Below are 56,548 nucleotides of genomic sequence, written 5' to 3'. Positions count from 1 at the left end.
CATCGACAAAAAGTTCATGTCCGGCAACAAAGCTACTCTCGCTTGAAGCCAGGAAGAGGACTGCTCGTGCTACCTCGTTCGGTTCTCCCAAACGCCCCAACGGAACGCTTTTATTTAGCGCTTCTTCGGCTTCCGGTTGCGAGTCGAGGTAGCCCCGTATCAGGCGTGTTTCTGTTCCACCAGGAGAGACCACGTTCACGCGGATGCCTCGTTCCTTAAGGTCATTCGTCCAGCTCCGGGCGAACGAGCGCACCGCTGCCTTGCTGGCGTTATAAAGAGACTGGCTTGGCAGGCCTTTACTGCCAGCGACGGAGCCGTTGAGGACGACAGCGCTTCCCGCTGTCATCAACGGTAGTGCTTTTTGCACAGTGAACACCATGCCTTTCACATTAACATTGAAGATCGAGTCGAAATGTGTATCGTCGATCGCATCGAGTGAAACGGCCTCGTAAATGCCCGCATTGGCGAACACGACATCGACCTTTTGGTGGTCGCGTTGGACCCGTTCGTAAAGCCGAGCGACGTCGGCAGAGTTGGTGACGTCACCTTGCACGCCGACTGCCCCGTGGCCGATCTTTTTCACGGCCTCGGCCAGTAGTTCTTGCCGGCGCCCTGTAATGTACACGTGCGCACCTTCGAGGGCGAAAAGCTTCGCCGTTGCGAGGCCGATGCCGTCGCTGCCCCCGGTTATAACCACGACTTTGTCTTCGAAACGTTTTTTCATTTACTCGTACCTTTTTGATAAGTGGAGGGTTGCTCCATGTATGATATGGAGGTATCCTCCATTTGACAAGCAAAAAAGGAAAAAAATTGAGTAATGAAGCTACCCTCAGGGCTGACGCACTGAAAAACCGCGAACTTATCCTTTCTGCCGCAGAAGCGCTTTTCCTGAAAAAAGGAGCGGGTGTTCCGCTGGGGGAAGTTGCCAAGCGCGCAGGCGTCGGTATCGGTACGCTTTATCGTCGCTTTCCTACTCGTGAGGCACTTTTGGCCGCTACGAGTAATGAGCGTTTTTTGTCGCTTGCGCAGACCAGTCGTGCTCGCGACGCAGATCTCGCTCCAGGCGACGCGGTACGAGCTTATCTTGAAGATCTTGCTGGGAACACGAGCACTTATCGGAGCCTTGCTGCTTCGATTGGGGCTGTTATCCAATGCGGGACGCCCGGATGTCATGCGATTACCGCGGAAGGGCATCGGCTGCTTCAGCGTGGACAAGAAACCGGCGCCATCCGCCAAGATGTCACTTACGAGGATTTCATTTACGTGGTAACAGCCATTTGCATCGCAATCGAAAACGACCGTTCATCTAAATCGCGTATTGGGCATCTGGTAGACTTGTTCCTGAACGGCATAAGCGTAAAAGGTTCGGAATAGCTACCGATATACTTCGCTATCTCCACCAGCCGTGCAATTGAGCCGCGCCGATTTTCTCGATCTATCGATCCCACAGCCATCCGCTGACGAATCAGTTTAAAACCGGATGAAAACTCAATGACAAACACCACGGAAAATTCAAAACTGAATGACAGATGTGTTCAAAACTGAATGACGAATTTTTTGAAAGTCGTTGATTCTAATATATTGGGAATTCACAAATGCTCGAACTAAAAAAGTGTGGCCGGTAGTAGTTTAAATAGTATTGAACACGCTAATGAACGGCAAACAAGCTGGGGAGGGTGCTGGTATGCAAACTTACGCCCGCAACGTTCATTTGCAGGCATAGGATATCTCCTGATGTAGAGTCAGTAACAAACAATGTTTTTCCATCCTTGCCGCCGAATGCCAGATTGGTCAGGGAGTGTCCGGGAGGGCCTCGCAGAATCTCTACGGGTTCAGCTCTCTGATTCAGTACCCAGATGTACGCCAGACCGGGGTTGGCGACCAGCACTCTGCCTTGTTGATCCATCGCCAGACCGTCGGGCCCACTGGGGCCATAAGAGGTGAAGAACTGACCTGCCTTCGATACGCTACCGTCTGTCTGCAGAGGCATGCGCCACACGCAATTGCCGCGAGTGGCGGCGACGAAAAGAAATTTTTCGTCGGGACTTAGTACTATTCCGTTGGGGCTTGGCACGTTGGACAACAATTGATTCAGGCGACCCGTGTTATCGAGTCGGTAAACCCGTCCGCTTGGGTCGTGTAATCCCGTCTGGCCTTGATCCGTGAAATAGATATCCCCGTTAGCGCTAATGGCGAGATCATTGACGCCCTTGAAGCTTTCTGTGTTTTTGCGAGAAAAGTAGGGTTTGACATGGCCGCTGGCTATGTCCAGCAACACAAGACCGTTCTTGTAGTCCGTAATAAGCAGTTTCTTGCCGGCGATATACTTCATCCCATTCGGTTCGCCGTCCCATTGGGCTACGAGATCCCATTGCCCATTCGGATCGACGCAAAAAACGCGACCAAAGGCGATGTCGGTAACATACAGGTTTCCTGCGTCATCGAAGACAGGTCCTTCCAGGAAACTGTCTATTTCTCGACCGCCTTGGTTAGCGTCTGCCCAGGTCGTGCGGCTTTTTTTTCGGAATTTCTCGGGCACGGTTGAGAAGATTTCCAATTGCCGCACGGTAGGTCGATTGAGAAGAAACATAATTATTCAAGAAAAATAAGTGGTCAGGCAAAGTGCTTGCCGAAGTCAAACCCTAAAACCTAGGTTGCTAACACTTCAAGTACATTATTGGCGGCGGCCACACCCATGTTTACATAAGCTGCGCCGGTTACGCCGCCGATATGCGGACTCAAGATCAGTTGTTCATTTTCCTGGAAGATATGTGGCGCCCTGAAGGGCTCAACCGCAAAGCTATCGAGGCCTGCCATTGCTACCTGTCCGCTGCGCAAGGCTGCGGACAGGGCTGTTTCGTCTATCAGACCGCCGCGGGCTGTATTGATCAAGATCAGTCCTGTTTTGCAGTTGGACAGGAAGCGGGCATCGACCAGATTTCTATTATCTGCGGTGAGTGGACAATGTAACGAAATCACGTCGCATTCTTTTTGGATCGTGTCTATATCCACGGGTTGGATATAAGCAGGTAGCGCTTTGGCGAAAGGATCGAATCCCAAGACTCTCATTTCCAGCGCATCAGCCATTTTGGCAAAACGCTGGCCGATTGCCCCTAACCCGATCAAACCGATAGTGCGTCCGCCCAGTTCCATGCTTTTATGCGTTGCCTTGTCCCAATAGCCGGCATGCATTCTGGCATTGAGTTTCGGTACCGATTTGGCGCAAGCCAACAACAGGGCAAGTGCCTGTTCGGCAACCGCCGCAGCATTTACACCGGTCGCAGCTTTCACCGCAATGTTGCGTACTGTTGCAGCATCTTTGTCTATGGTATCGGTTCCACTTCCGTGCTTGGAAATCACTTTCAGCGCAGGTGCGGCATCCATCATGTCGGCGCTGATACTGCCATACCTGACGATGATGCCGACGGGATTCGTTTTTTTTGCCAGCGCCAGCATTTCGTCATGCTGGCATTGCTTTCCGGCATAAATGACCTCAAAGTCTTTAAGCAGTGCGGTTGCCTGGTCTGCCAGATCAGCCGCAGTAACGAGAATAACGGGTCTGGACTCGCTCACAGTGTGTCGCCTTCCTTCAATACACCGGCCGTAATCAGCGATTTTGTCAACCAGGATGCGTTTAATTGCCCGTTTAGAATACCTGAAATGCGGCTCGCTTCTGCATCGACTTTGCGTTGCGCAGCTTCCAGCAAAGACGCGATGGATTCTCGTTCGACACACATCACACCGTCTGCATCCGCAGTGATGAAATCGCCTGGACGCACTGTTACCCCTCCGCAGGAGATAGGATAGCCAACCCGTCCTGCAACCTCCTTGGTCGGGCCGTTGGGATTGGTGCCCACGGAGAAAACCGGGAAGTCCATGGCTTCGATGTCAAGAGAATCGCGTACTGCAGCGTCTACTATGACGCCCGCCAGTCCGCGCGCTTTTGCCACATGCATCATGATCGTCCCCATCAAGGCGCAAGTCTGATCACCCTTGCCGTCGATGACCAGCACATCGCCAGGCTTGGCAAGCGCTAACGCGGTATGAATCATCAGGTTGTCGCCGGGACGCACCTCAACAGTAAATGCGGGTCCGGCCAGTTTCATATGGGGACGCAAGGCTTTTATGCGACCGTTGAGCGCGCCGCGACGCCCATTTACATCCGACAGGATGGCCGGTTGAAAGCTCGCTGCCTTGGCAACGATATCCGGCGAAACACGCTCAAAGTCTTTAATAATATGGGAATGGCTCATTCAGTTACCTTATAAGTCTAAGCGTAAGTGGAGAAATAAAAGTGGACTTTCATGCAGTCTGGCTGTCGTGCGATGCACCCTCGTGCGTATGATATTTTGGTGCTACGCCAGGCGATGCCGGGACCGTGTAATACTTGATGGCGTCGATTGTGTCCCATGGTTTCAAACACAGCAATAGCGTTTCATTCCATGGCATTTGTGTTGATATATGAAACGTATGAATGAATGGTGTCGGTGCTGCTACGCTGATACTGCTGGCAGGTAGTCGGATACTTCGCTTGGAGCCGATAGCAGCGGGCTTATGCCTGGCTGCTTTGCGATCGGGTGTCACTGATTGTTAGGAAAGATTGCGTGTCGCACAATGAACCTGGTTGCGCACAAAGCAATGCTATTGTGCAGAATGAAATCGGGCCCTATCATTTGTCGCAATCAAAAATGACTTCGCAACAGCGGGGAACCTATACAGGAGTGGACAATGAGGACTTTAATTTCCAGCATTTTGCTCGCGTCCATAGCCATGCACGCGCACGCTAGTGAGAACAATGCGACCTATCCGAACAAGCCAATACGTATCGTTGTCGGATTTACTGCAGGTGGGCCGACTGACGTCATTGGGCGTGCTTTCGCTCATTTTGTCGGCATTCATACTGGTAAAGACATGATTGTCGATAACAAGCCAGGCGCCAATTCGACCATAGCGACCAGGCATGTCAGCCAGGCCAAACCAGATGGCTACACCTTACTGGGAGCGGCAACGAATCACACGATGATCCCCGCTTTGTATGGCGACAAGGTAAATTTCGATGTGGAAAAATCCTTCACGCCCATTTGTTCATTCGCGAAAAGTCCTACGGTACTTGTCGTCAGCGCTGGGCTGAATGTGAAAAACTTCGCGCAGTTGCTCGATAGAATGAAGAAGGAGCCCGGGACGTTTCTGGCTGCATCGGCCGGAGTTGGTAGTTCGGGGCATTTTGCCACCGCGCTATTTGAAAAAATAGCTCAAGTCCGACTCAATCATGTACCTTATAACGGAGCGGCGCCGGCGATCACAGCCGTGATGGGAGGCCAGGTGGACATGTCTTTTGCGACCCTGGCGTCGGTCCTGCCGCAGGCGACTTCCGATAAACTCAAGATTCTTGCCGTCGCTTCCGAAGACCGCCTGCCGTCTTTGCCGGATGTACCTACATTTTCGGAGGCTGGGATAAAAGGCTATTCTGCAGACGCCTGGTATGGATTTTTGGCGCCAGTCGGCACGCCGGCGGACGCCATCGCTACTCTTGAGGAATATGTAAAAGCCTATCGTGTAGATAAAACTGCACAAAAAAACCTGAAAGCACTTGGGCTAGAGCCAGATGCTAGTTGTGGTGCTGAATTTGCAGCCAAAATAAAGAATGACGTGCACACGTACACCGAACTGTCAAAAAATATCGGAATAAAACAGTAACATTAAGAAAGGCTTATGGCAGGCTGAGCCGGTAAATACGCTTGGCCGTGCCGTGAAATAGATTGCCTATTTCTTCGGGCGAATACGAACGACATATTTTCTTGAATGCATTCCACATGACATGATAGGAATACATGCCCTTATCGACCGGAAAATTGCTTTCGAACATGCAACGTTCGGACCCAAACATGTCAATCAATGTTTCCACATAGGGACGCCACTGCTTGGCAAGCAAGTCTGAGCAGGGCGCTTGGGCAAGCTCATGATAGCGATACCCCATGACTTTGAGTCCGAAACCGCCTAGTTTTACATGAACATTTGGTACATTGGCCAGACGACTCATTTGGGATCGCCAGTCTTGGTAGACTTCTTTGCCGATGTTAGCGTATGGTCCAACGCCTAGCGGTCCACCCAAATGATCGATGATGATAACCGTTTCTGGGCACGCTTTAGCCAGGTTATAGACTTCGTCCAATTGCGTATGATAGGCCCAAATATCCAGGCTGAGACCATGTTTTTGCAACCGTCGGGCACCGCTCTGGAATTTGGCATCTTGCAGTAGTCCAGCAGGTGGTTGGATTGGATTACTTCGAACGGCAGGATGATCATGCCAGGCGGTCGAATTGCGAATTCCTTTTAACCGCTGTCCGCCAGACTGGATCATTTGCTCGAGCACCTGCTCAAGTTCGCCATCCAGACATAGATCGGCGCCGGCTACAATCCCTGCGCACCCTCTACGATTTTCGTAGATTCCGCTAGCATAGCAAGCAGCCACGCCATTGGCGAATTCCACCTCTCCCACCGGTTGCAAATGCGGCTTTTCCTCTAACCGGTACATGCTGCGCGACTGCACGAAAACCGTGGCAACTACGTTGTGGCCACTGGTCAGATCACGGTCGAGTTCTTCCTGCATGTACTTAGACGACGGTCTATGCCAAAGATGGTGGTGCGGGTCGATAATCGGCAAGGCCGGCCACAATATCTCCTCCTTGCGTGTGGCCAACCAATCCGGGCGTATGGGAATATGCGGTGAAATTAAAGTGCTTTTGGCAGTCATGACGGCAAATTCACCTGATAGGTCCTTCTTTTATGTTGGCAGCAGCGGGCACGGTAGCGTATCCATCTTCAACTCACTTGGCTGCAGGCTTGCTTTTACGTACCACGTCTGCCCATTTCGAGAATTCGGCAGCAAGAAACTTCTTGAAATCAGCTTGGCTTGATGCCACGATATCGACGCCCAGCGAACTGAATTTTTCCTTCACCGCGGGCTCTTTCATGACTTCCTGTATTGAAGTCTCGAGCTTGGCAGCGATGTCGTCTGGTGTGCCCTTGGGTGCAAGAATACCATTCCATTCATATGCCTCGTAGTCTGGCAATCCAGATTCCGCCAGGGTGGGAACGTCGGGCAGCAATGCGTTGCGCTTGCGCGAGGTGATGGTCAATGCCTTTAGCTGTTCACCTTTGACTAGTGGCAACGTTGATGAAACATTGGCGAACATCATATCTACTTGTCCGCCTAGTGTTGCTGTGATGGCGGGACCGCCGCTTTTGAATGGCACATGCAGCATATCGATATTCCATCCCTGCCGAAATAGCTCGCCGGCCATAAACTGGATAGTGCCTGTACCGCCAGAGGCGAAGGTCAGTTTACCGGGATTGGTTTTTGCCTGATTGAGCACATCCTGCACGTTCTTGAATTTGGAGTTTTTCGGCACCACCAGTATATTAGGCGTTACCGATATCATGCTAATCGGTAGTAAGTCGTTCGCTGGGTCAAAATTCAGTTTATTGATGGCGGGATTAATGGCCAGAGGTGTTGCGTCATACAACAGTGTATACCCGTCAGCTTTGGCGCGGGCGACATAGGATTGGCCAATAATCCCGCTGGCGCCGGATTTGTTTTCAACAACAACGCTCTGGTTAAGCCTTTTACCAAGATGCTGCGCGATGACCCGGGCCAGGGCGTCCGCTGTTCCGCCCGGTGCGTAGGGTACGACCAGGCTGATCGGACGATCAGGATAGGCTGCTAAAGCAAGGCAGGGGATGGTTGACGTAGCCAGGGCTACGCCGAAAACTAGGCATTTCATGGTTAGTCTCCTCGTGGGATATGGTTTTCATTTGCCCTGGCGTCACGACGCAGGGAAAGCCAGCAGGTGTTTATGTTTTTTCGAGTGCATTGTCCAATGGCGTTTCAGACAAAGCAATAACGTTTTGTTAAGTGAAACGCATGCTGTGCAATAGAATTGCTACTGCGTCAGGGTTTTCCGTTTTTTCAGCTTTGGTAGCGGCCTCATTATTTGATATTTGCCTGTTGGATGACTTTGCCCCATTTTATAAAATCGGATTTACGTACCTGGTCGAGTTCTTGAGGAGAACCTGCTACAAGGGTGATGCCTAACTGGCTGGCCAGGTCTATCACATTCGGTGCTCCAAGCCCGGCTGAAATTGCCGAATTGAGCCGGGATATGATTTCAGGGGGAGTGGCTGCCGGCACAAAAACCGCTTGCCATTGCTCAACCACGAAATCATCGAAGCCTTCGTGTTCCATGGTGGGTATGTCCGGCAACGAAGCCAGCTGCTTTGATGATGTCACGGCCAGGGGACGCAAAGCTCCATTTTTGATGTGAGGAATGGCTGCGGCAACCGGCGCAAACATAAATTGGACTTGTCCTCCCAACGTGTCTTGTAGCGCGGGTGAATCACCTTTATAGGGAACGTGGATGAATTTGGCACCACTTTGTATCTGCAATAATTCTCCTTGCATGTGAAGAATCGTGCCTGTGCCACCTGAAGCATAGGCCAACGTTCCTGGTGCTTTGCTTGCTGCTTGTACCAAGTCCTGCACGGTACGATAGGGTTGTTTCGCGCCGACGACCAGAACGTGAGGAATGGTGCCCAACATAATGACTGGGGCGAAATCCGCTATAGGATCATAGGGTAAATTTTTAATAATATGCGGTGCAATGGCTTGCGGGCCGATCGAGGTGCCAAGCAGCGTCAATCCGTTAGGGTCGGCGCGTGCAACGCGAGCAGCGCCTATCGTACCCGTCGCGCCGGGGCGATTCTCTACAATAACGCGGGTATCCAGCGCTTTGTCTATGAGGCGGGCTATATTGCGAGCCAGCACATCTGTGCTTCCACCGGGCGGGTAAGGCACAACCCAGGTCATTGGTTTGTTGTCCGGCCAGGTATTCGAGGCCTGGACAATACCCGTGGCCATCAACAGGCTGCCTGCGACGAATGTGCGGCGGGTCATCGGTCTTATATCTTTCGTGTTGTTCATCATATGCCAAGAATGAGTTAATCGGGAAATCCATAAAGTACGCCCGGATTTGAGACTAGTATTCGATAAAGAGTGGCTTCGTTATTAGCCCAGACACATAGACGCTCGACTTGGGTTGCGTCGTCGGGCATGGAGTGGTGGCCGGCCATGGCGGTAGCGTGAGGCCAGTCACTTCCCCAGATAACGCGATCGCTGGCGGCCGCAATAAAGCTTCGCGCAAGCACATTTAAATTCGGGTCTTCTGCATCGTGCTCATCGCTCACGATATAGCCGCCCGAGACTTTTACCCATGCTTTGCGTTCCCGCAATAGATCAAGAACGATGCGATGAGCAGGGTGCTTATAGGCCATGGCTGGGCTGATTCGCGCAAAGTGGTCAAAGACTATTTGAACCGGAAGGTGATGCAAGGCTACTTCATGTTGTGCTAATTGATCAGGCGCCATCAGGATTTGTATATGCCAGCCAAGCGGTGCGATCCGCTGGGACAGCATGTTCAGCCATTCTATTTTTCCCACGACACCCAAAGACAAGTTCAACCGCACGCCCCTTACCCCGGCTTCGTGCAACATGGCCAAGTGCGCATCATCCTCGCTACCATCTATAACTGCTACGCCTCTGGCCCGATCTCCCATGGCTTGCAATCCCTCCAGCATGCATCGGTTATCCGTGCCATAGGTGGAAGGGGTAACCAGTACAGCCCGTTCCATTCCAATATAAGACTGCAGTTTTATGTATTGAGAGATGGATGCGTTCGATGGCCGCAGCTTGGCATCAGGCGATGCGGGGAAGCGATCGTCGTAGAAATGTATGTGACAATCGCAAGCTTTTGCCGGTATCCGAATGCCGGGATGGTGCATTGGTTTCGTAACATGAGTCATGGCAATGAAGAGTGTTTCCTGTTATTGGAATTTTTTTTGGGTACCGTGACGGGACAGTAGGCTTGCCTTGTTATTGCGAATTCTATTTGCGCGGTATGTCATACGCAATAGCGTTCCATCAGACGACATTTATTCTGGACAATGAAATTTCAATCGATGGCGTAAATTGTGGCTACTGTCTTTTTCAACAACAGCCTGGAAGGGCTCGATTTTCCTGGGTCTAGGGTGCTGTTTTGATTCCTACATACATTTGAGTTATAACCAAAGATTTGACAAAATAGATTATGGGTATCATCATAAATCACCTTGGTATTCTCCTGATGCCTGAACGATGAGCACCACCCATCGGCTGGCCCGGCGGTATGCACCCCAACGAGATTGAATACCTGGCAGACCACATCACCATGTCTGTCCAGAACATCTTAGAAATCCATCAACCCAATTGGAAAACCGAAAACATGACTCAGAAATCGTTGTTCGAGCCCTATGCGCTGGGCTCGCTGACACTCTCAAACCGCATCGTGCTGGCGCCGCTGACACGCAACCGCGCGCGGGCGGGATTCGTGCCCAGCGAACTGGCTCCCACCTATTACAGCCAGCGTGCTTCGGCCGGATTGCTGATCGCTGAAGCCACCCAAATCTCGCAGCAGGGCCAGGGATATCAGGACACTCCTGGTATTTACACACAGGCGCAGATTGACGGCTGGCGGCAGGTCACTGATGCGGTTCATGCCAAGGGCGGGCGCATCTTCCTGCAACTGTGGCACGTTGGACGGATATCGCACGTGGCACTTCAGGAGAACGGTGCTGCGCCGGTCGCGCCCTCTGCCATTCGCGCCGAGACAAAGACCTTCGTGAACAACGAATTCGTGCCTGTTTCTGAACCGCGTGCGCTGGGTCTGGACGAACTGCCGGGTATTGTTGATGACTTTCGCAAGGCTGCGGCCAACGCGATTGCCGCCGGCTTTGACGGCGTAGAGATTCACGCCGCCAACGGCTATCTGCTGGATCAGTTCCTCAAGGACGGTTCCAATGTGCGTGAAGACGCCTACGGCGGCTCAGTTGAAAATCGCGCGCGTTTGACCCTGGAGGTTGCAGCGGCCGTTGTCAAGGAAGTCGGCGCGGAGCGCACCGGCATTCGCATCTCTCCGGTCTCGCCAGCCAATGGCATTTCCAGCAGCGATCCGCAGGCGCAATTCGACTACCTCGTGGCACAGCTCGATGCGCTGGAATTGGTGTATCTGCACGTCGTTGAAGGGGCGACGGGCGGCGCGCGCGACGTGGCACCGTTCGACTTCGACGCTTTACGCCGACAGTTCAGGAACACCTACATGGCTAACAACGGCTACGATCTGGAACTGGCGAACGCCCGGCTCGAAGAGGGTAAAGCCGATCTGTTTGCCTTCGGCCGCCCATTCATTGCCAACCCTGATCTGGTCGAACGCCTGAAAGCGGGCGCGCCACTGGCGGACCTGGATCAGGCCACGCTATATGGTGGCGGTGCGAAGGGTTACATCGACTATCCTGCGCTCGCCTCGGCTGACGCGTAACTTTCCTTTGTTGCCAGCTCACCGCAGCCGGCTTGAGCGAATGCTTAAGCCGGCGTTTTGGCATTATCTCTCGGGTATCAGAGCGCTCCTTGTGAATGTGTCGTCCGAGACGAAGCAGCGATCAAAGCAGTCTTCGCTTCTCTGGAAGAGCCAGCGGTGATGGCGGACGGTCCACGTTGCGCCGTCGTCACACCGGTGCGCGTGCGCGCCGTTGAGTCTTGAAGCCAGGGGCGGGAATGATCCGGCCAACCCCGGGGCAGGCTGACTGGCAATTAATTGGGTGCATGCTTGACATACAACCAACCAACTAGTAGAATGGTTTTAACGTCATCGCTGAGAAACGATTTTAGTGTCCTGCAGTCAGTATATGTCTGGACGCCAACTTAATAGAATTCATTATGAGTGTAGAACTTTCCCCCAGGGCAATTGAAATTATCGAGCACACGAAGCAGTTGATCGCCGCAGGCGGCTACAACGGCTTTAGCTATGCCGATATCTCCGAGCGCGTGCATATCGGTAAAGCCAGCATCCATCATCACTTCCCGAGCAAGGCCGATCTGGTGCATGCGGTTGTCCTGCGGCACCGCGAACAGTCACGGGAAGGGCTGGCCGCTCTTGATCAGCATGTCAGTGATGCGCCGGCGCGCCTGAAGGCCTACACTGATTACTGGGCCGGTTGTATTCGTGACGGTCAATTGCCTATATGCATCTGCGCCATGCTGGGCGCAGAATTGCCCATGCTCCCGCGAGAGGTTGCCATCGAGGTTCAGCGGTATTTTGAAGACCTGACCGCCTGGCTGCAAGCCGTGCTGGAGACAGGAGTGGCGCAGGGAAAGTTTCATTTGCGTGATAGCGCTTTTGTTGAGGCGCAAACCTTTATGTCCTGCATACATGGCGCGATGCTGACGGCACGGGCCTTGAAAAGCCCCGAGGCATTCGAAGCCGTTTCGCGCACGGCGATCAGCCAACTGACCCCATTGACCTGATCTGTTTGTATTGTGAACAGATGAGTGGATAATTTTTTATCCAAGCAACCTATCAACTAGTTGGTTGTTATTTTTCAGCTGTTTATTAGTCAGTTTTTATTAGTAGATTGATCCAAAAGTAAGTCGGCGCGCAGCCTGACAGCCGTATCTGTTTATTCATCGGACTGGCATCGTTGGTAGTAAGCCGACCAAGCCCAAGCAATCTTTTCTAGGAGTTTTCATTTCATGCCTCATCCTATTTCCGCCTTGGGCGCAGGCCATACCATTATCAGCCTCATCCCGCTCATCGCCGGCGTCTACAGCTTTGCCCGCTACCGCAAAATTGACAACACAGTGCCTGCGGGCAAGATTTATCTCATCGGTCTGGTGCTGGCCGTGTTGACTTCATTTGGGCTATCGAGCAGCGGTGGCTTTAACGTCGGTCATGCGCTGGGCATCCTGGCACTTTTGGCCGCGAGCGGCGCGCTATACGTATCGCGAGTGTCCTTTCTGGGACGCTTGCGGCCCTATCTATTCCAGTTTGGTCTCACATTCAGTTTCTTTCTGCTGATGGTGCCAGGAATCAATGAAACCCTGACACGCCTGCCTGTCGCGCATCCGCTGGCAGCGGGACCCGAATCCCCGGCGGTGCGCGGCGCATTGGCTGCCTGGACCATTCTCTTTGTCGTGGGATTCGCGTTGCAGAGCTGGTGGACGCGCACGCAGCACAGGGGCCCCGGTCCCGTTTAGTCAGACACCTTTTTCGCTATTTACTTTCGAAAGCTTTCAAGGCGCAGCTTTCGGTCCTTTTCTTAGCTTATGCGCCCATTATTTACAGTGCGATATTTCTATCGCCAAGGAGATTTACCATGTCTGTTTTACGACTTCGCCATTTTTTCGCAACCGGCCTGACAACGGCAGTGCTTGTGACCGGCGGTTTGACCGCCGCCTCTGCCGCCAGTGCGGCTGAACAGGGGGTTCGTGTACGAGGCACCGTCGTCGCGCTGGCGGGTGACCAGTTGCAAGTGAAATCACGTGATGGTCAGGATATCAATGTCAAGCTCAAGGACGGCTGGATGGCCTCAGCAGTAAAAAAAGCCAGTTTCAGCGATATCAAGTCCGGTGATTTTGTCGGTATCGCATCGCTTCCCAAGTCTGCCGGCGGTGATGGCGCCCTGGAGGTCTTGATTTTCCCGCCTGCGCTCAAAGGGACGGGAGAGGGCAGTTACGGTTGGGACTTGAAACCTAACAGCACGATGACCAACGCCACGGTAGGCGATTCGGTCAAATCAGTAGATGGTAGCGTTGTCACGCTTAACTATCATGGCAAAGAAAAGAAAATTTCTGTTCCTGAGGGTACCCCGGTTGTTACGCTTGCGCAAGCAACGCAGGATGATGTCAAACCCGGCACCGTTGTTTTCATCCCTGCTCAGAAGGGTGCCGACGGTACCCTGTCAGCCGGCCAACTGATCGTGGGTAAAGATGGAGTCGTCCCTCCTATGTAATGGGGGACGAGTGTTCATATGGATAATCCTAAACTGAAACGCCTGCCAGCATCACGTGCACCTGCAGGTTCCCGCCAGTCTGTGCGGCGGCATTCGGGGGTCGTCCGTATGACCCATTGGGTAAATGTACTGTGCTTTTCTGTCCTGCTAATGAGCGGGCTACAAATTTTCAATGCACACCCCAGGCTGTATTGGGGGCAATACGGTGCTGATTCGGATAAGGCATTTATTGCCATTGGATCTGAACAGCATGGCGACAGACTGAAAGGATTTTTTCAGATTGGCCCGCTGAACATCGAGACGACCGGTATTCTTGGCGTCTCCCGTGAAGGCGATGCGGTCACAGAAAAGGCATTTCCTTCCTGGCTCACGATTCCTTCCTACCACGACCTGGGGGCGGGCAGAAATTGGCACTTCCTCTTTGCCTGGTTGTTGCTCATCAATGGTTTTGTGTACCTGGCACACGGATTATGGCGAGGCCATATTCGCCGGGATCTGTTGCCGAACCGGGATCAACTGGGGTGGCGGCACGTATGGCGAGAAGTGGTAGACCATGCGCGCCTTCGTTTCGCCAAAGGCGAGCACGCGCGGCGCTACAACAGTCTGCAGAAGATGACCTATCTGCTGGTGGCGCTAGTATTGCTGCCGCTGATGGTCCTGACAGGACTGACGATGTCGCCTGGTTTAAACGCGGTTTTTCCATTCCTGCCTGATCTGTTTGGCGGGCGCCCCTCTGCGCGAACACTGCATTTTCTGACTGCGTCCTCGCTTGTCCTGTTTGTAGTGGTTCACGTACTGATGGTTGTCCTGTCAGGTTTCTGGAATAACCTTCGCTCGATGATTAGCGGGCGTTATGTTATCGATCATTCAGGAGATACAAAATGATGCAGAGGTTCTCTCGCCGCCGGATTCTGACCGGTCTGTTGTCTGGCGTTGGCGTCTCCATGCTGGCAGGATGTGATCGTCTGACGCAAAGCGCCGGTTTTGGACACGTGTTACGCCAGACCGAGAAACTGACCATGGGCAGCCAGCGACTGCTGCTGGACCGAAAGACACTGGCGCAAGAATATAGTACGTCTGATCTTTCGCCGGTGTTTCGTGCCAATGGCACACAATTGCCCGATTCCGAAGAGTACGCGCGCCTGCTTGAACAGGGCTTTGTCGATTGGCGCCTGCAGGTGGACGGCCTGGTAAATCGGCCGCTTAGCCTGTCGCTTGACCAATTGAAGCGCCTGCCGGCGCGCACGCAAATCACCCGACACGACTGTGTCGAGGGATGGAGTGCGATCGGACAATGGCAGGGCGTACCCCTTGGGCGGATTCTTGATCTGGCGCAGTTGAAGCCGGGCGCGCGCTATGTGGTATTCCATTGCGCAGACGAGCTGGAAGTCACCTTCGATGGCAGCGGGCGCTACTACGAGAGCATCGATCTTATGGATGCGTATCACCCTCAGACCATTCTTGCCTATGGCATGAATGGCAAGCCTCTGCCGGTAGCGCACGGTGCCCCTTTGCGACTTCGTGTCGAAAGGCAACTTGGTTATAAGCATGCTAAATACTTGATGCGCATTGAGGTGGTCTCCGCGTTCGACACACTGTGGGGAGGGCGGGGCGGCTACTGGGAGGACCGTGGCTACGAATGGTATGCGGGCATCTGAATTCATATAGCGATGCTCAATTTTGATTGTTGGCAATAGCGTGATACTGAAAGTGCTTTATCAGTGTACTTAGCGGTGCTTAGCCGTATTTTGTGTCGAAGACAAGCCCTGGGAAATAACCATGGAGTCAATATTTCCCGTGGCTGGTTCGGACTATGTCAAACATGGCATAAGCGTTTTGCCGGGCTGCGAAGGCCGCATGGCGAATCGCCACACGGTATATACAACAGAGAATCAGTCGATGAAATCAGTCGCGTCCGAGGCCTCTCGCCACGTATCCAGATCATGACGTAGCGCCTGCATCTTCTGCTCGACTAGCATGGTGGCGATCTTGCCCGCAAACAGATGCACCGGCGGTTTGGCAGCATTGGCTGCTTGCAGGATCAGCGATGCCACTTTCTCCGGATCACCCGCCTGCTTGCCATCCAGACCGTTCAGATGCAGATCAAGCGAGGCTTGCGCCTCGGCGTACTCGGCAATTGAACGCTGTGCCACGGCCAGCGTATTCTTTGACAAAAATCCCGTGCGCACCGGGCCAGGATAGACAACGGTCGCCTTGATGCCCAGCTCGGCAACTTCGGCAGCCAGGGTTTCGGTCAAACCTGCCAGCGCGAACTTGCTGGAGACATAGCTTCCCCATCCAGCGTAACCGCCCTGAAAGCCGACGATGGAGGCCACGTTAAAGAGATGACCGCTGCGCTGTCGGCGCAGATGCGGCAAGGCATGGCGCAGCACATTTAATGGTGCGAACACGTTAATGTCAAAATTGCGACGCAGCTCGACATCGGTCAGCGCCTCGATCGTACCTTGCTGGCCATAGCCGGCATTGTTCACTACGCGGTCGATGCGCCCGAAGGTGGCAATGGTTTTTTCGATGGCTGCCTGTACGCTCGCCTCGCTCACAAGATCTACCTCTAACGCCAGTAACTGTGCGCTGTCTTTGCCCAGTGCCTGGTATAAGCTGTCGAGCGTGCGCGAGGTGGCGGCCACGGCATCACCCTGCGCCAGCGCCTGGCGGGCAAGCGACAGGCCGATACCGCGGGCGGCGCCAGTAATGAACCAGACCTTGGTATTCGATTTTTGTTGTTGCATGGATGTTCTCCTGATGATTGTAAAGACCAGAAGAAATTGTAGAATTGCCGAGCTGCTCGGACTAGGCGAAAAGCTCTTGCGTGATTGCCTATTTCTATTTATATGATTATTATTTGAATATTATTTAAATAAAAAATATGATTTTTATATAATTCGTTGGAATATCAATTATGCATGGTCACCCGCCGGATACGTCGCGACAGCGTGAAATGGTCACTCTGATCCAACAACTGGCTCCGCACGAAGGCCATACCCGATCATTGCTCGATGGCGTGCGGCTGATGCGGGCCGACCGACCCCTGGGCCGCACGCCTGTACTTTACGAACCAAGTATCGTGATTGTCTGCCAGGGGCATAAGCGCGGCTACCTGGCTAATCGCATCTACCATTACGACCCGCTGCATTATCTGGTGCTATCGGTACCGCTGCCGTTCTCGACCGAGACCGATGCCAGCCCGGAAGAACCCCTGCTGGCGGTATCGGTGCGGTTAGACATGACTGCCGTGGCTGGCTTGATCATCGATGTGGATCAATATGCTCCCGCCTCGATCAGTTCACCCGCTGGGATCGTCTCCACAGAGTTGGACGCTACACTGGCCGATACTACTGTGCGCCTGCTTCGTGCCCTACGCTCACCGCTCGAGGCCCGGGTGCTGGGACCAGCTATCGTGCGTGAACTATGCTTCCGTGTCCTGCTCGGCGAGCAGGGTGGGGCCGTTAGGGCGGCGCTGGCCAGCCATGGCAACTTCGGGCGCATTGCCCGCGTCCTGCGGCACATCCACAGCGATTACGCTCAGCCGCTGGACGTGGGCTCGCTGGCGAGCGAAGCAGGATTGAGCACCCCAGCCTTTCATGTCCACTTCAAGGCGGTTACTGCTACCTCGCCCATTCAGTACATTAAATCAGTGCGATTGCACTATGCGCGGCTAATGATGATACGGGACAATGTCACTGCGGCGGGCGCCGCGGTAAGGGTTGGCTACGAGAGTGCATCGCAGTTTAACCGCGAGTTCAAGAGATTCTTCGGTCGCAGTCCTGGAGAAGAGGCGCGCGAAATGCGCTCCGCCTTTGCCCTTATGGCTCCCGCTCAACTTGAGGCGGTTGCAGTGGCCCATTAGTGGGTGCGAGCCGGTGTGACACCAAGTTGTTGGCAGGATTGCGGGGAACTCACCAACTGTGTGACTAGGCTAGGGTTGCTCTTGGGCCACGCGCTAGTCACGTTGACAAAACCATCTGCGTACGCGTGCCACACGCCTCTACGCCATGAATAGATGCCAGCTTTCGATATTTTCTTTACATTTTTAGACTAATCGGTCTATAATTTGAAAATGATCAACACAAACACTGTATCCGACCGACAGAGAGGACGCCCTCGCGAGTTCAATCCTGACCAGGCGATCGAACAAGCCATGCAGATTTTCTGGACAAAGGGCTATCAAGGCACCTCCTTACCGGATCTCATGGGGGCGACCAAGCTATCCCGCGGGAGCCTGTACGCCGCCTTTGGCGACAAGCACGGTCTCTTTCTTCTGGCTCTTGATCGCTACATCAGCCAGGCGCTCGATCGTCTGGACCAAGAGCTTGCTTCTGGTCGCAATGCCCTGGAGGGACTCAAGGCATGCATGGACGGCTACGTTGCGCGTACCGACGGCGCGGCTGGCCAGCGCGGCTGCCTGGTGGTGGCGACTGCCATGGAACTTGCGGCCTGGGATGAGGAAATTTCGCAGCGAGTCGCTCGTTTTTTTGGGGCGATGCAGGCGCGTTTGCTCAAGACCTTGGTCCGTGCCCAAGAAGAGGGCAGTGTGGTCCAGCGTGTCGACCCAGCCGCGACTGCTCACATGCTGGTTTGCTTTCTGGAGGGCTTGCGTGTTGTTCGCAAAATCGAGGTTGAGCCCCAAAGCGCACGAGCCGCCGTACAAGTACTTATTCGCAGCCTCGCAGCCTGATCACTAAAGATTTGGGTGTGAGGTATTTTTTTTATTAATTTTAGACTGAATGGTTTATAAATGAACGTTATTCATATCGTGGCAGCGCTGCTTGTGCCGTTGCTGTGGGGCATTCAATATGTCGTTATCAAGTCCGGGCTCACAGTGCTGCCGCCACTGTTCTTTGCCGGACTGCGATTCGCAGTGATCGCGGCGATTCTCATTCCTTTTGTCGGGCGCATTCGAAAGCCTGAGATTTGGCCGATTTTCTTGATCTCTCTTTTTATGGGGGGCGTGAACTTTGCTGGTGCCTTCATCGGTCTGACCCAGGCACCAGCTGGTATTGCCGGGATTGCCAACCAGCTTTGGACGCCGTTCACACTAATGCTTGCCTGGCCCATGCTCGGCGAAAAGCCTTCTGCTCGCGTGATGCTCGGCGTTGGTGTTGCGCTGTGTGGTGTCGCATTTGCTGTTGTCGATCCCGGCTTGGAAGTCCCCCTGGTCCCGATGCTCTTCATCCTGGTCTCTGCGATTGGATTGGCAGTTGGAAATGTGCTTGCAAAAAAATTCGGTCCATTTGACCCGGTGAGGCTTTTTGCCTGGATGTCGTTTTTCACGGGGTTCCAGCTTCTTGGGCTTTCGCTGATCGTGGAGAGCGATCAGATGCACGCTTTTCAAAGCGCTTCAAGTTCAGAGTGGCTCGCTTTTGCCTTCACCGTCATGCTCGGCGGCATCGTCGCATTTATCACCTGGTTCTGGTTAATTGCCCGGTTCTCAATGGCCCGGGTCGCACCCTATGCCTTGCTTCAATCATTCTTCGCGATCGGCGCGGGCGTCGCCTTCAGGCATGAACCGTTGACCCCAATGCTGATGCTGGGTGCCGTTATTTGTGTTTCTGGTGTTGCGCTCAGTCAGTGGCCAGTTTCTATTGGACAGCACACAAGAAATAAGGCGCAGTGAATCATGCAAGAGGGCAGCACGCGCGTGTTTAATATTATTTATAGGAATCAATCATGGCGAAATTCGTTTTAGTGCACGGCGCTTTTCAAGGCGGCTGGGTTTACGCAAGGGTCGCCCGCAAGCTTCGCGAAGCGGGTCACGATGTCTACACGCCTACGCTGACAGGTCTCGGAGAGCGGGCTCACTTGGCTGACCGAGCGATCAACCTGGACACCCATATTCAAGACATTGTGAACGTATTGAAGTACGAGGATCTTTCCGACGTCATATTATGTGGTCATTCGTATGGTGGACTGGTCATCACCGGCGTTGCGCATGAGGTTGGAGATCGCATTCGAACGCTCTTCTATCTTGATGCCTATGCGCCGGCAGATGGACAGTCCCTTATCGATATTACAGGCGCAGAAACCGCGCTGGCTTTTTTGGCGCAGGCAAATCGTAATGGCGGAATGATCCCACCGATTCCATCTGAGGTATTTAACGTGAATGAAGCTGACGCGGTCAGGGTCGACACAATATCTGTACCGCAGCCGCTGGCTACCTTCGTGCAAGGAGTGAAAGCAGGCGTAGATTCAGCGCCGGTTGCCAATCGTACTTACGTGTTCGCGACAAAGAACGGCGGGGATTGGTTTGTGCAAACGCATGCGCGCTTGAAAGCGGATCCCCGGTGGACAGTCCATGACATTGCATGTGGGCACGCCATCATGCTGGATCGGCCGGACGAGATGGTCGCGTTGCTATTGGCCGAAGCGGCCAAATGACGTTGCACTAGCTGTCGCGTCCAATAGCTTGTATCTGCGCTTGCCTCATGTGAATTTGCTTCGGGCGTACGTCGAGCTGCCTGGTCAATTTAGCCAATGTCGTCTCGCGGTGGATGGCTGCTCAGCAAGGTGTCGCACCGTTCCCTCAGGAAACGATGTAATGCGTTGATTGCGGGCGTCAGCCGCGAGCGGTGGGCACAGATCAGGTTCAATGGCGCGGGCTCGCAATGATTTGGTGGAAACAACTCCACCAGCCGCCCCGCCTTCAGATCGTCGATGAGATCCAGTCGTGATTTGTAGACCAGACCTTCTCCGGCGATGGCCCAGCGGCGAACTGCATCGGCATCATCGCTAACGCGGTTGCCCGTGACCGCCACAGTACGTTCGCCGCCGGGCAAGGTAAAGCGCCAGCGTTCATGGACTTGTTCGCTCCATACGTAACGAAGGCAGTTGTGCCGCCGCAGGTCATCGGGCTTGGCCGGGGCGCCGTGCCGTTCGATGTAGGCAGGTGCGGCGCACAGCGCACGCCGGTTGTTACCGGCCAGAACCAGGGCCAGAAGCGATGAATCGGGCAGCGTACCATAGCGCACGACGGCATCCAGCGGCTGGCGGATGAGGTCGGCGGCTCGGTCGCTCATTTTCAGTTGCAACGACAGGCCTGGATGCTGGTGCTGGAAGTCGTCCAGCCACGGCAACAGTATGTTGCGTCCGAAGTCGGAGGGGACCGATAGCCGCAGCGGGCCGGTCAGTGCCGATCGACCGCCAGCCAAGGCCAGGTCGCCTTGCTCCTGCGCGTCCACCATAAGCCGCGCATGCGGCAAATAGCGCTCACCGGCCTCCGATAGTTGCATGCTGCGCGTGGAGCGCGTGAACAAGCGGATGTCCAGGGCCTTCTCGAGCCTTTGCACACAAGCGCTCGCTTGTCCGGGCGCGATGTTCAGCTGGCGTGCGGCTTCCGAGAAACTGCCGGCGTCTGCCGTACGCACAAAGATCTGAATGTCATCAAGTCGAATGATTTTCATTGAATCACAGAAAGTGTTTTGATTTTCATTGGGTTTATCTGCAGATTGAAGAAGAATAACATGAAGCTCTTCCATCCCGGACAGTGAATAGCATTACGGGATCTCGTTCTCTTCAGATTATTAAAGGAATAATTTCATGAAGGCAATAGGCTTTTCTCAAAATCATCCCATCAGCAACCCGCAGGCCTTGCAAAATATCGAGGTGTCTACGTTGAGTGAGCATTTCGGGACTATTAGTCTGGAAAATCTGCGTCACGCCCACGCCTACGCGCTCATCGATAGCGGCAAGGCCACTGGCAAGATCATCCTGGAAGGTTTCTGACAGTCATTTCAATTATTCAACAGACCTGTTACAGCAGGCCTAGGAGCCCACATGCTTATGAAATCTCGTTTCTTCACATCTGTCTTTGCCATTGCGGTGGCAGCAGCAAGCCAGACCAGCTTCGCCACCGAATCCTCATCATTGCCTGCACATGCTGCGACAGATAAAACTATTGGCCAGCTCGATCAGGTATTCGCCTTCCATGACGCGATGCCCACCGGCATCACCGTCACCGATAACGGACGCATCTTTGTAAACTACCCGAAATGGGGAGATGATGTTGCGTTCACGGTCGGCGAAATCCGTGAGGGTCAAGTCTATCCCTATCCCGATGCGGCATTCAACCGCGAGGATACCAAAGATCCGGCCAAAGGCCTGATTAGCGTGCAGAGCGTGGTTGCCGATGGCAAGGGTCGCGTCTGGCTGCTAGATACCGCGGCACCCGGTTTTGCTGCCCCGAAGGCAGGCGGCGCGAAACTGGTGGCGGTGGATTTGGCCACCAACAAGATCGTCAAAACCCTGGTGTTTCCGGCTAACGTGATGCTGTCCAGCACCTATGTGAACGACATGCGCTTTGACTTTCGTATTGGTAAGGAAGGTACGGTATACGTCACCGACTCATCCATCTCTGGCCCTGGCGCCATTATCGTGATTGACATCGCCAGCGGCAAAGCCGTACGGCGTCTGAACGGCGCCAAATCAACCTCTCCGGATCCGGCGTTCATACCGGTGGTCGAAGGGCAGCAGGCACTCATCACCAAAGACTCAGACGGCAAACGCAAGACATTGACTGTGGCATCCGATGGCATTGCGCTGTCTCCCGATGGTAAAACGCTATATTTCTGTCCTTTGTCCAGCCGCCACCTGTACTCCGTGCCTACCGCGCTGCTGCGGGATCCGAACGTCAGCGAAGCCCAACTGGCCGCAGCGGTGAAAGATCTGGGTGAAAAAGGTGCCTCTGACGGCCTTGAAGCTGACGCCGAAGGTGCCGTATACGCGGGAGATTATGAACATAACAGCATCCGCAAGCTTAGGGTTGACGCAAGCTGGGAGACCATCGTCCACGATCCCCGGGTTTTGTGGCCGGACACGCTGTCTATCGGGCCTGACGGTTACCTGTATTTCATCGCAAACCAACTCCAACGTCAGGCAGGCTTCCATGATGGCAAGGATCTGCGCGACAAACCCTACAGCCTGCTGCGCGTGAAAATCGACGCTGCCCCGGCTCCAACCCACTGACATCGAAGACAACCTGAAACCTCTGATCCGTTTGAGCCATATCGACCTGAGCTTTTACGCCGCCAGCGCCGCTGTGGTTCAGACGGATCAGCGTGCGTGGTCAAACGGGATGCGCTTTTGGACACGCTGTTGAAGAGTTCCCTCGAAGCATTGACGCAAACACTGTAATGCTCCCTTGGAGCAAGGGCGAATTGGTCGGTAAAAGCATAATCGACCATCGTCGCACCGACGCTTCACAATCTTCGCCGCATGCAAGAGCAGAGCCCATTGTTTGATCTGTACGGAGAGCGCCAGTGCTCTTAGTGGAGCAAGATCTGAACGTGATCTAGTCGAATGATTTTCATTGAATTACAGAAAGTGTTTTGGTTTTAAGTGGGTTTATCTGCAAATTGAAGAAGAATAACATGAAGCTCTTCTATCCCCGACAGCTAATGGCCTTACGGGATCTCGTTCTCTTCCAATTATCAAAGGAGCTTTCTCATGAAGGCAATAGGCTTTTCTCAAAATCATCCAATCAGCAACCCGCAGGCCCTGCAAGACATTGAGGTGCCGACCCCCGAACTGCGTGACTACGACCTGCTGGTCGAAGTCAAAGCGGTATCGGTCAATCCGGTTGATACCAAGGTTCGGCTCGGGGGCGATATTCCTGCGAGTGGATCTCGTATCCTTGGCTGGGATGCCGCAGGCATCGTTCGTGGCACAGGACCGCGGGTGACCCGCTTCAAGCAAGGTGATCGCGTGTGGTATTCCGGTGACATCACGCGGCCGGGCAGCAACAGCGAACTGCAGGCCGTGGACGAGCGCATCGTCGGGCCGATGCCAGTCTCGCTGGATTTCGCCGAAGCCGCATCGCTGCCGCTGACGGCCATCACTGCCTGGGAATTGTTGTTTGACCGTCTACGTGTTCAGGCGGCAGATCCGACCGACAACAACATCCTGCTGATCATCGGCGCGGCAGGCGGCGTAGGCTCCATCCTGACCCAATTGGCACGCACGTTAACGGGCATGACTGTTATCGGCACAGCTTCGCGCCCGCAGACTCGTCAATGGGTTCTAGAGCATGGCGCGCATCACGTGATTGATCACCGCCAGCCGTGGGCGCCGCAATTGGCCGAGCTCGGCATCCAGCAGGTCACTCATGTCGTTGGACTAAATCAAAGCGCCGTCTATGTTCCACAGATCGCCGCCGTGTTGCGTCCCGAGGGCCAGTTCGCGCTCATCGACGACCCGGTGGATCTGGATATCGGACCATTCAAAGGCAAGTCCATTTCAATCCACTGGGAGCTGATGTTCACCCGAGCCATGTTCACCACCGGCACCATCAGTCGCCAACATGCCTTGCTGCGCCGAGTGGCCGAACTGGTTGATCGGGGAGACATCAAGCACACCATGACCCAGCGCATCGACGGCATCAGTGCGGCAAGTCTGAGACACGCACATGCTCTGGTCGAGGCTGGAGACATGATCGGCAAAGTTGTGATTGCCAACGCCTGAACCTGACTGAAAAGGAAGCAAGCATATGACACAGAAAATTATCGACACGGCAACGATCAGTCTGGAAGCCGCACAGGCATTGCTGGCCGAAGCGCGCCGCGCCTGTGCCGCGCGAGGATTCGCTGCGACCATCGCGATCACCGATGCGGGAGGTCACCTGCGTGCTTTTGAGCGCGCAGATACGGCTCCTTTTCTCACCGTGGGTGTTGCCACTGACAAGGCCTGGACGGCTGCCTCGTTTGGCATGTCCACGCATCAATGGAACCAGTACATGGCAGATCCCACCGTGGCTGGGCTGGCCCATCATCCGCGCATGACACCGGTGGGCGGCGGCGTGCCCATCATCCATGATGAACGCCTTGTGGGCGGTATCGGTATCTCTGGCGGCACCTCTGTCCAGGACCACGAGGCTGCCGAAGAGGCGCTGCGTAACGCCGGTTTTCTATAACGAGGCGAATTTTACGAAAAATGCAGGCTATTTACAGATAAATAGTCTGCATCCATCTACAAGGATATACAAATGAAAAAAACGCTCTTATGTGCACTGTCGCTCGTCGTCGCTGCGCCCATGATCCTGCCGTCCACTGCTGGCGCCCAATCGCCGGACTCGGTCTCAACCGCTCTTGATGCAGCCAGCTACGGCCTGCTCGTGAAGCTTCCAATTCGGCAGGAAAGCCGTACCCAGTTCTTGCGGATCATTAAGGATCGTGTCGCGGTAAGTCGTCAACATTCCGAGGTTGTTGACTTTCGAGTGCTTGCCACCGCAGACCCCGATGTCTACATCGCATTTGAAAGTTTTCGAAATAAAGATGCATTTAGTACTTTCGAGAAACTGCCGGAATCGAAAAATTTTTTAAATGTGCTCAAACCGCTTTTAAGCGGCGCCCCCGAAGTGTCAATCTTGCGACCTCTGCCGTAAAGACGCACACAATTTTCAACGAACGGTTATTAATAAGGTAAAACAAATGAGCGCTTATATCGTTTTTCAACGAGTAATGACAACTAACAAGGCCAGCCTGGCACAATATTCACAAGAGGTTGGCGACTCTTTCAAAGAGACGCTGGTTGATTTTCTTGTGGCTTATGGGAAACAGGAAACACTTGAGGGGGTTAAAACAGAAGGTACCGTAATTCTTAAATTTGGCAGTATGGCTGCAGCAAAGGAGTGGTACTACAGCGATGCCTACCAAAAAGCAGCACAGCACCGGTTCCTGGGTGCTCAATACAACGCCACGCTCGTAGAAGGAACGGATACAGAGTAGAAATAGGGTTTGGAGGAACAGCATTTTGTTCCATATCAATTAATGAAACCCAAATTCGTAAAATATCATTCGAGAAAAAAATTGGATATCAATTCAAGAAAACTAGAATCTTATAATTAGTTGTTTTTTTAAGAAAGCCAATATCGATATTCCGAAACTTCGATAGGGGGTTATCGATTGTTATTGAGTTCTGAACTTTCGTCACTCAGTTCTGAACAATTCTTCGTAAAGATATGGGGCGCCATGCACGATTGCTTCGCGCGTGGATGTACGCCGAGGGCTTGCTGCCAGGACCATTCAAGGTAAGACGTCGGGCGGCAACATAGCACAAGTTGCTGACTACATCTATAACTGGGGAAAATTTGCCTGATCCTATTTCAATCACGGATTGGGTAAACCTCTTCGCTCTTGCGATTAACCAGGAAAATGGGGCCGGCGGTAAAACAGTACAAGGATAATATTCTGGGCCGCGGAGGGCAGTATCGCACCATGGAAGGCTCAAAAAATTTTTACGATATGTGGTAATTGAGTTTTGACATTTGAACAGGCTGTAATGTGTTTCGAATCCTCTGAACACAAAACCGCCGCAGCTTTCCGTCGCGCTGGAGCCGGCGTCGTGGAAAACATCATCGTTAAATCTGGCGATGCCACAGTGCGCTGAAAATATAGAAATCGGCTTATGACAACAGTTGGCGTTGTCAGTATGACAGCTTGCGTTTTTCTATCACTGAAGCACCTTATATGGGATGGGGGTCTGTTTAACTTGATTTGGAAATGATTATTTCCTATAATTGCGCTCATGACTTCATCAAATATCTCACATCAGCCACGCCGTGGTGCGGGGCGACCCCGCGAATTCGACATAGACGCGTCGCTCGACGGGGCTATTTTGGTGTTCCGCAAGCGAGGCTACCATGCAACGTCGGTGGAGGATCTCTGTTCTGCGATGAACCTGACCGCCGGTAGCATATATAAAGCTTTCAAAGATAAGCGAACTGTTTTTCTGGCGGCTTTCGATCGATATACAAGTCAGCGAAGTACCCAATTGCAAGTCCGCCTCAAAGACAAGACAAGTGGATTGGACAAAATCCGTGCCGTGCTGCATTTCTACGCAGAGTCTTCCTCTGGCAACGAAGGCACACATGGATGTCTAGTCGCAGCCAGTGCAACGGCTCTAGCCACATTCGACGAAGAAATGGCAAATCGAGTTGAAGATAGCTTGTTGCGACTGGAGCGCATGTTGAGGGATTTCGTCCGTGAGGGGCAAGAAGATGGTTCAGTATCTCCTGCCATCGACACTTTCGCAGCGGCACGCAGTCTGCTGTGTCTGTTGCAGGGGTTCCGGGTCATTGGGAAACTCGGACGCAGCCGTAGCGAAATGGTGGCGGCGGCGGACGAGGCGATACGCGCGGTCGTCTAAATTTTTTTATCTAATTAGGAAATAAATATTTCCATATTAAAGGCTTCTTATGCAGACTTCATCGATTCATGGGCAAGCGATTCAAGCACCTGGCAGTTGGGTGTTCCTGCTGCTCGCCACCGCCTGCGGCATGATCGCTGCCAATATCTACTATGCACAGCCGCTGATCGGCCCGATCGCCGTTTCACTTGGCCTATCAGTGCAGTTTGCGGGCTTGGTCGCAACAGTGACGCAGGTAGGCTATGGCATCGGGTTATTGTTGATAGTGCCCCTGGGCGATTTGATGGAGAACCGGCGCTTGGTCATCACGACTCTCGGTGTCGCCACGCTTGCTCTGGTTGCTACGGCATCGGCTACCCATGCGTTCACATTTCTGGCTGCGGGAGTACTGATCGGCCTTGGGTCTGTAACCGTGCAGCTATTAGTGCTTTACGCAGTACATCTTGCGCCCTCGGCTTTGCAGGGCCGCGTTGTCGGTATTGTTACTGGCGGACTGATGCTTGGGATCATGTTCGCGCGGCCCGCAGCGAGCTTCATCACCGGCGTGGGGTCGTGGCGCACGGTATTCCTGGGCTCGGCTGTAGCCATGGCAATTCTGGCTGCCGTATTGCGGATCGCACTGCCGGTTCGCCACCCGGTACAGGGGCTACGCTATGGCAGTCTACTGGCATCCATGGGGCCGTTGATCTGGCACACCCCTGTTCTGCGCCGCCGGGCCTTTTATCAATCCTGTCTGTTCGGTGCGTTCAGCCTTTTCTGGACCACAGTCCCCCTGCTGTTGGCCGACAATTTCCAATTTTCCCAGACCGATATCGCCCTGTTTGCACTTACTGGCATAGCCAGCGCCTTGGCTGCTCCACTGGCAGGCCACGCGGCTGATCGCGGTTGGGACAAATCTGCCACCTGCATCGCCATGCTTGCCGTTGCAGCTTGCTTTGTATTTGGGCGATTGGGGTCGTCCGCAAGCGTAATCGGTCTTATGGGCCTCACCTTGGGCGCGATTTTCCTTGGCTTTGGTGTTTCTGTGCATGCTGTGCTCGGACAGCGTTCCATCTTCTTGCTGGATCCGGAATCGCGCGGCCGGCTTAATGGCCTATTCATGGCTACTTATTTTACAGCAGGCGCGTTAGGCTCAATCCTCGGCACCTGGGCTTACACAAATGGTGGCTGGACGCTAATTAACTGGATCGGTTTCGGCCTGTCTGTGCTCGCCCTGATCAGCCTGTGCACAGAACGAAATCATTCAACGCCACGTTAGATTATCCATCGCCGCAGCTCTTGCGACCTTCACCTTAAGGAGTATTTTCATGTCAACACAAAACACCATTTCCCAGCTAGAGACCGAATATATTGAAGCAACACCAAACTCCCAGCCCGTATCAGGCATGGCTGGCTTCGAGCACCGGTACGAGACCGTTCACGGGATCAGACTTCATTACGTCATCGGCGGAAGAGCCGACGGAGATACCGTCGTACTCCTTGCCGGCTATCCGCAGAGCGGGTACGCATGGCGCAAGATCATGCCTATACTTGCACAGCGCTACCGCGTCATTGCTCCAGACATCCCCGGGCAAGGCGACTCGGACCGCCCCATTGACGGTTACGATACCCAAACGCTGGCCATCATGACTCACGCATTACTCGAGCAACTCGACATTTGTCAGTATGCACTTGCCGCACACGATATCGGTGCCTGGGTAGCCTACCCCTATGCAATGCTTTTTGGCGACGAGATCAAGCACCTGGCGCTGCTCGATGCAGGAATCCCTGGTATCACACTGCCCGACGCCTTGCCAATTGCACCGGACCGCGCCTGGCGCACCTGGCATTTTGCCTTTCATTCGATACCGGACCTGCCCGAAGTGCTGATCACCGGACGCGAGCGCGAATATCTTGAATGGTTCCTGCGCCGTAAGACAGCCAATCCAAATACCTTCACCGACGCCGACATCGACGAGTATGTGCGCGTTTTCAAGAAAGATGGGGGCCTGCGTGCCGGATTGGGGTATTACCGTGCCGTACCGTTGTCGGCACGCCAAAACCGAGAGCTAAGTGCAAAGGGCAAGCTGAAGATGCCAGTCCTTGCACTCAGCGCAGACCAAGGCTCCATCCCTGATATGGCTGGGCCACTGCGAGCTTACGCGAAAGAGGTCCACGCCGCCATGATTGCTCGATGCGGTCATTTTTTACCCGAGGAACAACCTGATGCCGTTGCCGGCGAGCTGATGGCCTTCTTCGGGTAAGGCTCCGAGCCAATACGTTCTGAACCGCCTAATTCAAGCGTGCAAGTTTTACGGCGGTTAGATTGCCATTGCTTTGACCATCGCTCTTTGCGGGGCCGCGTTGATGTTTGCTCTGGTCATAAAGAGCAATCCTGAGTCCATCGCGAAGCTCGAAGCGATGTAGCTGTCGTTGCACAAAGCCGGTTTCCAATTCCTCACCTCTGAGCTTGTGGAGATAGCGGAAAAATTCCTCTTGGAGGGATTGCCAGAAGACATATTGTCTAGGTTGCAGAAACACTAAGAGTTAATTGATTTTTAAGGAAATTCAATATCGATATTCCGAAACTTCGACAGGGGCTGTCGATTGTTATTGAGTTCTGAACTTTCGTCACTCAGTTCTGAATTATTCTTCGTACAGATATAGGGCGTCTTGCAGGATTACTGCCACAACGTCTTCAAGTGGTCGACGAACCATTTACCGGCCGGTCCAGGTGGTTGCGATGATCGGTGAAATGCGGACATTGTCAACATCCAGCCAGTAGGCGGCATCTCGTCTACATCCAGAACGACCAACGTGCCTGCAGCGATATCTTTTTCGACCATATGCGAGGGCATGCCTCCCCATCCGACGCCATCTTTGAGAAAGGCGTGCTTGGTCGATAAATCGGCCAGACGCCAAGTTGAAGTTGATGCGACCCCGAAGTCATGACCGCTTGTCAGGTCGGATCTGTCGGTAAGCACAAGTTGGACGTGTTTTGCCAGCTCATGTCGTGGTATTCGTTTATTGAAGCTTGCGAGCGGATGCGTTGCCGAAGCGACTGCGATCAGCGGTAATTCTCCCAGCCGCTCGCTGACCAACGAGGGAAATGTCCGTGGCAGTGGTGGGAGTATGCCTAAACTACATCGGCCGTCCAAAACGGGCTGATAAGCTGCTCCCAGACCCTCCACAAAGAGACGTAATGGGGTTAGCGGAAATTGAGTCACGAACGCCTTGGCGACGGAACTTATCACCGACGTCGGAAAAAATACATCGATCACCACCGAGAGTTCGGGCTCTACGCCTGAGGTCATAAGCCTGGCTCGCGCCTTCAACGTGTCCACGCGCGCAATGACGGCACGGGCATCTGCAAGCAGCAGCACACCTTCTGGCGTGAGTTTGGGAAAGCGGCCGGAGCGGTCAAAGAGCTTGACCCCTATTTGTTCTTCCAGTCCACCGACCCATCCGCTTACCGCTGATTGAACCCTGTTGAGTTTGCGGGCCGCAGCCGAAAAGCTGCCTTCATCTACCGCTGCAATGAAGGTTCTGAGCTGATCCAACGATACGCCATCTAGCATGCTTTTATCACCAATCTTTAATATAGATGGATTATATCTCAATATATTGGCTATTCAGATATGTGTTCGAATCTTAAAATGCCTGAACACATAGCCGATCCAGTACGTAGAGCAGCAGCGACTTTGGCAAGTGCACATTCAGGACAGTTAAATTAAGGAATTATGATGACTTATGCAATTATTGGTAGTGGCAATGTCGGTAGGGCACTGGCCAGTCAATTTGCCCGTAACGGTATCACTATTGGCATGGCAAATACGCGTGGACCTGATTCGATTACATCGGTTGCGAAGGAGTACGATAACAAGGTGCATCCGCTGACGGTCCAGGAAGCAGTCAAGGCTGATGTGATCATTCTGGCAGTGCCGTTCTGGGCGCACCGCGACGTCGCCCAGGCAGCTAAGACTTGGCAGGGAAAAATTGTGATCGATGTCACTAATGCCTTTGGTGTACCACTATCAGACCTGGATAATTTGCCCTCGTCGGCTGTAGTGGCAAATGCGTTGCCAGGAGCACGCGTTGTTAAAGCGTTTAATCATCTGCCCGCCAGCGTGCTGGCGCAAGAGCCGGCTTCGGACGGGGGGCGTCGGGTAATTTTTGTATCAAGCGATCACGAAGATGCAAGCACGACAGTTGCCGCCCTGGTCGACAAGCTCGGATTTGCCCCTGTCAGTCTTGGCAAGATTGCGCAGGGTGGTCAGCTCGTGCAGGCCCGAGATAAGCGCTGGGCGCCTTTGATTTTCCAGGATTTATTCAAAAGAGATTGAGTCATGTATAACCATGTAATCTGGCCTGAGCGTTTTGATCCAAAAACGTCGGCTATTTACGCACTCAACGACATTGACGTAAAAGCGCCGCCTGAAGTCGTGTGGTCGTTGCTCGTAGATGCGGAAAACTGGTCGAGTTACTTTCCTGCTGAAGACCAGGTGAAAATACTGACCAACGAGCGGAGATTGGCGTTCGGAACTCAATACAGTCGGATAACTGTTGGTTTTCCCATGAGCCTTATCGTAACTGAGTTCGAGCCGTTCCGAAGGCTCGCGTGGGCGACGACGGTTGATGGTGATGAGAGTGGTTCGAGCGCTTACCACGGCTGGGTGATTACGCCTACAGATCAGGGGTGCCATGTGTTGACGGAAGAAACGCAACAAGGTCCCTGGTTCCTCGATCTTCTTGGACAGAAATATCCTGGTGGACTATATCGCTATCACCAGGAATGGGTCGAACGCCTCGCTGGTGCCGCCGAGGCGCAAACAGCAAAGTTAGCGCGCTAACTGGTTCTCACCCTGAGCGCAGTATGTGAAATACAACTTCGCGCGAGTTTTTTTGGGCAGAACGTGCTGCGGCTCGCGGCAGCGACGCTATGGTTCTGCCTGCCACTGGAGAAAAATTGCATGAACATCGAACTTAAAGGCCGCAAGGCAATAGTTACCGGATCAACTGCAGGTATTGGTCGCGCGATTGCTGAGGGGCTCGCGCGAGCGGGCGCTTCGGTCATCATTAACGGGCGCGGAGAACAGCGTGTGGCTGCCGCGTTAAAAGAGCTGCGCGATCTGTTACCCAACGCCAATATTACCGGCATAGTTGCCGATCTCTCGACGGCTGAGGGATCCGCAGCGCTGGCAGAGCAGGTGCCCGATGTTGATATCCTCGTCAATAATCTGGGCACCGCCCATGTCAACGGCTTCTTTGATCAGGACGACAAGGAGTGGATTGATCTCTTCCAGCTCAATGTCATGAGCGGCGTGCGTGCCGCAAGGCACTATGTGCCAGCGATGGTTAAACGCGGTTGGGGAAGGGTGGTATTTATCAGTAGCGAGTCGGCGATCAACATACCCAAGGAGATGATTGACTACGGCATGACAAAAACCGCGCAGTTGGCGGTATCGAGGGGGTTGGCAGAGCTAGTCGGGGGAACGGGTGTTACTGTTAACGCGGTTCTGCCTGGACCGACGCGCTCCGAGATTTTGTCCAATTGGATGAAGAGCACCGCAAAGGAGCAGGGCATCACGCAGGAGGAGGCAGAGCAAAATTTTCTGAAAACAATGCGTCCAACGACACTCATCAACCGTTTAACGACGACTGAAGAAATCGCAAATATGGTGGTTTACGTTTGTTCTGAGCAAGCCTCGGGTACGACCGGAGCAGCACTTCGCGTTGACGGCGGCGTCGTGCGCTCGATCCATTGAATGGGACTGGGTGCATGACCGCTGGCGCGAACAAGGCCTCCTGCCTGCTGAAAATCAGGCAGCCTAATAAAAAGTTTTAGGACAATAGTATGTTTGAAGCAATTAACTGGCCGGCAGAGATGAAACCTAGCAGATCTCCCATTCATTTTACCAATGAGCTCGAAATTGCTGTCTCTGCTGAGACGATCTGGTCGCTTCTTATTGATACGATAACTTGGCCTCGATTTTATCCGGGCGTCAAACAGGTCGAGCTGTTGGACGGACATGAAATGTTGCAATACGGCACTCGCTTTGAGACCAATTTGGCAGGGCAGGATATATTGGCCTCGGTACAAGAATTTGAACCCTCAACCCGCATAGCCTGGGGCGGAGGTCCAAAAGTTTCCAGTGAATCACGAGCCTATCATGCCTGGATCATCACGCCAATCGCGGGTGGCTGTCACGTCTGGACGGAAGAGACAATGCAGGGACCACTTTGGCTTGAATTGGCCAAGCAGGCGCCGGACGTCTTTTGGCGTACACATGAAAAACTTCTGAAAGAACTCGCTAAAGTGGCGCTCGAACGCGAAGCCTTGAGCATTTAGAAGAGCGCTTGCTGCATATAGGAACGAGACATCCTGTGAACTGGCATCAAGATGAGAAACGGGTAAGATGGCGACAGAGTAAACCCGACCTGCATTCCCGAATGGCACCACTCACAATCTGATTTGAGGTGTAGAGCCCGCATCCGCGCCCCAAATAAGCTATATCAGGCGCGCCCGCTCGAGCACGCTTGGGCGGGCTGCCTCTGCTGCCCGGTTTGGCCAGTCGGCATACGCTTCACGCAGCTGACGGCGTGCGATCTTTCCCACGGCGGTACGTGGAATGTTAGCGACCGCAACGAATGCCTGGGGGAGCTGCCATTTGGCGAATCTTCCGAGCAAATGTAAACGCAGTGCTTCGTCTTCGATCGTGGCGCCTTGCGCCAACACCATCAACGCGAGAGGCCGTTCACCCCACTTTTCATGTGGAATGCCGATGACTGTGCATTCAATGACTTCAGGCAATTCAAGAAGGGCGTCTTCCAAGTCTTGAGGGGGGATCCATTCGCCGCCCGATTTGATCAGGTCTTCCTTCCTTTCCAGTACCTTCAGGTTACCGCCAGGGTCGATGTGACCGATATCGCCGGTGCACAGCCATCCATCCTCGGTCCAGCGGCCAGGCAAGTCGAGTTCAAAGTACTTGTCTGTCACGCATGCGCCTCGCACCTGGACTTCGCCAATCGAGCGTCCGTCATGCGCGAGCACGTTCCCCTCCGATACGATCCGAATATCAACAATGGCCATCGGCTTGCCTTGGTTCAGGCGCCAATCGCCACTGACCAGGTCTACCGCCTTGTTGTGTCGGGGTTCAGGCCTGCTCACCGTAATAACGCTAGCTGTCTCGGTCATACCCCACCCTTGGAGCAGTGTGATACCAAAACGCTCAAGGCGGTCAAACAGGTGCTGTGGGGGCGCGGCGCCGCCCGTTATGATGGTCATCGGGCAGAGGTTGGCCGGTGTCGCAGTCGCAGTCGCTTGTTCCAGGCTGCGCGCAAGTTCTTGCCAAACCGTTGGCACCCCTGCTGAAAACGTGACCTGCTCCGCCTGCATGAGTGCCAGCAAGCTCTGAGGGTCGACCTTAGGGCCGGGCAGAACAAGCTTGGCCCCGGTCAGTGCGCAAGAAAAGGGAAGGCCCCAACCATTGCCGTGAAACATGGGGACAACGGCCAGGACCGTGTCGTTGCGACTGACGCCGTAACCATCGACCATGGCCTGTGAGAAGGCATGCATGACCAGGCCGCGGTGAGAATACACCACCCCCTTGGGGCGGCCGGTGGAGCCGCCGGTGTAGCAGATGCTCGCCGCAGAATCCTCTCCTACCTCGGGCAGTGTCACGCCAGACGGCACGGGCTCTTCCAGCCACGCCTCGTACGTTGCAAAGCCTGCTGCGTCCTCAAGCCCGTATTGGTTGACGATGACCTTCTCCACCGTGTCCAGCCTGGGCAATATTCCAAGGATCTGGGGCAGCAACACATCATCGACGATCAGGATCTTGTCCTTGGCATGGTTGATAATGAAGACTTGGTCGTCAGGTGACAGGCGGTGGTTAATGGTATGCAGCACGCCACCGGCGGCCGGCACGCCGAAGTAGGCTTCCAGGTGGACGTGATGATTCCACATCAGGGAGCCGACGGTTTCCCCTGGCTTGAGATTTTCGGCGGCCAGCCTCATGGCCAGGCGCCGGCTGCGCGCTGCGATTTGCGCATAGCTATGTCTGCGGAATCCTCCATCGGGCATTTTTGTCACGACTTCGGTCGTGCCATACATACGTTCAGCTAAACGGCAGAGCCAGTTGAGCGTCATGGGGAAGTGCATCATAAAGTGTCTCCGTTACACAGGTTCTCGGGCCCGCTTATCGATGAGGCGGTGATTAAAAGTTCATTTTTTGCCGTATGGCTCGATCGTCGCGCGGCAAAACTGCTCCAGATAGTCAACGAGCCGATCGGCATTCTCGATGGCAGCCGCTTCATTTCCCAGCGAGACGCTACGCATCAAGTTGGCATGCGCGGCGCCGGCGGCGCCCAGGTCGCCCCAGCGCTCGTAGTGGATATACCAAAATCGCCGTGAGCGCGCATGGACCAAGGACATGACACTTTGAATGAGCTCGTTTCCCGAGGCTTCTTCAAGAGCAGCGTGGTTGCGGCGTGTTGCCTGGAGGAACTCGTCTCCGTCGCCCGCCGCGGCGCTCTTTTCTGTTGCCGCGGCCAGTTCAAGCATGGCAGCGCGTTGGCTGGCGTTGGCCCGCAGGGCGGCGCAACTTGCCAGCAATCGCTCTAGCGGACGCCGGATCTCAAGCACTTGTAACTGCATTGCGATGGTGACATCCACCACCATGATCCCCCGCCGAGGCAAGACGGTAACCAGGCCGACTTGCGCCAACTGCTGCAAAGCCTCCCTTACCGGCGTGCGGCCAATGTTGATCTGTTGCGCCAGCTCTGCCTCGGAAAACAGGCTGCCGCCGCGAATCCGGCCTCGGATGATCAAGTTTTCGAGCGCTTCGTAGGCGACGTCTTTTAAAGGTTTTTCATGTGTGGGGTTTGTACTCATAAACGTTATCCATTGTTTCAATCTTGCCGGCATATCGGTGCCGAGTGAAGAAGTCACTGCTTCCTAATATATCACTCCAGCAAAACCAATAATGCGATTTCAGGGCACAAGTTCTGATTTATTGGGGATAACCCGCAAAATCTATTTTTCTGATATATCAGTGAATAATTATCTGATATATTAGCACGCATGCATTGATATGTCAGATAAATTCGATGCTTTTACAAGTCGTCAAGTCGTTCCCCTTCACCAATGAGACAAGCAATAACGATTTTCCCCGAGGAGAGGTTTAGATGAAATTATTTTCACGTAGTACTTATGCGTCGCTAGCCATTGCACTGGCTGCAACGCTACCCACGCAGGCAACAGCAGATCAACCCCAGACCTGGCGAGTCCAGAGCTTGTGGCAGTCTGGTACCGTCACTCAACTGGCGTTTGAGCGCTGGGCAAAAGACGTCACGCAAAAGACCAATGGCAAGATCAAGGTCACGCCCTTGCCAACTGGTGCAATAGTGGGGCCAAACGAAACGTTCGATGCCGTTGCCAGAGGCATCCTCAATGGCCAGCACCCGGCAACCGTCTACTGGAGCGGCAAGAATCCGGCATTTGCCGTGCTGGGCGACTTGAACGCGGCGTACGACGATCCCAAGCTTGCCTACGAATATTTCTATGAACACGGTGGACTGGAGCTATTGCGCGAGGCGTACAAGCCCTATGGCCTTTACCCCATCGGTGCGGTGTGGTGGGGCGCAGAATCCCTACCCACGACGCGTAAAGTAGCTTCGCCGGAAGACCTGGCCGGCCTGAAAATTCGCCTTCCCCAAGGGATGTCATCAGACCTGTTTGCCAGCTTCAAAGCCGTGCCAATCAATCTGCCAGGCTCCGAGGTCTTTAGTGCGCTCGATAGTGGCACCATCGAATCGACCGACTGGGGCACGCTCAGCATGAACGAGGAACTGGGTTTCCACGACATAGCCAAGTTCGTCATCTATCCGGGCATTCACTCTACCCCTACGGGTGATGTCTCCATTCCATTAAAAGTGTGGGACAAGCTAGACCCCGAGACGCAGAAGATACTTGAGCAGTCTGTCAAGGATTTTGGCCAGGACCTGGTGGCCAAACTCCAGGAGGCTGATGCCGCAGTCGCGCAAACGCTTAAGGCGCGGGGCGTGCAGATCATCGACTGGAGTGCAGATGATCGCAAGAAGTTCCGTACCGCCGCCATTGCTATCTGGCAAAAATATGGAGAAAAAAATGATCTGTCGCGCCGTGCAGTTGACGGTCAGGTCAAATTCCTTCGCAGCAAGGGTCTTATTGAGTGACCTGGCCTGCTGACCAATAGCCGCGGTTTTTCGTTAACCGCCGCTGATCACGCATCCACTCGTTACACCACGCTCACTCTTGGCTGAGCCTAAGCGCGTCAACTCGCGCACTCTGGAGCAAGCAATTATGCGATTTATCAGTAACCTGAACCAAAAGATCGGAGATTACGCAAGTGCCATTTACTTCGTGGTTTTCGTTGTCATGATCTACGACGTCATCGTCCGTTATATCTATCACACGCCCACCGAGTGGGCACTGGAATTTGTCATCATGGTGGTCGGGATTCACTACGTGATCTCTGGCGCCCATGCCATTAAAAACAACTCGCATGTGCGCATCGACGTTATCTACAACCTGCTGCCGGTGCGCACGCGGCGCTGGATGGATGTCTTGGGCCATCTGCTGGCCATCGTTTATCTATCGATCATCGTTTATTACGGAGTTGAACAGGCATTGCCCGCGATTGAAATGGGAGAACGCTCCGGTGGCGGATGGAATTCGCTCGCCCCGACGTACATGAAGATCGCGATTCCTATTGGCGCTGCATTAATGGTTCTGCAAAGCGTCGTCTCCTTCATTGATTCTGTAAAGGGTGTCCGTAATGAGCAGTGAAATCGTTAGCCTCGCAACAGTAGGCATTTTATTGTTGCTTCTTTTCACAGGCATGCCGCTCGCGTTCGCGACGGGGATGACTGCCGTCGTGTTGACGCTTTGGCTTTTCGAACCAGAGACACTGTATTTCATTGTCAGCCGAATCTTCACTTTGATGAATAACTACGCATTGATCTCGGTGCCACTGTTCGTCTTGATGGGCTGCATCCTGGAGAAGGCGGGCGTCGTCGAACGGCTATTTTATGCGCTGCATATTTGGTCAGGACGCTTGCGCGGTGGATTGGCCGTCGGGTGCCTTCTGGCGGCAACGATACTGGCCGCCATGGTTGGTGTTATCGGCGCTGAGATCGTGGTCCTTGGCATGGTGTGCCTGCCGACCATGTTGGCGCGTGGCTATAACAAGCACCTATCGGTTGGGGTAATTTGTGCCGGTGGATCGCTGGGCACCATGTTACCGCCCAGTATCGTTCTGATCGTCTACGGCCTGGTCTCGCAGACTTCCATTGGGACTTTGTTTGTCGCTGCCGTTCTGCCCGGGTTCCTGCTCGTTGCACTGTATCTGGCCTATGTGCTCATACGCTGCTACATGAATCCTTCCCTGGGGCCCTTGGCGCCGCCCGAAGAGCTCGAACTTCCGATCATGGAAAAGATTGCACTCGGTCGCGCGTTGATCCTGCCGGTAGGCTTGATACTGATGGTCCTCGGTGCGCTATACAGCGGCATTGCTACACCCACCGAAACAGCAGCAATAGGCGTGCTGGGCTCGCTGATTGTGGCTGGCGTCAACGGTAAATTGAACTTCGATGCCGTCTGGGAATCGCTTCGACGAACGGGAAGTACCGTTGCCATGTTGACGTGGATCTTCTTTGGTGCTTCCGCATTGGTGTCGGTCTATACGCTGGCGGGCGGCACCGCCTTCCTGCAGGATTTGATCACCGGATTGCCCATTCCTCCCTTGGCTACTATTGCGCTCATGATGTTGATCCTCATGATCCTGGGCTGCTTTATCGACTGGATTGGAATTGTGCTACTCACGATGCCCATTTTTGTGCCGGTCATCAAAGCACTGGGCTTTGACCCCATCTGGTTCGGGATTCTATTTTGCATGAACATGCAAATCTCCTACCTGGCCCCGCCGTTCGCACCCGCTGCGTTCTACCTGAAAGCCGTAGCGCCGCCCAATGTTTCGCTTGGTGACATCTTTAGAGGCACAGCGCCCTTTATCGGGCTTCAGATCATTGCGTTGTTGCTCGTCATGTTCTTCCCGAAGATCGCGACGTGGTTACCGAGCTTCATGGGTTAACGCAGCTTGGCTACTTTGAAATTGGAGAGAAATATGATAGATGAACGTCAACCGTTCGCGCTGGAGGCAGACGTGCTGGTCATTGGTGGGGGCGCAGCAGGGGTGGCCGCCGCAGTGACAGCAGCGCGTCAGAATCTGAAGGTCATTCTGCTCGAGCGCTACGGCTTTGCCGGAGGCGGCGCCGTCGCGGGATTGTCTGGCACGATCTGCGGTCTATTCGAAGCCCGGCAGGACCCCAAGGCAGAACCCGTGCGTCTGGTGTACGGCTTTGCCGAGGAGTTCGTCCAGCGCATGCAGGCCAGAGGCGGTCTTTCCGGTCCAACGCGCTATGGCAAGACTTATACCCTGGTTCATGACCCCTTGAAGTGGCGTGAGGTAGGCGACGACCTTCTTGCCGACAGCGGCGTTCAGGTGCTCTATCACACCGTCGTCAGTGACGTCTTGATGGACGGGGGTGAACGCGTGGCTGGCGTGGTGGCCTACACCAAACAAGGCAAGCTACGCGTCACAGCAAAGATTACGATCGACGCCAGTGGCGATGCAGACGTGACCGCGATGGCAGGATTGCCGACCTACCGCAGCTTGAACGGTGTTATTCAGAATCCGACCATGATCTTTCGCATCAATGGCGTAGACGTTAAACGGTTCCTGGATACCTACGGAGACAATAGCGTGCTTCTTGGTCCTGTTGTCGAGATGATCCAGAAGGCCAATGCCTCCGGGAAATATGCCTTGCCCCGCCAGAAGATCTTCCTGTTCCCCACGCCACGCCCAGACCAGTTGCTTTGCAACTGCACACGCATCCTGGGCGAAGACGGCCGCGACCTGGATCCTCTTGTTGCGGCTGACCTGACAGAAGCTGAGATTCAGGGCCGCAAGCAGGTGCGTGAATACGAGCGCTTTTTCCGCGACTATCTCGCCGGGTGCGAAAACGCCTATGTCAACGACACCGGTGTGCAAGTTGGCATTCGCCAAAGTCGCCAAGCCATGGGTGTGGCCACGCTGGCCAACAGCGATGTCGTTAAGGGAACCAAGTTCCGCTCCGGGATTGCACGCTCGGCATGGCCCATCGAGCAGCACGCGGGAGCCATACCCAAACTGGAATGGCTGTTTAACGACTACTACGAGATTCCATACGAATGTTTCGTGCCGTCGGCAGGGGAGTCGCTTCTGGTGGCCGGGCGATGTCTGTCGGCTGAAGCCGAAGCCATGGCCTCGGCACGGGTGACTGCGCAGTGTTTTTCGTACGGGCACGCTATCGGCCATGCCGCAGCCCTTGCTGTGCACGAGAACGTACAGCCCCGAGATATAGATCCCATTGCCGTACGCGTAGCGGTAAACCGCGACGGCGCACAACTTGATTGAACGAACGAGGAGAATTAAACCATGATTAAAGTAGAACACAAGGACAACGTGGCGATTATCACCCTGGATCGCGCTAACCGGCGCAATGCCCTGGGCAGCGCAATGGTCGAGGATCTGGAGCGTCGGTTCGCCGAACTGGACCGCGAGACTTCCGTTGGCGCCATCGTGCTAACCGGCGCGCAGCCTAGCTTTTGTGCAGGCAGTGACCTCAAGGAACTGGGCACAATGAACCTGGCTGAGATGGCAGAACACGAAGCCATCACCGCCGCCATTGCCCGCAAAATCACCTTCCTTAACACCCCTGTCATCGCCGCCGTGGAAGGGCATGCTTTTGGTGGCGGCTTCATTCTGGCCTGCTCGTGCGATCTGATCGTCACGAGCGCCGCAGCGCGATGGAACCTGGCCGAGGTGCCCAACGGCTGGCTGCCTCCCTGGGGCTTGCAGGCGCTGGTGTCTCGCGTAGGACCGGTGGTGGCCAAGCGGCTTACCTTCGGTCATGAACTCTTAAGCGGCGCCGATGTGTTTCGGCTTGGCCTGGCAGACTACGTGATCGACGAAGGTCAGTCACTGGAGGAGGCGACGCGCATTGCCGGTCTTATTGCCGGCATGCCCCAACCCGCGGTGGCCTCTACCAAGCAGTTCTTCGCCCCCTTGGTTGCTGGCCCGAGCGAGGCGCTTGACGCGAGTGCAAACCGGGTTTTCATCGATAACTGCAAGCATGAGCGTGCTATGGCGACGCTTGCGCGATTCGGAGCAAAAGCGTGAGCAAAATATGCACTGCGGCCGAGGCGGTCGCCCATATCAAGGATGGTGATGTCGTAGCCAGCGTTGGGGTCATCGGCTGGATTACCCCTGACACCGTACTACGAGCCCTGCGCCAACGCTTTGATGACACACAAAGCCCGCGAAATCTAACGTTTTACTTCCCGTGTGGCACGGGCGACGCGGTGGGCATACCTGGCATGGATCATGTCGCTGCCGAAGGCCTTATGAAGCGAATCGTCTCAGGTTCATACGTCAATCCGACCCATCCTAAGACCGGTGCCCGACCCGCCTTGATGACGCTTATCCAGGAAAACCGGATCGAAGCCTATAGCTGGCCTATCGGTGCCAGCATGCATTGGCTGCGCGAAGTGGCTCGCAAGAGCCCCGGCTACTTTACCCGAGTCGGGCTCGGTACCTATATCGATCCCGAGCAAACGGGCGGGCGCCTGACCACGCTTGCCACCGAGGAACTGGTTCGCAAGGTGCAATTCGAGGGCGAGCCGTTGCTCTTTTATCCGACGTGGAGGCTGGACACTGCCATCATTCGTGCGACGGCCTCAGACGACCTGGGCAATTTGTCCTTTGAAGAGGATCCGTTGCTGTCCTCGAACATTGCCCTGGCCATGGCGGTGAAGGCGTGCGGCGGCAAGGTCATCGTACAGGTCAAGCGCATCGTTCCGCGCGGCTCGCGACTCGCCGTCGGCGCTCGCATCCCTGCGGCGCTCATTGATCACATCGTAGTCGATCCTGAACAGATGATGGTGACGGATATTGCGACCGACGCTGCCTACCTGGGTAACCAGAATGCGCCGCTGAGTTCGCTAAAGAGACTGCCCCAGACACCGGCAAAAGTCATTGCCAGGCGAGCGGCTCGCGAAGTCAAGCAGCACGAACTGACGATATTTGGCTTTGGTGCGTCCTCGGACGTGCCGCTGGTGATGGTCGAAGATGGTCTGATCACGGAGTCAAACATTGATGACTATTGGTTCACAACGGAACATGGCTCCTTTGGCGGCGTCGTCATGAACGGATGGCAATTCTCTGCCAACATTAACCCACGGGCGAACGTGGATGGCGTTACGCAGTTCGACCTGATTGATGGCGGCCTGTGCAAATTCGCCGCCTTGGCGTTTGCACAGTTTGATGCGAACGGCAGCGTTAATGTCAGCCGCTTTGGCAAGGCGAACCCGGGGGCAGGGGGGTTTATTGACATCGCGCAAAATGCACAGCGACTCGTTTTTACCGGCACCTTCACGACTGGCGGCTTAAAAATATCTTATACCGACGAGGCCGGTTTAAAGATCGAGCGCGAAGGCCAATCGCGCAAGTTCGTCAAGCAGGCTGATCACATTACTTACCGGCTTGGCGAAGGTGTAGGAAAGGGCCAGCATGCGCTGCTTATTACCGAACGCGCGGTGTTCTCCGTGACGCCAGAAGGACTCATCCTGGAGGAAATCGCGCCCGGTATTGACCTGCAGCGAGAAGTGCTCGATTTGATGGACTTCCCACCAGTTGGCATACGCGAGCCTCTTGCGATCATGGACCGTGCGTTATTTGTAGAGGAGAGTGCGCATGCTTGATGCTCAGGATGTCGTCGGTGTAAAAGCTTACGGCGCCGTCACGGTGCTGACGATCCAGCGGGGGTTTCGCCGCAATGCAATGGACCAGGCCCTGATCGATGAACTTAAGGCGCAGTTGTTAAAACTGGATAGAGACCCATCCGTGGGAGCGATCGTCCTGCAGGGCGAGAACAACGGCTTTTGCTCCGGTAGCGATTTGAAGTTCATTAGTCAGTTGAGCGTGGAGGATATGGCTCGCTTTGAACAGGAAACGGGCGACATGGCGCGCCTGTTTGCCTTTGTAAAGAAGCCGGTTATTGCCGCCGTTGAAGGCTTTGCGATCGGTGGTGGCTTTATCCTGGCCATCTCTTGTGACGTGGTGGTCGCCGGGGAACAATCACGGTGGAGCTTGCCCGAAGTACCACACGGGTGGCTGACACCCTGGGGGCTGAACGCTTTAATCGAGCGGGTCGGGCGGGTGCGTGCCCGTAACCTTTGCTTCTGCCTGGATGAACTAAGCGGCAAAGACATGCTCGGTATGGGCGCCACTGATTACACGGTACCAGATGGCCAGGTTCTGGACAAGGCGCTGGAGTTGGCTACCCGACTTGCCGCGCTGCCACGGGCCGCCGTAGCGAGCACTAAACGTTTCTTTGCTAATCAGATGATGTCGCATGCCGAGGTGATGGATTTCGAAGCCAATCACTTTTTCGTAGAGAACTGCGCCCATCCCGATGCCGCCAGCACCTTAAATAAACACAGGAAACCAAAATGCTGATTGATTTTAATGATGACGAGAGAATGCTTACTGAAGCTGTGCGCCGTTTTGCGCAACAGCAACTCGCACCCGCGATGCCCCGGCACCTATCTGACCATGAGTTTCCGACCGAGCTGGTAAAGGCTTTTGGCCAAATGGGGTTTATGGGTACGTCCTACGACCCTGAGTACGGCGGCGGGGGCCTGGGCACTCGCGGCGCTGCGCTTGTTGCTGAACTTCTCGCCCGCGTAGAGCCTTCCTTTGCGGCAATCTTTTTGTGCAACAGCGCCCCCGCTTCCCTGGTTGCCCGCTACGGCAACGACGCCCAAAAGCGTCAATGGCTGCAGGCCATCAATGAAGGCAAGATGATCGCCTCCTTTGGTGTGACGGAGCCGCAAGGCGGGTCCGATGTTGCTGGAGTGAAAACCACTGCTGTGCTGCAAGGGAGCGAATACGTGATTAACGGTCAGAAGATGTTCTCGACCAACGCCGGTACGCCGCTGCACGGATTTTCGACCGTCGTGGCGGTTACTGACCCGGACGCGGGCGCAAAGCGTCTGTCCTCCTTCATCGTGCCCGTCGGTACACCTGGCTTTTCCGTCGGTAAACCGGCCAAGAAGATTGGCTGGCGATTCGCCGACTCGGTTGAGCTCTTTTTTGATAATGTACGCATCCCAAAGGAGTATCTCATCGGTCAACGAGGAGATGGACTAAAACAGGTGCTGACGGTGCTGAGTGTGGGTCGCATTCTGGTCGGCGCGACCGGGCTGGGCCTGGCTCGCCGCGCTATCGATCTTGCAAAATCCTTTGGTCGCGATCGCAAGGTCTTGGGCAAGCCTATCCTTGAGCATCAAGGTTTATCGTTTCCGCTTGCCGATATCCTGACCAAAATCCATGCTGCGGAGCTGATGGTTCGTAACTCGGCCACTTTGGTCGACGAAGGACGCCCGTTCCGCAATGAGACCGGCATGACCAAGCTATTTGCCAGCGAACTGGCAGTGGAGGCTGCGCTGAAGGCCATCCAGGTGCACGGTGCCTACGGCGTGTTTGAAGAATATCCTGTGTCCGGCCTTTTAGGAGAGGCCAAGGTATTGGAAATCGTCGAAGGCACGAGCGAAATTCAGCGACTGGTGATCGCCCGGGAATTGCTCGATTAGATATGTCACGATGAGCGATGCGTAAACGCAAATCTTGTCGTGAGGTGGGCCGAATCAGCAGAGGTCACGGTGAGTGCAGCCAAAGCGATGGATGATCAGAACTATGCTCTGGGCACAGGACAATGTCGCATTGGGTTTGCGCCTGCGCGGTCTGGATACGGCAAATCGGCACGGCATTGCGCAGGAAACTGGTCAATGGGTGGGGTTGGAAGCCTGTGTGCGCTATGACGCTCTTGAGCTAGCCCGCCTCTTTTTCCTCGGTCAAATTCAGAGGAGGATCGCCGAGCCAGCGACGCGGACCCGGACCGTTCAGGCCGGCGCGGTCGCCGGGATTGCTTAGCAGGCATTTTTTCATCGACAGGCAGCCGCAGCCAATGCATTCCTCCAAACCAATGTTGAGAGTTTGCAACAGAGCGATACGCTCTTCGATGCGTTTTCGCCACTGACGCGTAAGACGATCCCAGTCCTCGCCCACAGGCACTCGGTCCTTGGGCAGGTGAGCCAGTTCAGCAGTTACCTCGTCCAGGGTCAAACCAATCTTCTGCGCAAACACAATGAGAGCAATGCGTCGCAGCACTGAGCGCGAGTAGCGCCGGTGACCGCTATCGACCCGAACTGATTCGAGCAAACCGCGAGATTCATAGAAGCGTAGCGCCGAGGCGGCGACTCCGCTGCGCTGTGAAACCCATCCGATCGTGACCAGCGGGTCGGGTATTGGATTGGCCATGCCAAAATTATCCTTGATTTAAAGTTAACTTTAACTTTTATATTAGCACCTTGTTGATTTCAAGGACAAGCGGAAAGAGCCGGTGACATTCATCAGCGCGCGCCGCATCGTCTACATCCTGGAGAAATAGAGATGGTCAGATGTGCTCGGCAACGATGGGGCCACAGGTTCGCGAATGGGTTGATGGTTGCCGGATGCGTAGCGCTTGCAGCTTGCAACTCGGAGGCAACTCCCGGCGCTTCGCCCGCGTTGCCACCGGAAGTGAGCGTCGCGCCGGTACTGGTAAGGTCTGTTCAGCAGTGGGACGAGTTCAACGGCCGCATCGCCGCAGTCCAGAGGGTGGAGGTGCGCCCGCGCGTGAGCGGCATAGTGGATCTTGTGGCGTTCACCGATGGACAGGAGGTACGACGTGGCGATCTGCTCTTCGTGATTGACCCGCGGCCTTACCGTGCAGCGCTGACTGGCGCACAGGCTCAGCTCGAACACGCAAATGCTGCCGCACAACTGGCCAAAATTAAGGCTCAGCGGGCGAAAAAGCTGATCGTGAGCCATGCCATCTCTGGTGAGGAGTTAGACAATCGCATGGCAGAGCAGGCGCAAAGCCAGGCAGAAGTGCGCTCTGCAGAGGCAGCGCTGGCCAATGCGCGACTGAATCTGGAGTTTACGGAGATACGTGCCCCGATCGCCGGCCGCGTCGGTCGCGCTCAGCTCACGCCGGGCAATCTCACGCAAGCGAACCAAAGTTTGCTCACTACGGTGGTGTCGCAAGACCCGGTTCATGTGTACTTCGAGCCTGACGAACAGAGTTATCTGCGTTACCTTGATCTGGTGCGCAACGGCGCACGCGCCGGCTCGGGCCAGACAGTGCATCTGGGTCTGACCAATGAGTCGGGCTTTCCACATCAGGGGCGCCTGGACTTTACAGATAACCACGTAGACTCCGCGACCGGCACTATCCGCTTGCGTGCCCTGCTACCTAATCCGGACAGGCAGTTTACACCCGGGTTATACGCGCGCGTGCAGCTCGATGGCGGTACCTTGCCCAAGGCTATTCTGATCGACGAGCGCGCAGTGCTGACCGATCAGGACCGCAAGTACGTCTACACCCTTGGGGTTGACCACAAGGCGTTACGCAAGGACGTGAAACTCGGTGCTGCGGTCGGCCGACTGCGTGTAGTACGTTCTGGCCTGACCCAGGACGACGAGGTGGTGATCGACGGTATACAGAAAATTTTCTACCCAGGCATGATCGTGAGGCCTGTGAAGGTGGCGATGGAGCCTGCGGCTGCCATCATCGAAACAGACGCGTCGCCCGCTACGTCTGCAACGCTGTCGGCCGGCCAGTAGGAGAACCGTCGCATGGATTTTTCAAAATTTTTCATAGACCGACCAATTTTCGCCATTGTGCTCTCGGTGATCATATTCGCGGTGGGTTTGATCGCCATTCCAATCCTGCCTTCGGGCGAGTACCCCGAAGTCGTTCCGCCCAGCGTCGTAGTACGCACGAGCTATCCGGGCGCAAATCCGAAGGAAATAGCCGATTCTGTCGCCACACCGCTGGAAGAAGCGGTCAACGGTGTCGAAGGGATCATGTACATGAAGTCGGTCGCCGGCTCCGACGGCAGCCTTGCCCTGACGGTTACCTTCAAATCGGATGTGGATCCAGATACGGCGGCGGTACGCGTACAGAACCGCGTCAGCCAGGTCCAGGCTCGCTTGCCAGAGGAGGTGCGGCAATTCGGAATTACAACGCAGAAGCAGTCACCCACGCCGCTGATGTATGTGAGCTTCTATTCACCCGATGATCGCTACGATTCATTGTATCTGCGCAACTACATCAATCTGAACGTGAAAGATGCCCTGTCTCGGCTGACTGGCATCGGCGACGTGGGAATCTACGGGGCGGGGGATTATGCTATGCGGATATGGCTCGACCCTAATCGACTGTCGGCGCGGGGCCTGACGGCTGGTGACGTGGTACGAGCAGTGCGCGAGCAGAACGTGCAAGTCTCTGCCGGGCAACTTGGCGCAGAGCCTGCTGCGCAGGACAACAGCTTTCTGCTGTCGATCAACGTGCGCGGCCGCTTGCGTAGTCAAGCGCAGTTCGAGGATATCGTGGTCAAAAGCGGCGAAGCGGGACAACTGGTCCGGTTGGCTGACGTCGCACGGGTCGAGCTTGGCTCGGGCGACTACTCACTGCGCGCGCTCTATAACGGCAATCAGCAGGCGACAGCTGGCATTTACCTGTCGCCCGGTGCAAATGCGCTTGCGGTGGCCGATTCAGTCTATGCACAACTGGACGAACTGTCAGAGAAGTTCCCAGAGGGTGTAGCGTACCGGGCAGTGTGGGATCCGACCGTTTTCGTACGTGATTCCATCAAGGCCGTACAGCACACGCTGATCGAGGCGGTCTTGCTCGTGGTGCTGGTGGTGGTGGTGTTTTTGCAGACTTGGCGCGCTTCGGTCATTCCATTGGTTGCAGTGCCGGTCTCGATCATCGGAACTTTCGCTGGCCTGTATCTGCTGGGATATTCGATCAACACGTTAACGCTCTTTGGCCTTGTACTGGCCATCGGTATTGTGGTCGATGACGCGATCGTGGTGGTGGAGAATGTGGAACGTTACATTGAACACGGAATGAACCCGCGCGAAGCAGCACACCGTGCAATGCGCGAAGTCTCGGGTCCGATTATTGCCATAGCGCTCGTGCTCTGTGCCGTGTTCGTGCCCATGGCCTTCATGAGCGGTATCACTGGACAGTTTTACAAGCAGTTCGCTGTCACTATCGCCATTTCCACAGTGATCTCGGCAATCAACTCCCTTACACTCTCACCGGCACTAGCGGCCAAGCTGCTACGCAGTCGTGATGCCCCCAAGGATGCACTGACACGCGGCATGGATCGCATCTTCAGCCGGTTCTTCAGCGCGTTCAACCGCTTCTTTATGCGTAGTTCCGGCGGCTATCATCATATCGTATCACGTGCTCTCGGACGGCGTGGTCTGGTGTTCGTGGTCTATGTGCTGTTGCTCGCTGTCACTGCGCTGCTTTTCAGGACTGTCCCGGGTGGCTTTATCCCCACGCAGGACAAGCTCTATCTTTTCGCCGGCGCCAAGCTGCCTGAAGGCGCCTCGCTCGGCCGGACAGAGGCTGTAACACGGCAACTCAATGACCTGGCGCTGCAGGTTGACGGCGTGGAGAGCGTGACGGCATTCGCCGGGCTGAATGCGCTGCAACAGGTGAATACACCCAACATCACCAACTCGTACATTGGACTCGAACCTTTTGGCGAAAGAACGCGCAGCGCGCAGCAAATTACAGCCGAATTGAACCAGCGCTTTGGTGACGTGCAAGCGGGCTTTTCCTACGCGCTAATGCCTCCACCGATTCAGGGGCTGGGTAACGGTTCGGGATACTCGTTGTATCTGCAGGATCGTGCAGGCTTGGGATATGGCGCGTTGCAGAATGCGCTGTTAGCCTTCCAGGCAGAGGTCGCCAAGATACCGGGCATGAGCTATCCCGTTAGCTCTTATCAGTCCAACATTCCACAACTTGACGTGATCGTGGATCGCGTCAAAGCCAAGGCCCAGGGCGTTGCACTCACAGATGTGTTTGAGACGCTGCAGACCAACTTGGGGTCAGTCTATGTGAACGACTTTAATCTCTTTGGCCGCGTGTACCGTGTGATGGCGCAAGCCGACAGCGCCTACCGCCAACAGCCTGCTGACATCGGCAATCTCAAAGTGCGAAACAAGAATGGCCAGATGGTGCCGCTAGCTGCGCTCGTAACCATAACACCAACCTATGGTCCCGATCCGGTAGTGCGCTACAACGGCTACCCGGCTGCTGACTTGATCGGTGACTCCGATCCGCGTGTGCTGTCTTCAGGTCAGGTGCTTGAGAAGCTGCAGGAGATCGCGGACAAGACGCTGCCGCGCGGTGTCACCCTCGAATGGACCGACCTGAGCTACCAGCAGGTCTCCCAGAGCAAGGCGGCATTTGTGGTGTTCCCCATGGCAGTGATTCTAGCCTTCCTGGTACTGGCCGCGCTATACGAAAGCTGGAGTCTACCACTTGCGGTAGTACTGATCGTGCCGGTGTGTATCTGCGCCGCGCTACTGGGTGTGTGGCTTAGTGGCGGTGACAATAATGTGTTTGTACAGGTTGGCCTGGTGGTCCTGATAGGGCTGGCCTGCAAAAACGCGATCCTGATTGTGGAATTTGCGCGTGAGTTGGAGATCAGCGGCAAGGGCACGGTCGACGCTGCGTTGGAAGCTTGTCGTCTTCGATTGCGCCCGATCATCATGACCTCGGTCGCGTTTATCGCTGGTTCTGTCCCCTTGCTGCTCGGTACTGGTGCGGGCAGTGAGGTGCGGATAGCTACAGGCGTGACGGTGTTCTCCGGCATGCTGGGTGTGACTGTGTTCGGTCTTTTCCTCACACCAGTGTTCTATGTCGCGCTGCGCAAGCTTGCTGGCACACGGTTAGCACATCCCGCGCAAAGTCGCGGTACTGGGGAGGAGGGTCATGCGTAAGCGACGAGACACTACTCATGTTGCCTTGAACCTCCTTACTGAATGTCGCATCGCGCCGAAAGGTGCAAGCAGAAAAAAACGAATTTTCCCAACCAATTAATGGAGTTAAGAATCATGAAAACACTACCCACAGCCCTTTTTATCGGTGCAGTTTTTGTTGCCGGTGCAGCTCACGCAAGTTCAGAAAGTTCCTACCCTTTCCCTGACAATGCCGTCAGCCCAGTGCAGGAAAATCTGGTTGTTGAACAAAACACTGAGCAAAACTCTGCATATCCTGTTATTCGCATCAAAAGTACCAGCAACCGCAGCGATGTGCAACGCGATCTGGCTGTCTATCAAGCCGCTCATACAACCGACGAATATATCGGCAACTGATCCATTTCCGGTTAGCGCCCGCCGCTGAACGGACGAGCGCTCAAGTAATATTCCTGAATATGACTTGCACCTGTGTGCAGGAGTGCCCAGTGAGGTGAAGCACAAAAATGGCGGAACACAGCACATAAGCGCTCGAGTGGGTGGCGCCGAGCCCAAAACAGGTCGCGCTCCCCACATCAACATACAGGCGGTCATCGCCAAAGGTCGCTATTTCGACAGTTACCCGATGATGCCACAAGCTGCAGTGGAAGGGCATGGTATTGCCGTGGGTTGGGCTAGGACGGCAGGGCGATTGGTTGACAGCGCAGCCTTGATAAAGCCATGCGCTGAAAGCGTGTTTTTGCCGCAAGCGATATCGATTTTTAAACACCCGGATTTTGCTGAGCGAAAAGACATCGAGTCTTTGCTAGAGTGACTCAGGGTGGAACTATTAGAAGAGAAAGCGTAGGTGTACGCGATCTCCGATTGAGACTCGAATGGCTAAATAAATTGTACGCAATGTCACCTGCCCATGAGGCCTTTCAGTCTCATTGCTGATACCGACAAATCTAGCTCAATGGCTGTGTCCGGTCAGTGCCAGTCGGGGCGCCTTCTATAAAATGAGCCCACGGTTCTTTTGTCAGCGTCTGTAGAATGTAGTCTATGAGGGCTTGAACGCGAATGGGCCGTCTGCGACCAGGAGGGGCCACAATATGAAGCGACAGAGGTTCGACCTGCCAGTCATCCATCGCTGTTTCCAATGCACCAGACTGTAATCCATCCCAAGCGAGAAACTCTGGCTGAAGCGCCATCCCCAATCCTGCTAATAAGGCGTAATGTAATGCGTCTGCATTGTTAGCATTCATTTGAATGGGGCTGATCTGGGTAAACTCGCCGTGCTCTTTATGTAAAAATCGCCAGCCTTTTCTGCCGCGAGTATAAGAGTATTTTAAAGTCTTATGATTGGCTATATCGCGGGGGTGTTGGGGCTTGCCGTAGCGCTTGAAGTAGGCAGGCGAGCCGACTAACAGGATTCGTACCTGGCACAACTGTCGAGCCAGAAGTGTGGAATCGATCAACGTCGCAATACGCAAGGCGAAATCAAATTTCTCTTCTATCAGGTCTACCTGCCGATCACTGAATTCCACATCCAGTTCTATGTCGGGATGCATAGTGAGAAAATCCGACAGGATGGGTGATAGACGGCTGACGCCGAAAGACACCGGGAGCGATATCCGAACCAAGCCACGCAAGCTGGTCGATTGTTCTGTAATGTCCGCCTCTACCGCCTCACCATGCTCGAGAATATTGATGGCGCGCTCAAGTGCAGCATGACCTGTGTCAGTTAAAGACACGCTGCGTGAGGTACGTTGAACAAGCATGACATTCATGCGAGTTTCAAGCCTTGATATCGCTTTTGAAACGGTCGCTTGCGATAGTCCAAGCTCAGTTGCAGCACGGGCGAATGAGCCGGTTTCCGCAACCTTGGCAAAAATTGCCCATGCCTCCAAGTCGGGTAGCTTCTTTTTCATTTGAGCAGTAACCATGTCCTTTAGCAGATCCAGGGCCGGTCTATGGCAGACGCTGGAAATGTGTGAGTATGCACGTGATTTGAGCACAGTAAGCGCGGTGGCAACACATCAAAAACGGAAACGTTGGTATTCGATTCTGAGTGTTCCTGGTGATGGCGATGCTGATTACACTAAGAAAAAATACTTGCAGGCGCTCAGGAAGGACTTATGATCGAATACCGACCTTTTGACAGCTTAGGTGGCGCAAATCATGGATGGCTTAATGCCAAACATCATTTTTCATTTGCCCATTACCACGACCCCAAGCGGGTTAACTGGGGCGCGCTACGCGTTTGGAACGACGACATTATACAACCCGGCACTGGGTTTCCACCGCATCCTCATGCGGATATGGAAATCATAACGTATGTGCGCGAGGGCGCTATTACGCATCGCGACGACCTGGGTAATCAAGGCCGTACGGTTGCCGGAGATGTGCAGGTGATGAGTGCCGGAACCGGTATAAGGCACTCTGAGTACAACGTGGAATCGACGATAACCCGCATTTTCCAGATCTGGATCCTGCCCAATCAACATGGGCAGCCGCCATCCTGGGGCACGAAACCCTTCCCGAAGCACGGCCGTACGAACCGATTTGTGGCGCTTGCAAGCGGCTTCGAAGAGGATGAAGATGCGTTGCCAATTCGAAGCGATGCCCGTGTGTCAGGTGCCACAGTCAGAGCGGGTGGAACAGTTGAGTATCAATTTTCTGATGCGCACCGATATGGCTATTTGGTGCCGGCTGTTGGAACCATAGAGATAAACGGCATCAGGCTGAGCGCCGGCGATGGCGTGGCAATTCATGATGAGAATATTGTCAGGATAACTGCGCATGCGGATGCTGAGTTGATTTTGGTTGATGCTGCCGCCCATCATTGATTTGTTGAATAGGCAAACTCCCCCAACGTCAACGAATGTCAGTAGTTCTTCGATGTGCATTCAGCGTTCCTGTTTCTGCAACGCAGCTGGCCACAGAATAGCACTACCTTATCGAGCCTGGAAACTGCACATTACTGCTTGCAAGCAATGGTGCCACTGGCACCTATTCCCGGAAATCCAATCCCCTTTACAGCGACAGAGAATATTATGACAAGTGAAATTATCCGCAATCCACAAACCGACCAACTGCTGACGCCCGAGAACGCGGCGTTCATCATTATCGACTACCAGCCGATCCAGGTCTCATCGATTCGCTCAATGCCGCGCGACGAGCTGGTGTTCAACATCGTGAGCACCGCCAAGGCGGCCGTCAATTTCAACCTGCCGATCATTCACTCGACAGTCAATATCGCGACGGGTCTCAACAAGCCGCCGATCCAGGAACTGCAGGCTGTGCTCGGCCACCTGCCGACCTACGACCGTACCTCGATCAACAGCTGGGAGGACACCGGTTTCAAGGAAGCGGTAAAAGCGGTGGGTCGCCGCAAGCTCATCATGACCGCGCTTTGGACCGAAGCGTGCCTGACCTTTCCTGCGCTTGACGCGATTCAGGAAGGCTACGAGGTCTATGTACCGATCGATGCGGTCGGCGGCACCTCCCTTGCCGCGCATGAAGCAGCGTTGCGCCGCATCGAGCAGGCAGGCGCAAAGCTCATTAGCCGAGTGCAGATGTACTGCGAGCTGCAGCGCGACTGGGCGCGCGAGGCGACGGTGCCTGGCTTCATGGGCGTGTTCGACAACTTTGACGGTTTCAACGTAGAAAAGGCAGCAGAGGGTGCAGCCAAGAAGTAAGCGAACGTCTGACATCTGCTGGTGGTTGGTCGCAATCTGGACCACCACCAAACACTCTGCAAGGAAGAACGAATGAGCGATTTATTCATTGTTGTTGGGCTCAAGGCCAAGGCAGGCAAGGAGGACCAATTGCGCCGCGATCTGTCCGTGCTTGTCGAGCCGTCGCGCAACGAGGACGGCAATATCCGTTATGACCTGTACGAAGACCAGGGCGAGCCAGGGCGTTTCGTATTTGTGGAGGAGTGGTCGTCCACCAAGGCTCAGGCCAAGCATCACGAACACGGCTCACACATTCAGCACTTTCACGAAAATGGTGATAGTAACGTTGAGAGGCGGGAGTTCGCGCATATTTTGAAGCGCGTCGTCTGACACCATCAGGCAGTGCGCCACGATGTCCCCTGAGGCATATCCTGTTTTCCAACCATCAAGAGAGATTTCTTATGTCCAGTAAACTTGAACTGCTTACCCCGCAGAACAGCCAGCTTATTTTCATCGACCAGCAGCCACAGATGGCTTTCGGCGTTCAGTCGATCGACCGTCAGGCGCTGAAGAATAATGTCGTCGCGCTGGCCAAATCCGCCAAAGCCTTCGACGTGCCCACGACCATCACTACGGTCGAGACGCTCAGCTTTTCCGGCCACACTTATCCGGAACTGCTGGCCGTATTCCCAGATAACAAGCTGTTGGAACGCAGCTCTATGAATTCGTGGGATGACCAGAACGTGCGCGATGCGCTGGCCGTCAATGCCGCGCAGGGTCGCAAGAAGGTAGTTGTCTCGGGGCTGTGGACCGAGGTCTGCAACCTGAGCTTCGCGCTATCGTGCCTGAAGGACACCGATTATGAGATCTACATGGTGGCCGACGCCTCGGGCGGCACTTCGGTTGAGGCGCATGAATATGCGATGGACCGGATGATACAGGTAGGCGTGGTGCCGGTGACCTGGCAGCAGGTGCTGTTGGAATGGCAGCGCGACTGGGCCCGCAAGGAGACCTATGACGCCACGCTCGACATCGTCAAAGCGCATTCGGGCGCGTACGGTATCGGCGCCGATTACGCCTACACCATGGTTCACAAGGCCCCGGAGCGTGTCGAACACGGCGAGACCATCGGACCTAATCCGGCAGTCTGAGTCAGTCCTAGGGTGGCGCTTGCCGATCGATGTGTGGTCACCCTATCTATTCAAATTCACAGAGGTTGCAATGACCGAGAAACCTGCGGTTCGGATTTCATACGAGGATAAAGGCCAGAAGGGTCGCTTTGTCGCCCGTATCAATGGTATTGAAGGAGAGGGGGAACTGGCCATCTCGAAGGTGTCCGGTGTGCTGGTCATCGCTGACCATACCTTTGTTCCTGATGCGATGCGCGGCACAGGCGCCGCTTCGGCGCTGGTCGAAGCCCTGATCGCCGATGCCCGCGCCAAGGCTTATCGCATTGTGCCGCTGTGCCCCTTCGTGCGGGCGCAGTCACTGAAGCACCCGGAGTGGGCCGATGTCATTCAGCATTGAAGCGGGTGGCGCATTGTCGATCGCGATTCTGTTTCTCGCACATCTGGGATTGTGCGCGGCCTATATCCAGGGCGGTCTGGTCAAGCTGAGCGATTTTCCTGGCGCCCTCGCTGAGATGGCCCACTTTCGCCTGACCCCGCCCGCTTTGTTTGCCGTTCTGGTAATCGTGCTGGAACTAGGCGCCTCTGTGTTGATATTAACGGGTCTGCTGCGCTGGCTGGGTGCGCTGACCCTGGCCGGGTTCACACTTGTGTCCACCCTGATCGCGCTGCGGTTCTGGGAGCAACCGGCAGGCAAGGCCAGGCACGCGGATGCCAATGCCTTTTTCGAACATCTCGGTCTCATCGGGGGATTCCTGCTTGTCGCCTGGGTGGATCTCGCCCAAGACCCGTCCCCCGACTTGTGACGAAGTAGTCTTACCTGCCCAATCACCTTAACCGTTATGGAGAACCGGATGTCCCGGAAAGACATGATCATCATCAACGCCAAGGTCACCACACTTGACCGGGGCAACCCCTGCGCAGAGGCGGTCGCCATCCGCGACGGCAAATTCTTCGCAGTAGGATCGCAGGCTGAGATCCGCGCCGCCATGCCCGGGGCTGAAATCATCGACGCAAAGGGCCGCCGTCTGATTCCCGGGCTGATCGATAGCCACACCCATATCATTCGCGGCGGACTCAATTACAACATGGAGCTGCGTTGGGACGGCGTGCCTTCGCTTGCCGAGGCGATGGTGATGCTCAAGCGTCAGGTAGACTGCACGCCCGCACCGCAATGGGTGCGCGTGGTGGGTGGCTTCACTGAGCACCAGTTCGCGGAAAAGCGTCTGCCCACGCTTGACGAACTGAACGCTGTGGCCCCCGATACGCCGGTCTTCATCATGCACCTTTATGACCGGGCACTGTTGAACGCTGCCGCTTTGCGCGTCGTCGGCTATGGGAAGGAAACACCGAACCCACCCGGCGGCCAGATCATGCGCGATGCGAAGGGCAATCCGACAGGACTGCTGCTGGCACAGCCCAACGCGACGATCCTCTATTCGACGCTGGCCAAAGGGCCGAAGCTCGATCCGGATTATCAGGCCAACTCTTCGCGGCATTTTATGCGCGAGTTAAACAGCCTCGGTGTCACCTCGGTCATCGACGCGGGCGGCGGGTTCCAGAACTATCCCGATGACTACGTGATCATTGAAAAGCTGCATCATGATGGCCAGATGACGGTACGGATCAGCTATAACCTCTTTACCCAGAAGCCGAAAGAGGAGCTGTCCGATTTTGCTTCCTGGGCCAAGCAAATCAGCCCGGGGCAGGGCGATAACACTTATCGCCATAATGGCGCGGGCGAGATGCTGGTCTATTCGGCCGCCGATTTTGAGGATTT

General features: G+C 54.7%; 59 protein-coding genes (2 of these 59 running past the window's edge). 44 read left to right on the top strand and 15 right to left on the bottom strand.

The window, feature by feature from the left end; all coding sequences use genetic code 11:
* Positions 1-724, bottom strand: the 5' portion of a protein-coding gene (locus EV681_RS21850; protein WP_130305231.1) for an SDR family NAD(P)-dependent oxidoreductase. It extends 20 nt beyond the left edge of the window; only the first 724 of its 744 coding nucleotides appear in the window; the start codon lies at positions 722-724; the stop codon falls past the left edge of the window.
* Positions 725-786: 62 nt separating this feature from the next.
* Here EV681_RS21850 and EV681_RS21845 point away from each other — a divergent pair, with 62 nt between their 5' ends.
* Positions 787-1,374: a TetR/AcrR family transcriptional regulator gene (locus EV681_RS21845; RefSeq protein ID WP_207227128.1), complete on the top strand. Its 588-nt coding sequence runs from the start codon at positions 787-789 to the stop codon at positions 1,372-1,374.
* 274 nt (positions 1,375-1,648) lie between these two features.
* Here the strand turns inward: EV681_RS21845 and EV681_RS21840 are convergent, their stop codons facing one another.
* Genes EV681_RS21840 through EV681_RS21830 form a run of 3 tightly spaced genes read right to left on the bottom strand, consistent with a single transcriptional unit; the run spans position 1,649 to position 4,253 of the window.
* Positions 1,649-2,590: an SMP-30/gluconolactonase/LRE family protein gene (locus EV681_RS21840; protein WP_128396727.1), complete on the bottom strand. Its 942-nt coding sequence runs from the start codon at positions 2,588-2,590 to the stop codon at positions 1,649-1,651.
* A 59-nt stretch (positions 2,591-2,649) separates the two neighbouring features.
* The gene (locus tag EV681_RS21835; protein WP_128396728.1) at positions 2,650-3,573 is read right to left on the bottom strand and encodes an NAD(P)-dependent oxidoreductase; all 924 of its coding nucleotides are present in this window, start codon (positions 3,571-3,573) and stop codon (positions 2,650-2,652) included.
* Positions 3,570-4,253: an RraA family protein gene (locus EV681_RS21830; RefSeq protein ID WP_128396729.1), complete on the bottom strand. Its 684-nt coding sequence runs from the start codon at positions 4,251-4,253 to the stop codon at positions 3,570-3,572. The genes EV681_RS21835 and EV681_RS21830 overlap by 4 nt, the downstream gene beginning before the upstream one ends.
* Positions 4,254-4,728: 475 nt before the next feature.
* On the opposite strand from EV681_RS21830, the gene EV681_RS21825 reads away from it, so the two are divergent.
* On the top strand, positions 4,729-5,697 hold the full coding sequence (locus EV681_RS21825; protein WP_130305230.1) for a Bug family tripartite tricarboxylate transporter substrate binding protein: 969 nt from the start codon (positions 4,729-4,731) through the stop codon (positions 5,695-5,697).
* A gap of 13 nt (positions 5,698-5,710) precedes the next feature.
* On the opposite strand, the gene EV681_RS21820 is transcribed toward EV681_RS21825, so the two are convergent.
* The 4 genes from EV681_RS21820 to EV681_RS21805 form a co-directional block, all read right to left on the bottom strand.
* A complete protein-coding gene (locus EV681_RS21820; RefSeq protein WP_130305229.1) occupies positions 5,711-6,754 on the bottom strand; it encodes an amidohydrolase family protein in 1,044 nt (347 codons plus the stop codon).
* 73 nt (positions 6,755-6,827) lie between these two features.
* Positions 6,828-7,784: a tripartite tricarboxylate transporter substrate binding protein gene (locus EV681_RS21815; RefSeq protein ID WP_130305228.1), complete on the bottom strand. Its 957-nt coding sequence runs from the start codon at positions 7,782-7,784 to the stop codon at positions 6,828-6,830.
* Between the two features lie 206 nt (positions 7,785-7,990).
* Complete coding sequence (locus tag EV681_RS21810; protein ID WP_130305227.1) at positions 7,991-8,953, bottom strand: Bug family tripartite tricarboxylate transporter substrate binding protein; 963 nt, start codon at positions 8,951-8,953, stop codon at positions 7,991-7,993.
* Between the two features lie 44 nt (positions 8,954-8,997).
* Entirely contained in the window at positions 8,998-9,858 is an 861-nt protein-coding gene (locus EV681_RS21805) for an amidohydrolase family protein (protein ID WP_130305226.1), read from the bottom strand.
* A 458-nt stretch (positions 9,859-10,316) separates the two neighbouring features.
* On the opposite strand from EV681_RS21805, the gene EV681_RS21800 reads away from it, so the two are divergent.
* The 6 genes from EV681_RS21800 to EV681_RS21775 all read left to right on the top strand — a co-directional run bounded on the left by EV681_RS21800 (position 10,317) and on the right by EV681_RS21775 (position 15,536).
* Positions 10,317-11,408 (top strand): alkene reductase, encoded by a 1,092-nt coding sequence (locus EV681_RS21800; protein ID WP_130305254.1) that lies wholly within the window; start codon positions 10,317-10,319, stop codon positions 11,406-11,408.
* A gap of 398 nt (positions 11,409-11,806) precedes the next feature.
* Positions 11,807-12,394, top strand: a complete 588-nt coding sequence (locus tag EV681_RS21795; protein WP_128396736.1) for a TetR/AcrR family transcriptional regulator — start codon at positions 11,807-11,809, stop codon at positions 12,392-12,394.
* Between the two features lie 225 nt (positions 12,395-12,619).
* On the top strand, positions 12,620-13,123 hold the full coding sequence (locus EV681_RS21790; protein ID WP_130305225.1) for a hypothetical protein: 504 nt from the start codon (positions 12,620-12,622) through the stop codon (positions 13,121-13,123).
* A 119-nt stretch (positions 13,124-13,242) separates the two neighbouring features.
* The gene (locus EV681_RS21785) at positions 13,243-13,878 is read left to right on the top strand and encodes a hypothetical protein (protein WP_128396738.1); all 636 of its coding nucleotides are present in this window, start codon (positions 13,243-13,245) and stop codon (positions 13,876-13,878) included.
* 18 nt (positions 13,879-13,896) lie between these two features.
* On the top strand, positions 13,897-14,763 hold the full coding sequence (locus tag EV681_RS21780) for a cytochrome b/b6 domain-containing protein (protein WP_130305224.1): 867 nt from the start codon (positions 13,897-13,899) through the stop codon (positions 14,761-14,763).
* The gene (locus EV681_RS21775; RefSeq protein ID WP_128396740.1) at positions 14,760-15,536 is read left to right on the top strand and encodes a molybdopterin-binding protein; all 777 of its coding nucleotides are present in this window, start codon (positions 14,760-14,762) and stop codon (positions 15,534-15,536) included. The genes EV681_RS21780 and EV681_RS21775 overlap by 4 nt, the downstream gene beginning before the upstream one ends.
* Before the next feature lie 234 nt (positions 15,537-15,770).
* On the opposite strand, the gene EV681_RS21770 is transcribed toward EV681_RS21775, so the two are convergent.
* The gene (locus EV681_RS21770; protein ID WP_130305223.1) at positions 15,771-16,628 is read right to left on the bottom strand and encodes an SDR family oxidoreductase; all 858 of its coding nucleotides are present in this window, start codon (positions 16,626-16,628) and stop codon (positions 15,771-15,773) included.
* A 170-nt stretch (positions 16,629-16,798) separates the two neighbouring features.
* On the opposite strand from EV681_RS21770, the gene EV681_RS21765 reads away from it, so the two are divergent.
* From EV681_RS21765 to EV681_RS21750, 4 genes are all read left to right on the top strand, one after another.
* The gene (locus tag EV681_RS21765) at positions 16,799-17,746 is read left to right on the top strand and encodes an AraC family transcriptional regulator (protein WP_242612357.1); all 948 of its coding nucleotides are present in this window, start codon (positions 16,799-16,801) and stop codon (positions 17,744-17,746) included.
* Positions 17,747-17,956: 210 nt separating this feature from the next.
* Entirely contained in the window at positions 17,957-18,574 is a 618-nt protein-coding gene (locus tag EV681_RS21760) for a TetR/AcrR family transcriptional regulator (RefSeq protein ID WP_130305222.1), read from the top strand.
* A gap of 60 nt (positions 18,575-18,634) precedes the next feature.
* Complete coding sequence (locus EV681_RS21755; protein WP_130305221.1) at positions 18,635-19,513, top strand: DMT family transporter; 879 nt, start codon at positions 18,635-18,637, stop codon at positions 19,511-19,513.
* A 53-nt stretch (positions 19,514-19,566) separates the two neighbouring features.
* Positions 19,567-20,274 (top strand): alpha/beta fold hydrolase, encoded by a 708-nt coding sequence (locus EV681_RS21750; RefSeq protein WP_130305220.1) that lies wholly within the window; start codon positions 19,567-19,569, stop codon positions 20,272-20,274.
* A gap of 89 nt (positions 20,275-20,363) precedes the next feature.
* Here EV681_RS21750 and EV681_RS21745 read toward each other — a convergent pair whose 3' ends face one another.
* Complete coding sequence (locus tag EV681_RS21745) at positions 20,364-21,290, bottom strand: LysR family transcriptional regulator (protein ID WP_130305253.1); 927 nt, start codon at positions 21,288-21,290, stop codon at positions 20,364-20,366.
* A gap of 142 nt (positions 21,291-21,432) precedes the next feature.
* On the opposite strand from EV681_RS21745, the gene EV681_RS22890 reads away from it, so the two are divergent.
* From EV681_RS22890 to EV681_RS21700, 9 genes are all read left to right on the top strand, one after another.
* The gene (locus tag EV681_RS22890; RefSeq protein ID WP_128396745.1) at positions 21,433-21,618 is read left to right on the top strand and encodes a hypothetical protein; all 186 of its coding nucleotides are present in this window, start codon (positions 21,433-21,435) and stop codon (positions 21,616-21,618) included.
* Positions 21,619-21,669: 51 nt separating this feature from the next.
* Positions 21,670-22,857 (top strand): L-dopachrome tautomerase-related protein, encoded by a 1,188-nt coding sequence (locus tag EV681_RS21735; protein ID WP_207227127.1) that lies wholly within the window; start codon positions 21,670-21,672, stop codon positions 22,855-22,857.
* A 480-nt stretch (positions 22,858-23,337) separates the two neighbouring features.
* On the top strand, positions 23,338-24,351 hold the full coding sequence (locus tag EV681_RS21730; protein ID WP_130305219.1) for a zinc-binding alcohol dehydrogenase family protein: 1,014 nt from the start codon (positions 23,338-23,340) through the stop codon (positions 24,349-24,351).
* A gap of 25 nt (positions 24,352-24,376) precedes the next feature.
* Complete coding sequence (locus EV681_RS21725; protein ID WP_130305218.1) at positions 24,377-24,799, top strand: GlcG/HbpS family heme-binding protein; 423 nt, start codon at positions 24,377-24,379, stop codon at positions 24,797-24,799.
* Between the two features lie 72 nt (positions 24,800-24,871).
* The gene (locus tag EV681_RS21720) at positions 24,872-25,270 is read left to right on the top strand and encodes a putative quinol monooxygenase (protein WP_130305217.1); all 399 of its coding nucleotides are present in this window, start codon (positions 24,872-24,874) and stop codon (positions 25,268-25,270) included.
* 46 nt (positions 25,271-25,316) lie between these two features.
* Positions 25,317-25,613 (top strand): DUF1330 domain-containing protein, encoded by a 297-nt coding sequence (locus EV681_RS21715; protein WP_128396750.1) that lies wholly within the window; start codon positions 25,317-25,319, stop codon positions 25,611-25,613.
* 799 nt (positions 25,614-26,412) lie between these two features.
* Complete coding sequence (locus EV681_RS21710) at positions 26,413-27,033, top strand: TetR/AcrR family transcriptional regulator (protein ID WP_130305216.1); 621 nt, start codon at positions 26,413-26,415, stop codon at positions 27,031-27,033.
* A gap of 49 nt (positions 27,034-27,082) precedes the next feature.
* Complete coding sequence (locus EV681_RS21705) at positions 27,083-28,291, top strand: MFS transporter (RefSeq protein ID WP_207227126.1); 1,209 nt, start codon at positions 27,083-27,085, stop codon at positions 28,289-28,291.
* A 49-nt stretch (positions 28,292-28,340) separates the two neighbouring features.
* Positions 28,341-29,276 carry an alpha/beta fold hydrolase gene (locus EV681_RS21700; protein WP_130305215.1) on the top strand — a complete coding sequence of 312 codons (936 nt, stop codon included), beginning with the start codon at positions 28,341-28,343 and terminating at the stop codon, positions 29,274-29,276.
* A gap of 417 nt (positions 29,277-29,693) precedes the next feature.
* On the opposite strand, the gene EV681_RS21695 is transcribed toward EV681_RS21700, so the two are convergent.
* Positions 29,694-30,590, bottom strand: a complete 897-nt coding sequence (locus tag EV681_RS21695; protein WP_130305214.1) for a LysR family transcriptional regulator — start codon at positions 30,588-30,590, stop codon at positions 29,694-29,696.
* Positions 30,591-30,755: 165 nt separating this feature from the next.
* Here EV681_RS21695 and EV681_RS21690 point away from each other — a divergent pair, with 165 nt between their 5' ends.
* The 4 genes from EV681_RS21690 to EV681_RS21675 all read left to right on the top strand — a co-directional run bounded on the left by EV681_RS21690 (position 30,756) and on the right by EV681_RS21675 (position 33,361).
* Positions 30,756-31,355 (top strand): NADPH-dependent F420 reductase, encoded by a 600-nt coding sequence (locus tag EV681_RS21690; RefSeq protein WP_130305213.1) that lies wholly within the window; start codon positions 30,756-30,758, stop codon positions 31,353-31,355.
* A 3-nt stretch (positions 31,356-31,358) separates the two neighbouring features.
* Complete coding sequence (locus EV681_RS21685; RefSeq protein WP_130305212.1) at positions 31,359-31,862, top strand: SRPBCC domain-containing protein; 504 nt, start codon at positions 31,359-31,361, stop codon at positions 31,860-31,862.
* Between the two features lie 120 nt (positions 31,863-31,982).
* Positions 31,983-32,777: an SDR family NAD(P)-dependent oxidoreductase gene (locus EV681_RS21680; protein WP_130305211.1), complete on the top strand. Its 795-nt coding sequence runs from the start codon at positions 31,983-31,985 to the stop codon at positions 32,775-32,777.
* A gap of 89 nt (positions 32,778-32,866) precedes the next feature.
* Entirely contained in the window at positions 32,867-33,361 is a 495-nt protein-coding gene (locus EV681_RS21675) for an SRPBCC domain-containing protein (protein ID WP_130305210.1), read from the top strand.
* Positions 33,362-33,520: 159 nt separating this feature from the next.
* Here the strand turns inward: EV681_RS21675 and EV681_RS21670 are convergent, their stop codons facing one another.
* Positions 33,521-35,173: a long-chain-fatty-acid--CoA ligase gene (locus EV681_RS21670; protein ID WP_278044101.1), complete on the bottom strand. Its 1,653-nt coding sequence runs from the start codon at positions 35,171-35,173 to the stop codon at positions 33,521-33,523.
* A gap of 63 nt (positions 35,174-35,236) precedes the next feature.
* Entirely contained in the window at positions 35,237-35,905 is a 669-nt protein-coding gene (locus EV681_RS21665) for a GntR family transcriptional regulator (RefSeq protein WP_165393170.1), read from the bottom strand.
* A gap of 293 nt (positions 35,906-36,198) precedes the next feature.
* Between EV681_RS21665 and EV681_RS21660 the strand changes: the two genes are divergently transcribed.
* From EV681_RS21660 to EV681_RS21625, 8 genes are all read left to right on the top strand, one after another.
* A complete protein-coding gene (locus EV681_RS21660; RefSeq protein WP_128396753.1) occupies positions 36,199-37,227 on the top strand; it encodes a TRAP transporter substrate-binding protein in 1,029 nt (342 codons plus the stop codon).
* A 127-nt stretch (positions 37,228-37,354) separates the two neighbouring features.
* Complete coding sequence (locus tag EV681_RS21655; protein ID WP_128396754.1) at positions 37,355-37,840, top strand: TRAP transporter small permease subunit; 486 nt, start codon at positions 37,355-37,357, stop codon at positions 37,838-37,840.
* Positions 37,830-39,143, top strand: a complete 1,314-nt coding sequence (locus EV681_RS21650) for a TRAP transporter large permease (protein ID WP_128396755.1) — start codon at positions 37,830-37,832, stop codon at positions 39,141-39,143. The genes EV681_RS21655 and EV681_RS21650 overlap by 11 nt, the downstream gene beginning before the upstream one ends.
* A gap of 33 nt (positions 39,144-39,176) precedes the next feature.
* Positions 39,177-40,508, top strand: coding sequence for an FAD-dependent oxidoreductase (locus EV681_RS21645; protein ID WP_128396756.1), 1,332 nt, complete (start codon positions 39,177-39,179; stop codon positions 40,506-40,508).
* 21 nt (positions 40,509-40,529) lie between these two features.
* Entirely contained in the window at positions 40,530-41,273 is a 744-nt protein-coding gene (locus EV681_RS21640) for an enoyl-CoA hydratase/isomerase family protein (protein ID WP_128396757.1), read from the top strand.
* Entirely contained in the window at positions 41,270-42,853 is a 1,584-nt protein-coding gene (locus EV681_RS21635; protein WP_128396758.1) for an acyl CoA:acetate/3-ketoacid CoA transferase, read from the top strand. The genes EV681_RS21640 and EV681_RS21635 overlap by 4 nt, the downstream gene beginning before the upstream one ends.
* Entirely contained in the window at positions 42,846-43,610 is a 765-nt protein-coding gene (locus EV681_RS21630; protein WP_128396759.1) for an enoyl-CoA hydratase/isomerase family protein, read from the top strand. The genes EV681_RS21635 and EV681_RS21630 overlap by 8 nt, the downstream gene beginning before the upstream one ends.
* Positions 43,604-44,746: an acyl-CoA dehydrogenase family protein gene (locus EV681_RS21625; protein WP_128396760.1), complete on the top strand. Its 1,143-nt coding sequence runs from the start codon at positions 43,604-43,606 to the stop codon at positions 44,744-44,746. Before EV681_RS21630 ends, EV681_RS21625 begins: the two co-directional genes overlap by 7 nt.
* A gap of 238 nt (positions 44,747-44,984) precedes the next feature.
* On the opposite strand, the gene soxR is transcribed toward EV681_RS21625, so the two are convergent.
* Positions 44,985-45,473: a redox-sensitive transcriptional activator SoxR gene (gene soxR / locus EV681_RS21620; protein ID WP_130305208.1), complete on the bottom strand. Its 489-nt coding sequence runs from the start codon at positions 45,471-45,473 to the stop codon at positions 44,985-44,987.
* Between the two features lie 132 nt (positions 45,474-45,605).
* Between soxR and EV681_RS21615 the strand changes: the two genes are divergently transcribed.
* The 4 genes from EV681_RS21615 (at position 45,606) to EV681_RS22655 (ending at position 50,796) form a co-directional block, all read left to right on the top strand.
* Positions 45,606-46,820, top strand: coding sequence for an efflux RND transporter periplasmic adaptor subunit (locus EV681_RS21615; protein ID WP_130305207.1), 1,215 nt, complete (start codon positions 45,606-45,608; stop codon positions 46,818-46,820).
* A 12-nt stretch (positions 46,821-46,832) separates the two neighbouring features.
* Positions 46,833-50,006 carry an efflux RND transporter permease subunit gene (locus EV681_RS21610; protein WP_130305206.1) on the top strand — a complete coding sequence of 1,058 codons (3,174 nt, stop codon included), beginning with the start codon at positions 46,833-46,835 and terminating at the stop codon, positions 50,004-50,006.
* Positions 50,007-50,120: 114 nt separating this feature from the next.
* Positions 50,121-50,381 (top strand): Uma2 family endonuclease, encoded by a 261-nt coding sequence (locus EV681_RS21605; protein ID WP_128396565.1) that lies wholly within the window; start codon positions 50,121-50,123, stop codon positions 50,379-50,381.
* Positions 50,382-50,475: 94 nt separating this feature from the next.
* Positions 50,476-50,796 carry a hypothetical protein gene (locus EV681_RS22655; protein ID WP_207227125.1) on the top strand — a complete coding sequence of 107 codons (321 nt, stop codon included), beginning with the start codon at positions 50,476-50,478 and terminating at the stop codon, positions 50,794-50,796.
* 133 nt (positions 50,797-50,929) lie between these two features.
* On the opposite strand, the gene EV681_RS21595 is transcribed toward EV681_RS22655, so the two are convergent.
* Positions 50,930-51,892, bottom strand: coding sequence for a LysR family transcriptional regulator (locus EV681_RS21595; protein ID WP_130305205.1), 963 nt, complete (start codon positions 51,890-51,892; stop codon positions 50,930-50,932).
* Between the two features lie 207 nt (positions 51,893-52,099).
* On the opposite strand from EV681_RS21595, the gene EV681_RS21590 reads away from it, so the two are divergent.
* From EV681_RS21590 to EV681_RS21560, 7 genes are all read left to right on the top strand, one after another.
* Positions 52,100-52,810, top strand: coding sequence for a pirin family protein (locus tag EV681_RS21590; protein ID WP_130305204.1), 711 nt, complete (start codon positions 52,100-52,102; stop codon positions 52,808-52,810).
* A gap of 207 nt (positions 52,811-53,017) precedes the next feature.
* Positions 53,018-53,662, top strand: a complete 645-nt coding sequence (locus EV681_RS21585) for a hydrolase (protein WP_128396562.1) — start codon at positions 53,018-53,020, stop codon at positions 53,660-53,662.
* 72 nt (positions 53,663-53,734) lie between these two features.
* Positions 53,735-54,031, top strand: coding sequence for a putative quinol monooxygenase (locus EV681_RS21580; RefSeq protein ID WP_130305203.1), 297 nt, complete (start codon positions 53,735-53,737; stop codon positions 54,029-54,031).
* A 71-nt stretch (positions 54,032-54,102) separates the two neighbouring features.
* Complete coding sequence (locus EV681_RS21575) at positions 54,103-54,792, top strand: hydrolase (RefSeq protein ID WP_130305202.1); 690 nt, start codon at positions 54,103-54,105, stop codon at positions 54,790-54,792.
* Positions 54,793-54,862: 70 nt separating this feature from the next.
* The gene (locus EV681_RS21570) at positions 54,863-55,168 is read left to right on the top strand and encodes a GNAT family N-acetyltransferase (protein ID WP_128396559.1); all 306 of its coding nucleotides are present in this window, start codon (positions 54,863-54,865) and stop codon (positions 55,166-55,168) included.
* The gene (locus EV681_RS21565; protein ID WP_130305201.1) at positions 55,152-55,574 is read left to right on the top strand and encodes a DoxX family protein; all 423 of its coding nucleotides are present in this window, start codon (positions 55,152-55,154) and stop codon (positions 55,572-55,574) included. Before EV681_RS21570 ends, EV681_RS21565 begins: the two co-directional genes overlap by 17 nt.
* A gap of 63 nt (positions 55,575-55,637) precedes the next feature.
* A protein-coding gene (locus EV681_RS21560; protein ID WP_423191230.1) for an amidohydrolase crosses the window boundary here: on the top strand, positions 55,638-56,548 show its 5' portion. It continues 925 nt past the right edge of the window; 911 of the gene's 1,836 nt are visible here — the first part of the coding sequence; the start codon lies at positions 55,638-55,640; its stop codon lies off the right edge, out of view.

It is taken from the genome of Advenella incenata, assembly GCF_004217095.1.
Taxonomy (GTDB): Bacteria; Pseudomonadota; Gammaproteobacteria; order Burkholderiales; family Burkholderiaceae_B; genus Advenella; species Advenella incenata.
The sequence above is the reverse complement of the archived record's forward strand: the minus strand, read 5'-3'. Positions and strand labels throughout refer to the sequence as shown.

Excerpts from the sequence above, each read along its gene's own strand:
- EV681_RS21820 (WP_130305229.1), bottom strand. The coding sequence starts at position 6,754 with ATGACTGCCAAAAGCACTTTAATTTCACCGCATATTCCCATACGCCCG.
- EV681_RS21725 (WP_130305218.1), top strand. The coding sequence starts at position 24,377 with ATGACACAGAAAATTATCGACACGGCAACGATCAGTCTGGAAGCCGCA.
- EV681_RS21575 (WP_130305202.1), top strand. The coding sequence starts at position 54,103 with ATGTCCAGTAAACTTGAACTGCTTACCCCGCAGAACAGCCAGCTTATT.
- EV681_RS21610 (WP_130305206.1), top strand. The coding sequence starts at position 46,833 with ATGGATTTTTCAAAATTTTTCATAGACCGACCAATTTTCGCCATTGTG.
- EV681_RS21735 (WP_207227127.1), top strand. The coding sequence starts at position 21,670 with ATGCTTATGAAATCTCGTTTCTTCACATCTGTCTTTGCCATTGCGGTG.
- EV681_RS21645 (WP_128396756.1), top strand. The coding sequence starts at position 39,177 with ATGATAGATGAACGTCAACCGTTCGCGCTGGAGGCAGACGTGCTGGTC.
- EV681_RS21825 (WP_130305230.1), top strand. The coding sequence starts at position 4,729 with ATGAGGACTTTAATTTCCAGCATTTTGCTCGCGTCCATAGCCATGCAC.
- EV681_RS21780 (WP_130305224.1), top strand. The coding sequence starts at position 13,897 with ATGGATAATCCTAAACTGAAACGCCTGCCAGCATCACGTGCACCTGCA.
- EV681_RS21640 (WP_128396757.1), top strand. The coding sequence starts at position 40,530 with ATGATTAAAGTAGAACACAAGGACAACGTGGCGATTATCACCCTGGAT.
- EV681_RS21565 (WP_130305201.1), top strand. The coding sequence starts at position 55,152 with ATGTCATTCAGCATTGAAGCGGGTGGCGCATTGTCGATCGCGATTCTG.
- EV681_RS21805 (WP_130305226.1), bottom strand. The coding sequence starts at position 9,858 with ATGACTCATGTTACGAAACCAATGCACCATCCCGGCATTCGGATACCG.
- EV681_RS21815 (WP_130305228.1), bottom strand. The coding sequence starts at position 7,784 with ATGAAATGCCTAGTTTTCGGCGTAGCCCTGGCTACGTCAACCATCCCC.
- EV681_RS21710 (WP_130305216.1), top strand. The coding sequence starts at position 26,413 with ATGACTTCATCAAATATCTCACATCAGCCACGCCGTGGTGCGGGGCGA.
- EV681_RS21795 (WP_128396736.1), top strand. The coding sequence starts at position 11,807 with ATGAGTGTAGAACTTTCCCCCAGGGCAATTGAAATTATCGAGCACACG.
- EV681_RS21655 (WP_128396754.1), top strand. The coding sequence starts at position 37,355 with ATGCGATTTATCAGTAACCTGAACCAAAAGATCGGAGATTACGCAAGT.
- EV681_RS21630 (WP_128396759.1), top strand. The coding sequence starts at position 42,846 with ATGCTTGATGCTCAGGATGTCGTCGGTGTAAAAGCTTACGGCGCCGTC.
- EV681_RS21840 (WP_128396727.1), bottom strand. The coding sequence starts at position 2,590 with ATGTTTCTTCTCAATCGACCTACCGTGCGGCAATTGGAAATCTTCTCA.
- EV681_RS21770 (WP_130305223.1), bottom strand. The coding sequence starts at position 16,628 with ATGCAACAACAAAAATCGAATACCAAGGTCTGGTTCATTACTGGCGCC.
- EV681_RS21750 (WP_130305220.1), top strand. The coding sequence starts at position 19,567 with ATGGCGAAATTCGTTTTAGTGCACGGCGCTTTTCAAGGCGGCTGGGTT.
- EV681_RS21760 (WP_130305222.1), top strand. The coding sequence starts at position 17,957 with ATGATCAACACAAACACTGTATCCGACCGACAGAGAGGACGCCCTCGC.
- EV681_RS21570 (WP_128396559.1), top strand. The coding sequence starts at position 54,863 with ATGACCGAGAAACCTGCGGTTCGGATTTCATACGAGGATAAAGGCCAG.
- EV681_RS21810 (WP_130305227.1), bottom strand. The coding sequence starts at position 8,953 with ATGACCCGCCGCACATTCGTCGCAGGCAGCCTGTTGATGGCCACGGGT.
- EV681_RS21585 (WP_128396562.1), top strand. The coding sequence starts at position 53,018 with ATGACAAGTGAAATTATCCGCAATCCACAAACCGACCAACTGCTGACG.
- EV681_RS21720 (WP_130305217.1), top strand. The coding sequence starts at position 24,872 with ATGAAAAAAACGCTCTTATGTGCACTGTCGCTCGTCGTCGCTGCGCCC.
- EV681_RS21595 (WP_130305205.1), bottom strand. The coding sequence starts at position 51,892 with ATGAAAAAGAAGCTACCCGACTTGGAGGCATGGGCAATTTTTGCCAAG.
- EV681_RS21765 (WP_242612357.1), top strand. The coding sequence starts at position 16,799 with ATGCATGGTCACCCGCCGGATACGTCGCGACAGCGTGAAATGGTCACT.
- EV681_RS21790 (WP_130305225.1), top strand. The coding sequence starts at position 12,620 with ATGCCTCATCCTATTTCCGCCTTGGGCGCAGGCCATACCATTATCAGC.
- EV681_RS21685 (WP_130305212.1), top strand. The coding sequence starts at position 31,359 with ATGTATAACCATGTAATCTGGCCTGAGCGTTTTGATCCAAAAACGTCG.
- EV681_RS21580 (WP_130305203.1), top strand. The coding sequence starts at position 53,735 with ATGAGCGATTTATTCATTGTTGTTGGGCTCAAGGCCAAGGCAGGCAAG.
- EV681_RS21775 (WP_128396740.1), top strand. The coding sequence starts at position 14,760 with ATGATGCAGAGGTTCTCTCGCCGCCGGATTCTGACCGGTCTGTTGTCT.
- EV681_RS21705 (WP_207227126.1), top strand. The coding sequence starts at position 27,083 with ATGCAGACTTCATCGATTCATGGGCAAGCGATTCAAGCACCTGGCAGT.
- EV681_RS21650 (WP_128396755.1), top strand. The coding sequence starts at position 37,830 with ATGAGCAGTGAAATCGTTAGCCTCGCAACAGTAGGCATTTTATTGTTG.
- EV681_RS21590 (WP_130305204.1), top strand. The coding sequence starts at position 52,100 with ATGATCGAATACCGACCTTTTGACAGCTTAGGTGGCGCAAATCATGGA.
- EV681_RS21695 (WP_130305214.1), bottom strand. The coding sequence starts at position 30,590 with ATGCTAGATGGCGTATCGTTGGATCAGCTCAGAACCTTCATTGCAGCG.
- EV681_RS21660 (WP_128396753.1), top strand. The coding sequence starts at position 36,199 with ATGAAATTATTTTCACGTAGTACTTATGCGTCGCTAGCCATTGCACTG.
- soxR (WP_130305208.1), bottom strand. The coding sequence starts at position 45,473 with ATGGCCAATCCAATACCCGACCCGCTGGTCACGATCGGATGGGTTTCA.
- EV681_RS21755 (WP_130305221.1), top strand. The coding sequence starts at position 18,635 with ATGAACGTTATTCATATCGTGGCAGCGCTGCTTGTGCCGTTGCTGTGG.
- EV681_RS22890 (WP_128396745.1), top strand. The coding sequence starts at position 21,433 with ATGAAGGCAATAGGCTTTTCTCAAAATCATCCCATCAGCAACCCGCAG.
- EV681_RS21675 (WP_130305210.1), top strand. The coding sequence starts at position 32,867 with ATGTTTGAAGCAATTAACTGGCCGGCAGAGATGAAACCTAGCAGATCT.
- EV681_RS21715 (WP_128396750.1), top strand. The coding sequence starts at position 25,317 with ATGAGCGCTTATATCGTTTTTCAACGAGTAATGACAACTAACAAGGCC.
- EV681_RS21830 (WP_128396729.1), bottom strand. The coding sequence starts at position 4,253 with ATGAGCCATTCCCATATTATTAAAGACTTTGAGCGTGTTTCGCCGGAT.
- EV681_RS21800 (WP_130305254.1), top strand. The coding sequence starts at position 10,317 with ATGACTCAGAAATCGTTGTTCGAGCCCTATGCGCTGGGCTCGCTGACA.
- EV681_RS21605 (WP_128396565.1), top strand. The coding sequence starts at position 50,121 with ATGAAAACACTACCCACAGCCCTTTTTATCGGTGCAGTTTTTGTTGCC.
- EV681_RS21730 (WP_130305219.1), top strand. The coding sequence starts at position 23,338 with ATGAAGGCAATAGGCTTTTCTCAAAATCATCCAATCAGCAACCCGCAG.
- EV681_RS21700 (WP_130305215.1), top strand. The coding sequence starts at position 28,341 with ATGTCAACACAAAACACCATTTCCCAGCTAGAGACCGAATATATTGAA.
- EV681_RS21665 (WP_165393170.1), bottom strand. The coding sequence starts at position 35,905 with ATGAGTACAAACCCCACACATGAAAAACCTTTAAAAGACGTCGCCTAC.
- EV681_RS21615 (WP_130305207.1), top strand. The coding sequence starts at position 45,606 with ATGGTCAGATGTGCTCGGCAACGATGGGGCCACAGGTTCGCGAATGGG.
- EV681_RS21670 (WP_278044101.1), bottom strand. The coding sequence starts at position 35,173 with ATGCACTTCCCCATGACGCTCAACTGGCTCTGCCGTTTAGCTGAACGT.
- EV681_RS21625 (WP_128396760.1), top strand. The coding sequence starts at position 43,604 with ATGCTGATTGATTTTAATGATGACGAGAGAATGCTTACTGAAGCTGTG.
- EV681_RS21690 (WP_130305213.1), top strand. The coding sequence starts at position 30,756 with ATGACTTATGCAATTATTGGTAGTGGCAATGTCGGTAGGGCACTGGCC.
- EV681_RS21785 (WP_128396738.1), top strand. The coding sequence starts at position 13,243 with ATGTCTGTTTTACGACTTCGCCATTTTTTCGCAACCGGCCTGACAACG.
- EV681_RS21680 (WP_130305211.1), top strand. The coding sequence starts at position 31,983 with ATGAACATCGAACTTAAAGGCCGCAAGGCAATAGTTACCGGATCAACT.